Raw genomic sequence first — 57,671 nt, 5'->3', positions numbered from 1 at the left:
ATCCGCTTGAGCAGCCTCATGATCTGGGCCTGGACCGTGACGTCGAGGGCCGTGGTCGGCTCGTCCGCGATCAGGATCTCCGGGTCGAGCGCGAGCGCCATCGCGATCATGACGCGCTGGCGCATGCCGCCGGAGAACTGGTGCGGGTAGTGGCCGACGCGGTTCTTCGCGTCCGGGATGCCCACGAGGTCGAGCATCTCGATCGCGCGCTTCTTGGCGTCGGCGCGGCTCAGGCCGCGGTGGACGCGGTAGAGCTCGCCGATCTGGAAGCCGACCGACCACAGCGGGTTGAGCGCGGACAGCGCGTCCTGGAAGACGATGGCGATGTGGTTGCCGCGCACCGTCCTCCGCGTGTCCTCGTCCTGCTTCAGGAGGTCGACGCCGTGGAGCATGACGCGGCCGCCGGTGATGTGCGCAGGCGGCGTGTCGAGGATGCCCATGATCGCCTGGGAGGTCACGGACTTGCCCGAGCCGGACTCGCCGACGACGGCGAGCGTGCGGCCCTGCTCGAGGGTGAAGCTCGCGCCGCGCACGGCGGGGATCCGCTTGCCGCGCACTTGGAACTCGACGCGCAGGTCGTCCACTTCGAGCAGGGGGGCGTTCAGGTCGGCGCCGCTCAGGGTGTCGCCGATGACGCGCATGACGGTCTCTGCCATCGGTCTCACCTCAGCTTCGGGTCGAGGGCGTCGCGCAGGGCGTCGCCGAAGGTCGCGAACGCGAACACGGTCAGGATGAGCAGGGCGAGGGGCCAGGCGAAGAGGTAGACGTAGCCGCCTCCGGCCCATTCGGTGCCCTTGGAGAGGAGCACGCCCCAGCTCGTGGCGGGCGGCTGCACGCCGATGCCGAGGACGGCGAGGGCCGCCTCGGTGACGATGATGCCGCCGATGGTGGTGGGCACGATGGCCGTGACGGGCACGATCGCGTTCGGCAGGATGTGCTTGAACATGATGCGCCGGTCGCTCGCGCCGAGGCATCGGGCCGCGACGACGTAGTCCAGGTTCTTGGACTCCAATGTGGCCGCTCTGGTGTATCGGCAGAACTCCATCCACCCGAACAACGTCAGCGCCAGGGCGGGAGCGGCGATGGTCTCGAAGAGGTTGTCCGACGAGACGCGGCCGCGGAAGAGGCTGAGGATGAGCATGGCGCCCATGAGCATCGGGATGACGATGAAGACGTCGAGCCCGCGGGAGATGATCCCGTCGATCCAGCCGCCGTAGTACCCGGCGTAGATGCCCAGCACGAGTCCGATGAGCGCCGAGGCGATGATCACGCTGAGCGCCAGGGTGATCGTGGGCCGGGTGCCGTGGACGAGGGTGGCGGCGAAGTCGCAGCCGAACGCGTCGGTCCCCAGTGGATGTTCGCCGGTGAACCAGGTGTCGGGCCGCTGCTTGGCGTCGCGGCCGATGCAGGTGGTCGGGTTCTTGTCCGTGAACAGGCCCGGGAAGGCCGCCATGGCGAACACGAACAGGAGCACCACCGTGGCGATGATGACGTCCGGGCGCTTCCGCATGGCGTGGAAGGCATCCGACCACAGGGTCGCCTGGCGTTCGGCGGTCGGGGTGGGGGCGGTCAGCTCACTCATAGCGAATCCTCGGGTCGAACGCGGCGTAGAGGAGGTCGACGATCACGCTCACGAAGACCACCACGACGGCCGAGACGGAGAGGCCGACGATCACCAGGTTGGCCTCCTGGCGCTGGACGGCCTCGAAGATCATGCGGCCCATTCCTGGGATGCCCATGACGCCTTCGGTGAGGACGGCCCCGGAGAGCATGAAGGCGAAGAGGAAGCCGACGCCGGTGATGATCGGGATCATCGAGTTGCGGATCACGTGCACGACCGTGATGCGGAGCGGCTTGAGGCCCTTGGCCTTGGCGGTGCGCACGAAGTCCGAGCCGAGGTTCTCGAGCTGGGCGGCGCGGATGAGCCGGGTCATCGTGGCGAGGCCGACGGTCCCGACGATGATGCCGGGGATGATGATCGTCGTCCACGGGTAGTCGGGGTTGTAGTTGGGTCTGAACACCTGGCCCATGAAGGACTCGGTGCCCCAGATGCCCCGGGCCCAGCGGGTGAGCGGGACCGCGACGATGTACACGTAGGACAGCAGGATGAGGAACACCGGCACGGAGTCGGCCAGGATGGTCGTGCCCCGCACGGTGTGGTCGATGAAGCTGCCGCGGTGGCGGGCGGCCCAGGTGCCGAGCACCATCGAGACCGCGACGAGCGTGATGGTCGCGAAGATGAAGAGCCGCAGCGTGTTCGGGATGTAGATCCCGAGGAGCTGGGCGACGTCCCGGTTGCCGTTGAGGGTGGTGCCGAGGTCGCCGGTGACGTACTGCTGGAGCCGGTCGACGAACGGCGTGAGGCAGGGGTCGCCGACCCGTTCGTAGCACTTGTTGTCGAGGCCGTAGAGGCGTTCGACCTGCGCGAGCATCGCCGCGTCGGGGGTGCGTTCGCCGCCGAAGAACAGCGTCGCGGGGTTGCCGCGGATCTGGACCGAGAGCGCCATCAGGTAGTGCAGCAGGAAGAGCACGATCCCGAGGGTGAGCAGCGCTTGGAGGAGACGGCGGATGACATAGCGTCCCATGGGTTATCCGTTCTGAGGACGCGGGCGGGCCGTCTCCGGCCCGCCCGCATTCGCTTGTCGCTGTTTACTTGACCGTGACTTCGCGCAGCTCGCAGTCGCCGCCCGGGCCCGAGTAGATCGGGTGGACGTAGACGTTCTCGAGGCGGTCGGTGTAGAAGTAGTTGAACTTCTCACCGAAGACCGGGGCGCTCGGCATGTCCGCGGCGAGGATCGCCTCGGCCTCCTGGTAGAGCGCGACGGCCTCGTCGAGGGTCGACGCGGCGCCGGCCGCGGCGATCTTGGCGTCGTATTCGGCGTTCTCGTAACCCATGTCGTTCGTGGCGGCGCCGCCGCCGTAGATCGGCTCGAGGTAGTTCTCGTTCAGGTTGTAGTCGGGGCTCCAGCCGTTGCGGAACGGGCCGTCGAGCTGGTGGTTCTCGCGGGCGGGCAGGTAGTCCGTCCACTCCATGGGGACGAGCTCGTACTCGATGCCGAGCGACTGCGCGATCGAGTCGCCGATGGCGCGGAAGATGTCGACGTTGTCGTTGGCGTCGTTCACCCAGATCCGCAGCTTCTCGCCCTCAGGCCAGCCGCCGGCCTGCGCCAGCAGGTCCTTCGCACCCTCAGGGTCGTACGTGCAGTACTCGCCGCAGGTGCCCTGGCCGCCGCCGAGGATCGACCCGGGGACGAAGGTGTCGAGCGGGTAGAAGCGCTCGGGGCCGACCACGTTGAGCACGCCCTCGCGGTCGATCGCCATCGAGATGGCGCGGCGCAGGTTGACGTCCTGGTACTTCGGGTCGTACAGCGGGAACGAGAGCATCAGGATGCTCGGGTCCTCCTGCTGGATGAGGCGGGTGGTGAGGTCCTCGTCGTTCATCGCGCTCTCGTAGTCGGCCGCCGTCGGGCGGCAGACGTCGATGTCGCCGGTGAGGAAGTCGGCCCAGCAGTCGTCGCCGGCCAGGTAGACCTTCCAGTTGACGCCGTCGATCTGCGCCGGCATGCTGCCCTTGTAGTCCTCCCAGCGGACCACGCTGCCGCCGGACTCGATGTCGTACTCCTCTTCGAACATGAAGGGGCCGTTACCGATCGGCTTCTTCTCGCAGGCGTCGAGGTCGTCCAGGCAGGCCTGGGCGATCGGGTAGAAGGCCTCGTAGCCGAGCATCGTCGGGAAGCCGAGGAACGGCGCGGAGAGCTTGACCTCGATGGTGAGGTCGTCGACGGCGGTGAGGCCCGAGAGGTGGGTGGTCTCGACCGGGTCGTACTCGGGGACCTCCGGGTCGGCCCAGGTGTCCTCGGGCTTCGGCTCGGGGTTCATCGCGTCGTAGCCCTCGATGGTCGCGAAGAAGTAGTTGAGCGGCAGCACGTTCGGGGCGTAGGCGCTGCGGTCCCAGGAGCGGATGAACGCGTCGGCGTTCACCGGCTCGCCGTTCTGGAACGTCAGCCCCTCTTTGATCTTGATGGTCCAGGTCTGGTTGTCCGCCGAGGAGATCTCCTCGGCCGCGAGGTTCTCCGGTTCGCCGGTCTCGCGGTTGTAGTAGACCAGGCCGTCGTAGACGTTCTTGATGATCCGGAAGCCCTCGGACTCGCCCGAACCGCCCGGCACGAGACTGCGCACGTCGCCGATCTGCATGTTGACGATGGCGTCGCCGCCGCCTTCGCCGCCGACATCGCTTTCGTCACCGGCGCAGGCGGCGGTCGCCACCGTCATACTGGCGGCGGCGAGCGCGGCCACCGTCATTCGCATTCGTTTCACGAGGGTCTCCAGAGCGTGAGTGGGTCGTGGGATAACTCACACCATGGCGCACTGCACCCGCAAAAGATAGGGTGCGTTGTGAAATCGTTACCGCGCAGACGGTTGTCAGAGACCTTGCGCTGCAATCATTTCGTCCGTATTGCCTTTGTAATCCCAATTGATGAGACGCAGGTTAACGACCGGTGCCTTTGAGACGCTTGGGATTCGGCGGTTCCGCTACTCGGGCAACAGATACGCGGAGGCCTCGGCCGCGGCGGCCGGGCCGTAGGACTGCTCGAGCCGGTGCACGAACTCGACCGGATTGACCGCATATCCTTGCGGCCCCACGGATTCGAGGGCCAGCGCGGTCATCTGCGAGCCGACCTCGGCGGAGCGGCGCAGGCCCATCCCCCAGCCGAGTCCGGCCAGGAGGCCGGCGGCGAAGGCGTCGCCCGCGCCGGCGGGGTCGATGATCTCGCGGGTGCGCGGGAAGGGCACGCGGATGCGTTCCATGTCGTGGCCGGCGATCTCGACGCCGTCCTGGTCCAGAGTGGTCACGCGGACGCGGACGCGCTCGAGGATCTCGTCGTCGCTCAGGCCCGTGGTGGCCTGGAGGAACTGATAGCGCTCCTCGCTGGTCACAAGGAATTTCGCGCCGGTCAGGAACTCGACGGCCTCGTCGCCTTCGAGATCGCCCGGGTCGGCGCTGAACTCGAGGCCGAGGTCGCGGCACTGGTCGGCGTAGGCGTGCATGGCCTTGGCGTCGCCGGGTCCGATGTGGACGAGGCGGAGCGTGCCGCCGCGCTCCATGACCTCGATGAGGTCGAGTTCCTCGCCGTCGACGACGACCGGGGCCTGGCCGAGCCGGCTCATGCCGTGGCCGACGGTCTCCGCGGTCGAGCCGGTGACGGCGGTCTTCATGCCTTGCACTACAAGTGCCACTGCGAATGTCCTCGTTCAGTCGGGGACGTGAATGGAAGCGCGCGAAGCGCTCGGTGATCGGGCGGTGGGCCCGTGGTGGGAGCAGACAGCCTAACGCATGGCTCAGCCCGGTCGATCCGGAGATCGACCGGGCTGCTGCGCCTCTCAGAGGCAAAGAATCCCGATTGATCCCTCTTAGTGGAAGGAGTCGCCGCAGGCGCAGGAGCCCTGGGCGTTCGGGTTGTCGATGGTGAAGCCCTGGGCGTCGATGCGGTCGGCGAAGTCGATGCTCGCGCCGATGAGGTAGGGGACGCTCATCTTGTCGACCACGACGCCGAAGCCCTCGTAGTCCTGGACGGTGTCGCCGTCGCGTACGTCGGTGTCGAAGTAGAGGCCGTAGCGCAGGCCCGAGCAGCCGCCGGGGCTGACCTCGACGCGCAGTCGCAGGCCTTCCTCGCCCTCCTGCTCGATCAGGGCTTTGACCTTGGTAGCGGCCGCTTCGGTGAGCACGACGCCGACCTTGGCGGCGTTGTCCTTGACGTCTTCGGCCTGCTGAGCGGTGCTCACTGGCAACTCCCTCGTGTGTGTGCGAGATCCAAGTCGATCGGGTCTCTTCGACAGGTCAACAGTACCCAACGGTGCTGGCACTGTCGTTATTCCGGAGGTCACACACCCGTGAGTGTGACGTGTTTGGATGTGCAGTCCTCGACCGTACCTACTCCTGCCATGCCGTCGCCACCTTCTCGGCCAGTGACGTGAGGCCTTGGACGGGTTCGCGCATGGCGGCCTCGGGGCTGCCGAGGAGTTCGGTGACGGAGTGGACGCCGGCGAGGTCGGGGTGGGACTCGAGGTCGGAGCGGCCGGCCAGGACGAGGCAGGGCGTGCCGTGGGCGCTCGCGCCGGAGGCGACCTCGGCGGCGAGCTTGCCGCGCAGGCTCTGCGCGTCGAAGGAGCCTTCACCGGTGATGACGAGGTCGGCTTCGGCGATCTTGGCGTCGAGTCCGACGGCGTCGCAGGTGAGGCGGGCGCCGGATTCGCGGTGGCCGCCGAGGAGGAAGAAGGCGAAGCCGAGGCCGCCGGCGGCGCCGGCGCCGGGCAGTTCGGAGGCGCCGACGGGGCCGAGTTTCCGTTCGGCGAGTTCGGCGAAGGCGGAGAGGGACATCTCGAGGAAGGGCAGCGCACTGCCGTGGGCGCCCTTCTGCGGGCCGAACATGTAGGTCGCGCCGTGCGGGCCGAGGAGCGGGGAGTCGACGTCGGTGGCGGCGATGAACTCGACGCCGCGGGTGCGGGCGTGGCCTTCGATGTCCGTGGCGGCGGAGAGGACGCCGCCGCCGTACGGCAGGGCCGCGCCGGTGGAGTCGAGGAGGGTGAGGCCGAGGGCGGTGAGCATCCCGGCGCCTGCGTCGTTGGTGGCGGAGCCGCCGAGGCCGACGACGATGCGGCGGGCGCCGGTCTCGACGGCGTCCGCGACGATGAGGCCGAGGCCGTAGCTGGTGGTGCGGCGCGGGTCGCGTTCGCCCGGGGCGAGGAGGTGGAGGCCGCAGGCGGCGGCGGACTCGATGTAGGCGGTCTCGCCGTCGCGCAGGTAGTCGGCTTCGACGGGGCGGCCGAGGGGGTCGCAGGTCGCGACGGTGCGGCGGGCCGCGCCGGGGAGGGCGTGGGCGAGGACGTCGACGAAGCCGGGGCCGCCGTCGGCGAGCGGCAGCGTGACCGCGGTGTCGTCGGGCCTGGCGCGGTGCCAGCCCGCGGCGACGGCGTCGGCGGCTTCGGCGGCGCTCATGGTGCCGGCGAACTTGTCGGGAGCTATGAGGATGCGCACACCACGAGCGTAGTGGATGCCCGGAAGCTGGGTGTAACCGCTTTCCGATCGGGTGGACGGCCCAGCCTGTGGACCGCGTGTCCGCATGGCGGATTCAGGGAGTCCGAGCAGTGCTCGAAAAGGTCTAACATTGCCGCCATGACGGGCTTCAACGAACCTGCTTCCACTCAGACCGCGCTCCTGCTCCTCGGACGCGGCACCGACTCCGGCTCCGAGCGCGGCGTCGACTGCCCCGGTGAACTGCCCGCGCCCTCCGACCCCGACCTGGTCGAACGCGCCCGCGCCGCCAAAGAGACCCTGGGCGGCAACGTCTTCATCCTCGGCCACCACTACCAGCGCGACGAGGTGATCCAGTTCGCCGACGTCACCGGCGACTCGTTCAAGCTCGCCCAGCAGGCCGCCGCGCGGCCCGACGCCGAGTACATCCTGTTCTGCGGCGTGCACTTCATGGCCGAGAGCGCGGACATCCTCACCGGCGACCACCAGCAGGTGATCCTGCCGGACCTGGCCGCCGGGTGTTCCATGGCGGACATGGCCACGGCCTCGCAGGTCGAGCAGTGCTGGGAGGACCTCAAGCGCGTCGGCATCGCGGACGTCACCGTGCCGGTGACGTACATGAACTCCACGGCCGCGATCAAGGGCTTCGTGGGCCGCGAGGGCGGGCTCGTGTGCACGTCCTCGAACGCCGAGCGGGCGCTCCGGTGGGCCTACGAGCAGGGCGAGAAGGTCCTGTTCCTGCCCGACCAGCACCTCGGGCGCAACACGATGGTGCGCGAGATGGGCTACTCGCTCGACGACTGCGTGCTCTACAACCCGCACAAGCCCAACGGCGGCTTGACGGACGAGGAGCTGCGGAACGCCAAGATCATCCTGTGGAAGGGCCACTGCTCGGTCCACGGGCGCTTCACCCTCGAGTGCGTCGAGGAGATGCGCCGCCTCGACCCCGAGGTCAACATCCTCGTGCACCCCGAGTGCAAGCACGAGGTCGTCGAGGCCGCGGACTACGTGGGCTCGACCGAGTACATCATCAAGCAGCTCGAAGCGGCCGAGCCCGGCTCGAGCTGGGCCATCGGCACCGAGCTGAACCTGGTGCGGCGCTTGGCGAACCAATTCCCGGACAAGAAGATCTCCTTCCTGGACAAGACGGTCTGCTACTGCTCGACCATGAACCGGATCGACCTCCCCCACCTCGTGTGGGCGCTGGAGGAGCTGGTGGCCGGGCGCGTGCCGAACACCATCACCGTGGACGCCGAGACCGCCGGGTACGCGCGCGAAGCGCTCGACCGGATGCTCACGCTGCCGTAGGTCACTGCAACCCCCGACGCGGGCCGCGGCGTGTCCCTCTCAGGGACGCGAAGCGGCCCGCGCGGGCGTTCCACACGCTTTGCCCGGTTCGGTCGTTGCGCGGTTTCAGGTGCGCATGATCACCGTGGGTTATGTCGCTACCTGGGCGTTTTTCCCGTGGCCGTTCCGTTATCGTTGGTCCGCCGAGCGAATACAAGGTGTACGGCGCTCTACGATTCGCTCCATCACGTTCCCGGCCTCAGTCCCAGAACTCCACCCACCGAGGAGACCTCTTGAGCAGCACCGACGCCACCCCTTCTGAAGACATGTTGATCATCCACGGCGGCACCCCCCTCGAAGGGGAGGTCCAGGTCCGCGGTGCGAAGAACCTCGTCTCCAAGGCCATGGTCGCCGCCCTCCTCGGGACCTCCCCCTCGGTCCTGCGCTCGGTGCCCGCGATCCGCGACGTCGAGGTCGTGACGGGCCTCCTCCGCGTCCACGGCGTCGACGTCGAACTCGACGGCGACACGCTCTACATGGACCCCACCTCGGTCGAGTCCGCCGGCGTCGAGGAGATCAACGTCCACGCCGGGACCAGCCGCATCCCGATCCTCCTGTGCGGGCCCCTCCTGCACCGCCTCGGCCGCGCCTTCATCCCCGACCTCGGCGGGTGCAACATCGGCGGCCGCCCCATCGACTTCCACCTCGACGCGCTCCGCAAGTTCGGCGCCGTCGTCGAGAAGAGCGCCGACGGCACGCACCTGTCGGCCCCCAACGGCCTCCACGGCATCCGCTACGAGCTTGAGTTCCCGTCCGTCGGCGCCACCGAGCAGGTCCTGCTCACCGCCGTGATGGCCAAGGGCACCACCGAGCTGCGCAACGCCGCGATCGAGCCCGAGATCATCGACCTCATCTGCATCCTGCAGAAGATGGGGGCGATCATCAAGGTCCACACCAACCGCGTGATCGAGATCGTGGGCGTGGACGAGCTCAAGGGCTACTCGCACCGGGCCCTGCCCGACCGCATCGAGGCCGCCTCGTGGGCCTCGGCGGCGCTCGCCACCCAGGGCAGCGTGTACGTGCGCGGCGCCCAGCAGGCCGACATGATGACCTTCCTCAACGTGTTCCGCTCCATCGGCGGCGCGTACGAGGTGAACGACGACCCGATCGAGGGCGGCATCCGCTTCTGGCACCCGGGCACCCCGCTCAAGCCGGTCGCGCTCGAGACCGACGTGCACCCCGGGCTCATGACCGACTGGCAGCAGCCGATCGTCGTGGCGCTCACCCAGGCCGACGGCCTGTCGATCATGCACGAGACCGTGTACGAGAACCGCTTCGGCTACACCTCCGAGCTGCGCCGCATGGGCGCCAACATCGAGCTGTACTCCGACTGCCTGGGCGGCACGCCGTGCCGCTGGGGCCGCCGCAACTTCCTGCACTCGGCCGTCATCGCCGGGCCCTCGAAGCTGCACGCCGCGGACCTCCAGATCCCCGACCTGCGCGCCGGCTTCAGCCACCTCATCGCCGCCATGGCCGCCGAGGGCACCTCGCGCGTCTACGGCGTCGACCGCTACATCACCCGCGGCTACGAGAACTTCGAGTCGAAGCTCCTCGGGCTCGGCGCGAAGATCGAGCGGCCCGCCGCGAAGGCGGGCGTCTGACACCCTCCGCGGCTGAGCCGGAGCTGCCCGAAGACGCGTAGGTATGCTTGGAGGGCAGCATCCCGCAGCGAGTCGAGGAAGGCCTTACGTCCGTGGCGAAGAAGTCCGTGCAGGCGGAGACACCTGCTCCCGAGGAGACCCAGACGGCTTCCGCCACCGACAAGAAGGGGAAGGCCACTCCCAAGCGGCCCAACCAGTCCAAGGCGCGCCCTCCCGTCAACCCCCCGATGACCGCGAAGGAGAAGCGGGCGGCCCAGAAGAAGGCCGGCCCGCTCACCAAAGAGCAGAAGAAGCAGGCGCGCGAAGACCTCCGCAACGAGCGCGCCCGCATCGCCGAGGGCCAGTGGAAGGGCGACCCGCTCTTCGACAAGTACCACCTCCCGCGCGACCGGGGCGCCGAGAAGCTCCTGGTCCGCGACATCGTGGACGCCCGCTGGTCCATCGGCCAGTACTACATGTTCGGCGCGTTCGCCATCCTGATCCTCTCCACCTCCGGCTCCGTGCAGCTCCAGAGCTACCTGTTCATCGCGCTCATCGCGCTGACGGCCGTGATCGTCCTCGAATCGGTCCTGCTCACGCGCCGCGTGAAGCGCATCGTGCTCAAGCGCTTCCCGAAGACCGACCAGCGCATGGGCGGCCTGTACTGGTACGCGATCCAGCGGAGCATCATGCCCCGCTCGATGCGCAACCCGCGCCCCCGCATGAGCTACAAGGCCAAGGAAGACGACCTCGGCAAGGTCGTCAAGTAGGCCCGGGCGGACCGGCTCCACACATCGACGACACGCAGGCGTCGTCGAAGGACTTGTCCGCTTCGCACCGGTTCCGCCCGGGATCGTTCTGCTGTCGTCCCCGGGTCCCCCATGGCTTACCCTCGAAATGTCGTAGCCCTCTCTGACCCCGGAAAGTAGTCAACGTGGTGGATGTCGCGGTGGACTTGCGGGCGGGGCTGTTCCGCGCCCTCGGCCCCCTCGATCGCGCGACCATGCGGCACGCCATCGCCGACACCGTCGCCCTCCAGCAGATCCGCGAAGAGGCCACCATGCGGCTCGCCCGCGCCGCAGCCGAGGCCGACCAGTCCCGGCTGCTCGGCGTGCGGGCCGTGATCCTCCGCGTCCTCGGCGACTTCGACGGCGCCGAAGTGGACGCCGTCGCCGCCGTCAAATACGCCGAAGCCGTCGGCGCCGACCTGCTCCTGGCCCCCGCCCGCGCCCGCCTCGCGCAGGTCCTGCGCGTGCGCGGCCGCTACGAAGAGGCCGACCAGCTCTTCGCGCTCGCCGAGGCCGGCGAGCTGCCGCGAACGCTCACCGGCGCCGTGCGGGCCTACGCCGGGCTCTCGTGCATCGCGCAGGGCCGCATCACCGAATCCCTCATCCACGTGCAGCGCGCCTCCGAGCAGAACCCGCACGGGTTCGTCATGCAGATCGTCGAGACCGCGCTCTCACTCATCGAGGAGCACGCCGCGAAGGCCGGGTTCGGGCCGCCGCCGCGCGGCTGGCCCGAACGCGCCGGGCACCCCGCGCCCGACCGGTTCCAGGACCCGCAGACCGGCCGCTTCGGGTACCTCGGCGTGGACGGGCGGCCCGTCGTGCAGGCCGCGTTCAGCCAGGCCGGGGACTTCCGCGGCGGCGTCGCGGCCGTGTGCCAGGCCGACTGGGGCGCGATCGACCGCACCGGGACCGTCGTCGTGCCGATGCTCTACAGCTCCATGGAGACCCCGACCGCCGACGGGCGCACCGTCACCGGTTTCGTGAACGGCGTCGCCGTCGCCGCCCAGCGCGGGCGCGTGCTCGTGGTCCACAGATCCGGGCGCGTCGTGGTGCCCCCGCGGTACCAGCGCGTCGAGGTGCACCCGTCCGGATTCCTCGCCTCCGACGGGTACTCGTGGGGCGCACTCGGCTTGGACGGCAACGAGATCGTGCCGCTCCGGGTCGACCGGGCCGAGGCCCTCCGGACGTTGGACGCGGCCGTCTCGATCGACGACGGGCCGCTCTAATGGCCCGCAACTCGCCGACCGCGCCGGTCGCTGTTACCACGTGAGGCATGTCGGACCCTTGGGTTAGCGTGATGGGCATGAGCATGACGAGACGGGCGGAGTTTCGGGTATACCCGTCCGCGCCTCAGCGTGCGATGTTGGCGAAGACATTCGGGTGCGCTCGCCTGGTGTGGAATGACGCGCTCGGTGTGTTCTTGGACGCTTACCGGTCCGGGGTGCCTGCTTCGAGGTTCGGTGACGTGGTCAAGCAGGTGACGACGCTGGCGAAGCGGACCCCGGAGCGGGCGTTCCTGTGCGAGGTGTCGAACGCGGCCTTGCAGCAGTCCCTCAATGACCTGCGGACCGCCCGCAACAACTTCTTCGCTTCTCTCTCGGGCAAACGCAAAGGCCGCAGGGTCGGTGCGCCGCGATTCAAATCAAAGCATGGCCGACAGTCGGCCAGGTTCGCGCGCAACGGCTTCAAGCTGCGGCGGAACGGCCGCTTGTATCTGGCGAAGATCGGCGATCTCCGAGTGCGCTGGTCATTGAAGGACCCCGCTGGAAGGTCGATCCGGCTCCCGGCGGAACCGAGCTCGGTGACGATCATCCGCAAGGCGTCGGGAAAGTTCTTCGTGTCCTTCTGCTACACCACCGAGGACGACGACACCCTCCCGCCGACCCCGAGGGACACAGGGATCGACTTGGGGTTGAAGGACTTCGCGGTCCTGCGCGATGGGAACGCGGTACCGAACCCGAGGTTCTATGGCAAGGGCGAGGTGAAGCTGGCCCGGTTGCAGCGCAAGTTCGCGCGGGCGAAGAAGGGTTCAAGGCGCCGGGAGGCGCAGCGGGTCAAGGTCGCGCGATGGCATGAGCGGATTGCGAATCAGCGGGACGATTTCCTGGAGCAGCTGAGTACTCGCGTCGTCCGCGATAACCAAGCGGTCGTCGTCGAAGACCTCGCTGTACTGGGACTCTCTCGTGGGCGCGCCGCGAAATCGGTGCAAGACGCATCGTGGGGGTCATTCCTGCGGCTGCTGGAGTCCAAGTGCGACCGGTACGGTCGCGACTACGTGAGCATCGATCGGTGGTTTCCGTCCACGCAGCTGTGTTCGAGTTGCGGGGCGGTCACCGGCCCGAAAGGGCAGCGGGGGTTGCGGATCCGGTCGTGGTCGTGTCCGTGCGGGGTCACGCACGAACGGGACCGGAACGCGGAGATCAATATCCGCAGAGAGGGTCGTCGGATCCTGGCCGAACGGCAAGAGACCATGAGCAAGAAGCTCGCCGAGGGACGAAGTAGCGCTGATCGTGGCGTGAAACCGGAGAGTGCCGATAAACGCTCGTTGAGGGATGGAACTGGAGGCTAACCTCTCCGGGAGACCGGGCCTGGCGTCTGTCAGGTGCGGCAATGCCCACAAAACCCTGCCGCATGGCCGGGAAGGATGCGAGAACCCACCCGTAGACCCACCGGGGCCCGCAGGGAGCCACGGTAGGCGAGCCGGGAGTCCATGTCGTTCACGACACGGAGGACGTCAAGCTAGCCGCACGGCAGGTAATCTCTTGAGCATGGAGTTTCGTCATCTCGGCCGCTCAGGCCTCGTCATTTCCGAACTGGTCTACGGCAACTGGATCACCCACGGCGGGCAGGTGGAAGAGGACGCCGCCGTCGCGTGCGTGAACGCCGCCCTCGATGCCGGCATCACCACCTTCGACACCGCCGACGTCTACGCGCAGGGCGCCGCTGAAGAGGTCCTGGGCCGCGCGCTCAAGGACCAGCGCCGCGATGGGCTGGAGATCTTCACCAAGGTGTACTGGCCGATGGGCCCGGGCAAGAACGACCGGGGCCTCTCCGCCAAGCACATCAAGGAGTCCATCGACAACTCGCTCCAGCGTCTGCAGACCGACCGCGTCGAGCTGTACCAGGCCCACCGCTGGGACGTCGAGACGCCGCTCGAGGAGACCATGCAGGCGTTCGCAGACGTCGTGCACGCCGGCAAGGCCCACTACATCGGCGTCTCCGAGTGGACCGCCGACCAGATCCGCGCCGGCGCCGAGCTCGCCAAGGAGCTGAAGATCCAGCTCGTGTCGAGCCAGCCGCAGTACTCCGCCCTGTGGCGGGTCATCGAGGCCGAGGTCGTCCCGGCCTCCGAGGAGCTGGGCATCGGCCAGATCGTCTGGTCCCCGCTGGCCGGCGGCATCCTCTCCGGCAAGTACAAGCCGGGCCAGGCCGCTCCGGCGGGCTCGCGCGGCGCCGACCCGAAGTTCGGGCGGTTCGTCGAGGGCTGGATGAACGACGACGTGCTCGAGCGCGTCCAGCAGCTCGGCCCGATCGCCGAGGAGCTCGGCCTCACCATCGCCCAGCTCAGCCTCGCGTGGGTGCTGCAGAACTCGAACGTCTCCGCCGCGATCATCGGCGCGACCCGCCCCGAGCAGGTCGCCGAGAACGTCAAGGCCGTCGGCGTCGAGCTCGACGACGAGGTCATGGAGAAGATCAACAAGCTCCTCGAGCCGGTCTCCGTGACCGACCCGAAGGAGACCACGGCGCCGAACCCGCGCGCTTAAGCGCTCATCGTTCGCGCCTCGATCTTCGCGAGGACGAGCGGGAACAGCTCCGGATCGGCCGCATCGAACCACTCGATGCGGCCGTCCCTTTTGAACCAGGAGCGCTGGCGGCGCACGAACCGGCGCGTGCCCTGCGCGGTGAGGCGGAAGGCCTCGGCCTCGTCGTACTCCCCCGCGAAATGGGCGAGCACCTGCTGGTAGCCGAGGGCGCGGGACGCGGTGCGGCCCTCGCGCAGGCCCTTCGCTTCGAGGTCGCGGACCTCGTCGAGGAGTCCGGCGTCCCACATGTGCTGGACGCGTTGCGCGATCCGCTCGTCGAGGGCCGGGGTGTCGAGGTCGACGCCGATGCGGACCGCGTCGAGGTGGGCCTTCGGTTCGGGCAGGCTCGCGGTGAAGGAGCCGGTGAGCTCCACGACTTCGAGGGCGCGCACGACGCGGCGGCCGTTCGAGGGCAGGATCGCCTTCGCGGCGGCCGCGTCGAGGGTCTTCAGGCGCTCCCAGAGCGCGGCCGAGCCCTCGCGTTCGAGGTCGGCTTCGAGCCGGGCGCGGATCTCGGGGTCGGTGCCGGGGAAGTCCATCTCGTCGAGCGCGGCCTGCACGTACAGGCCCGAGCCGCCCACGAGGACCGGGCGCATGCCGCGGGCGCGGATGTCGGCGATCGCCTCGCGGGCGAGGCGCTGGTAACTGGCCACATCGGCGGGTTCGGTGACCTCCAGGACGTCGAAGACATGGTGCGGGATACCGCGCTTCTCGGCCTCGGTGATCTTCGCGGTGCCGATGTCCATGCCCCGGTAGAGCTGCATCGAGTCGGCGTTCACGACCTCGCCGCCGAGCGTTTCGGCGAGCGCGACCGACAGCGCGGTCTTCCCGGCTGCGGTGGGCCCTACGACGGCGATCACCGGCGGCTGTAGGGTGGGGAGGCCGCCAGCGCGCGATGCAGAGCCCAACTGAACTTCCCCTTTGGTTTCGTGTCGGCACCGCCCGGGTGGCGGCTACCCGTCAACCACCGTAAGGTACGGGAAGTACGTCCCTAAGTTCGTGTGAAGGATTTGAGATTACCGCGATGAGTGACCTCGGAGACTGGACCAGCTTCGGCCGCGTTGACGCCGACGGCACGGTCTATGTGAAAACCTCCTCCGGCGAGCGCGCGGTCGGCTCGTGGCAGGCCGGCTCCACCGAGGAGGGCCTCGCGCACTTCGCGCGCAAGTACGCCGACCTCGTGGTCGAAGTCGATCTCATCGCCGCCCGGCTGAACTCGGAGTCCGCCGACGTCGAGCAGGCCGCCTCGCAGCTGCGCAAGCTCCGCGAAGGGCTCGACACCGCGGCCGTGGTCGGGGACGTCGACGGCCTCGCCGCGCGTCTCGACGGCCTCTCGAAGCACGCCGACGACAAGCTCGGCGAGTTCAAGGCCGCGAAGGACGCCGAGCGCGCCGAAGCGGTCGCCGCCAAGGAGGCCCTGGTGGCCGAGGCGGAGGAGCTCGCGGCGAAGGACAGCCACTGGAAGGCCTCGGGCGCCCGCTTCTCGGAGATGATCGAGGAGTGGAAGGCGATCCACGGGGTCGACCGGAAGACCGACCAGAAGCTGTGGCGCCGGTTCTCGTCCGCGCGCGACACGTTCACGCGCCACCGCGGCGCGTACTTCTCGCAGCTCGACGCCGAGCGCAAGGTCATCGCGTCGAAGAAGGAAGAGCTGATCGCCCGCGCCGAGGCGCTGTCGACCTCGACCGACTGGGGACCGACCGCCGACGCGCTCAAGGGCCTCATGGCCGAGTGGAAGGACGCCGGGCGACTGGCTCCCGACGCCGAGCAGAAGGCCTGGAAGCGGTTCCGGGCCGCGCAGGACGTGTTCTTCAACGCCCGCTCCGAGGTCTTCTCGGCCCGCGACGCGGAGCTCGACGCCAACCAGGCCGCGAAGGAAGAGCTGCTGAAGCAGGCTGAGGCGCTGGACATCGAGGCCGACCCGAAGGCCGCGCAGAACGCGTTCCGCGAGCTGCAGGCCGGCTGGCACGACATCGGTGCGGTCCCGCGCAAGAACCAGGCCAAGCTGCAGCGGCGCCTGCGCAACGTCGAGGACAAGCTCCGCGACGCGCTGGACACCGCCTGGCGCAAGGTCCCGGTCGAGAAGAACCCGCTGCTGCTCCAGATGCGCCAGCAGGTCGCCGAGGCCGAGGAGAAGCTCGAGCGCGCCAAGGCCGACGGGAACGCGGGCCGCATCAAGAAGGCGGAAGCGGACCTGGCCAGCAAGAAGCAGTTCCTAGCTTTGGCCGAGGGCACCAAGTAGGCGATACCCGCCGTTGTCCCGGGGTTTGCGGAAACGCGTGAGCGCGTTCGCGGACGGATCGGGATAATGGGACAGGGCTACAACGGCGTGGACCGATCCGGTTCACGCCGTTCGCTTTGCCCGCAGCCGTTCCCCGCCGCGCACCCCGACGAAAGGAAGGCAGACGCCGATGGTCTTCGAGAACGACCCGCTGGAGACGCTTCCCCCGCAGTTCATCCCGACCGTGAACGTGTTCAACCTCCGTGACGTGGGCGGCTGGAACGCCCTCGACGGCAAGAAGGTCAAGACCGGCCAGGTCTACCGCTCCGACAACTTCGGCAACGCGACCGAGGCCGACATCGACCACGTCGTGAACCACCTCGGGATCAAGCACGTCATCGACCTGCGCCGGGCCGAGGAGTGGGACGAGTCCGCGAAGTTCCCCGACGTCGACGGCGTCGAGTTCCACCACTTCGAGATGCTGCACATCAAGTGGGAGAGCATCGGCGTCCGCACGAGCGGCATCACCGACGAGGCCGAGCTCGTCAAGTTCCTGCGGCACCGGTACACCGGGATGATGGAGTCCGGGTACCACTCGGTGCGCGACACGCTCGAGGTGATCGCGAGCGGCGAGCCGGTGGTCTTCCACTGCATGGCCGGGAAGGACCGCACCGGGATCATCGCGGCCGTCCTGCTCTCGATCCTCGGGGTCGACGAGGAGGACATCGCGGCCGACTACGCGCTCACCAGCTTCGGTTCGGCGCGCTGGCGCGCGTGGCGCGACGAGCACTACGGCAAGCCCGAGGTCGAGGGCGGCCTGGGCACCCCGGCCGAGGCGATGCGCCAGACCATCGCGGAGATCAACGCCCGCTTCGGTTCCATGGAGCGGTACGCCGATGCGATTGGTTTCAAGGGCTCGGACACCTTGCGCGACATGCTGCTTCAGTAGTCGTCGGACACCGCCGGCCGACCGCTAGCCGGTCGGCCGGTGAAATTCGATTGCTCCGTGTCGGACCCTGCTCGTACGGTGGTTCGGTGGGCTCAGAGCGGTTGAAAACTCCAGAAGTGTCCGAACCAGACGATCCGAAGCCACGGCGTTCGGCAGAGCCTTCGGCTCTCACGAACCTGTGGCGCATCAAGAAGTACCTGTACCCCTACCGGTACCGGCTAGGGCTGCTGTGGACGATGGTCCTGCTGAACATCGCCTCCGGCCTGGCCATCCCCCCGCTCGTCGGGAGGGCCATCGACGGCCCGATCCACGACGGCGACATGCGGGGCCTGTGGGTCATCGTCGGCGTCATCGCCGTCCTCGGCGCGGCCGACGCGATCCTCCAGCTCTCCCGGCGCTACATGCAGACCACGACCGCGATGGCGATCGAGGCGGACATGCGGGCCGGACTCTACGAGCACCTCCAGCGGCTGCACACCGGCTTCCACGACCGCTGGCAGACCGGGCAGCTCCTGGCCCGCGTCACCTCCGACCTCGGCATGATCCGGCGGTTCTTCGCCGGAGGCCTGGTCTTCGCCATCACCTCGGTCGGCATGATCGTGATCATCCTGGGCCAGCTGCTGTTCATCGAATGGCGCCTGGCCCTCATCGTCGCGGCCTCGGCCGTGCCGCTGTTCCTCATCGGCCGCAAGTTCTTCAAGGGCTACCTGCCCGCGGCCAGGTCCGAGCAGGACCAGTCCGGCGAGGTCTCGAGCGCGGCGGAGGAGTCCGCGCTCGGCATCCGCGCGATCAAGGCGCTCGGGCGCGGGCCGCTCATGGCCGCTCGCTTCGAGAAGGAGGCCGCCGAGCTGCGCGACCGGGGCATCCGCAAGAGCCTCATCGCGTCCCGCTCCTGGTCGGGCTATGACGCGATCGCGACGGCCGCGATCGGCGCGGTCCTCGTGTGCGGCTCGATCATGGTCGCCGAAGGGAGCCTGACCGTGGGCGACCTGACCGCGTTCGTCATGCTGCAGCTCGCGCTGCTGTGGCCGATCGAGGCCTCGGGCTGGGTCATGGCCCACGGCAACGAGGCCATGACGGCCGCCGACCGCGTCTACGAGGTCTTCGACACCGAACCGGAGATCAAGGACCGGCCCGGCGCGAAGGCGATCGACCGCGGCGAGGTGCGCGGCGAACTCGTCTTCGAGGACGTGCGGTTCGGGTACGAGGACGACTCGCGCGACATCCTGCGCGGCGTCGACCTGCGGATCAAGCCCGGCGAGACCGTCGCGATCGCCGGCAAGACCGGCTCGGGCAAGTCGACCCTCGTGTCGCTGCCCTCGCGCCTCAACGACCCGACCGGCGGCCGGATCCTCTTGGACGGCACGGACATCCGGGACCTGCGGCTCGCGAACCTGCGGTCGGTCGTGACCACCGCGTTCGAGGAGGCCACGCTGTTCTCGATGAGCGTGCGCGAGAACCTGGCGCTCGGCCGGCCCGACGCGAGCGAAGCGGACCTCGAAGAGGCCCTTCGGGTCGCGCAGGCCGAGTTCGTGTACGACCTGCCGTACGGGCTCGACACCCGCATCGGCGAGCAGGGCCTCTCGCTCTCCGGCGGCCAGCGCCAGCGCCTCGCGCTCGCCCGCGCTGTGGTCGTGCGCCCGGCCGTGCTGGTCCTCGACGACCCGCTGTCCGCGCTCGACGTGCACACCGAGGAACTGGTGGAGCGGGCGCTGGCGCAGGTGCTGCGCGAGACGACCGCGCTGGTCGTGGTGCACCGGCCGTCGACGGTGGCGCTCGCGGACCGCGTTGCGCTGCTGCATGAAGGGCGGATCGCGGCGTTCGGCAGGCATTCCGAGCTGATGGCCGCGAGCCCCGAGTACGTGGACGTGCTCTCTGCGGAGTCTGAGGAGGTGGCGGCGTGACGATGACCGACAAGCCCGCTGACAAGCACGTGTCCTGGCGCGGGCAGGCGGAGTCGGCCGAGGCCGACCGGACGAGCGCCGAAGTGGACGACGCGGAGGCGATCAAGGAGCTGCGGAGTCAGTCGCGCAAACTCCTGGGGTCGATGATCCGGCCGCATAAGAAGGCGATCGGGTTCCTGTGCGCGATCCTGGTGGTGCAGAACTTCACGAGCATGGCCACGCCGCTGCTGGTGATGTTCGGGATCGACAACGCGATCCCGGCGATCAGCGAGCGCGGGGACTACTCGGTGCTGATCGGGATCGCGATCGCGTTCGCGGTCGTCTCGATCACCAAGTACATCACGGTGCGGCTGTACATCGCGCAGTCGGCGAAGGTCGGCAACGCGATGCTGTTCGCGCTGCGCAACAGGGTGTTCCGCAAGTTCCAGGACCTCTCGGTGTCGTTCCACGAGCGCTTCACCTCCGGGCGGGTGACGGCCCGGCAGAGCTCGGACATGGAGTCGATCCGGGAGATGACCGAGAACGGCGTGGACGACCTGGTGCTCGCCGGGCTCAACGTCGTCACGATCACCGTGGTCATGCTGGTGATCGACCCGCGCCTGGCGGCGGTCACGCTGCTGACGTTCCCGCTGATGATCCTGTTGGGCCGCTGGTTCAACCGGGTGTCGACGCTGGCGTACCGGCGGGCGCGCGAGACCGTGGCGCTCCTCATCGTCTACTTCGTGGAGTCGATGGGCGGCGTGCGCGCGGTGCAGGCGTACCGGCGCGAGGAGCGCGACCGGGAGCTGTTCGCGGGCTTGAACACGGACAACCGGTTCGCGCAGGCGAAGGGCCACCAGCAGAACGCGTTCATGTCCGGCGGGATGCGCGGCATCGGGCACCTCGCCACGGTCGTGGTGCTCGTGTTCGGCGGCTGGCAGGTCATGCAGGGCAACACCGAGGTCGGTGTGCTGGCGGCGTTCCTGCTGTACATGAAGCGGTTCTTCGACCCGCTGAACGAGCTGGTGCAGTTCTACAACGTGCTGCAGTCGGCGACTTCGGCGCTCGAGAAGATCTCCGGCGTCCTCGATGAGGACGTGGAGGTGGCCGAGCCGAAGGAGCCGCGCGCGATCGAGTCGCCGCGCGGGGAACTGCGCTTCGACGACGTGCGGTTCCAGTACCGGGACGACCAGGTGGTACTGCCGGGGCTCGACCTGCGCATCCCGGGCGGCCAGACGGTGGCGCTCGTGGGGTCCACGGGGGCGGGGAAGACGACGATCGCGAAGCTCGTGAGCCGGTTCTACGACCCGAAGGCGGGCACGGTCGCGCTCGACGGCGTGGACCTGCGGGACCTGACCGAGCGGGATCTGCGCGCGAACATCGTGATGATCACGCAGGAGAACTTCCTGTTCAACGGCACGATCGCGGAGAACATCGAACTCGGCAAGCCGGGGGCGAGCCGGGAGCGGATCGTCGAGGCGGCCAAGGTCGTGGGCGCGCACGAGTTCATCGACGCGCTGCCTGACGGGTACGACACGCACGTGCGCAAGCGCGGCGGGCGACTCTCGGCCGGGCAGCGGCAGCTCGTGGTGTTCGCGCGGGCGTTCCTCGCGGACCCGCGCGTGCTGATCCTGGACGAGGCGACCTCGTCGCTCGACATCCCGTCGGAGCGGCTGGTGCAGCGGGCGCTGCGCACGATCCTGGCCGACCGGACGGCGATCATCATCGCGCACCGGCTGTCCACGGTGGAGATCGCGGACCGGGTGCTCGTGCTGGAGCACGGCCGCATCATCGAGGACGGCCACCCCGACGAGCTGATCGACCACGGCGGCGAGTACGCGACGCTGCACCGGCAGTGGGAGGACAGTCTCGTCTAGCGGGCTGAGGGCGGGCGGCGCGAGCCGCCCGCCCGGCTATTCCCCCGGGCCGAAAGAGCGTCGATGGTCACGGGCGGGGGCGAACCGGAATGACCGGTGCGGCTCGAAGGGTTGGATCTGCGGTAACGGTCCAACCCCGCGGCCTTGGAATACCTTGGCCCGCAGACAGAAAGCCAGGTTCGCCATGTTCGCCCTCACCTTCGCCGAGTACGGTCCGTCCTCAGTGCTCGCCGTGGCCGAAGTACCCGAGCCGCACGCCGGGCCCGGCCAGATCCGCATCAAGGTCCGCACCGCGGCCGTCAACCCGATCGACTGGAAGATCCGCGCCGGGTACCTGCAGGAGCTGTTCCCGGTCGAGTTCCCCGGCATTCCCGGCTTCGACTCGGCGGGCATTGTGGACGAGGTCGGCGAGGGTGTCACGGGCGTGAAGGTCGGTGACGAGGTCATCGGGTACGGCCCGACCGCGCAGGCCGAATACACCGTGGTGGACCACTTCACCTTGAAGCCCGCGTCGATGAGCTGGGAACTCGCTGCGGCACTGCCGACTGCGGCGGAGACCGCCGTGCGCGCACTGGAACTGCTCGGGCTCGCCGAGGGGCAGACCGTGGTGATCGACGGCGCCGCCGGGTCCGTGGGCAGCGCCGCGGTGCAGTTCGCGGTGGCGAAGGGCCTCAACGTCATCGGTACCGCGAGCGAGGGCAACCACGACTATCTGCGTTCGATCGGCGCGCAGCCGACGGTGTACGGCGAGGGCCTGGCCGAACGCGTCGCCGCGCTCGCTCCTGAAGGAGTGCACGGCGCGATCGACGCGGCGGGCGCGGGCTCGCTGCCCGAGCTGGCGGCGGTCACCGGCGAGCCGAAGCAGGTCGTCACGATCGCCGACTTCTCCGGCTCGGTCCCGGAAGCCCGAGTGACGACCCACTCCAGTGCCTTCCACGCGCTCGCCGAAGCGACCGCGCTGTTCGAGTCCGGCAAGTTCGACCTGCGCATCGATTCGGTCCACGAGCTCGCCGACGCGGCGAAAGCCCAGGACGCGAGCCAGACCGGCCACGCGGCCGGCAAGCTCGTCCTGAACGTCGCGAACTGAGAAGTCAGAAGGGCCGGGGCGGCAACGCCCCGGCCCTTCGCGTCACCGGCGGGCGGTGACGATGAAGTAGTCGACCCAGCCGCTCTCGAAGCAGCGCAACCAGTTCCGACCCCAAGAATCGCGGTGTTCGGTCTGGCCGACCCACTGGTCGAACTGCCGCCACACGTGCGTCCCGATCGAGGTCACGGTGATCTCGCCGAACCCGGCGGCGGTGAGATCGGCTGCGAACTCCCCCACCGGCCTGATGACGTCGACGCCGGAAGCGACGGTTTCGATCAGGTCGGCGACCTGGGACGTGTCCGCGCCGTCAGGCGAGAAGAACGTCGCGACGGCGAAGTTCCCGCCGGGTTTGAGAACCCGGTGCGCCTCGCGGGCGACGGCGGCGAGGTCGTCGACGTGCTGCAGCATTTCGACGGAGTAGAGACCATCGAAGGTGCCTTCATCCCAAGGGATCTCGGTGACGGACCCTTCGTGGTAAGAGAGCGGGAGTTCCTTGAGCGCCTTCGCATTGACCTCGGCAGCCCGGGCGAGTTGCGCGGGCGAGCGGTCGAGGCCCGACACGCTCGTGCCGAACTGGCGGGCGACGAGCGCGGCGCCCACGCCGATACCCGAGCCGAGTTCCAGGAGTCGCTGGCCCGCTTGCGGTTCGAGCCGCGAGACGACCTGCCGGTACAGCTCGGCCTGGCTGGCGGTGCGCTCCTCAACGGAGATCTCATGGCCGGGGTCGAGCTGGTCCCAGTATCCGTAGTTGATGAACGATCCCGAGAAGATCGTGAGCGAACCGAGATCCAACTCCCCGTACATGAAATCGCGCTGCGCCTGAACATCGGATTCCGTTTCCATGCCAACCGATTCTGGCATATTCCGCCGCGCGACACTCCTTCGCAGAAGGAGTGCTCGGTCTTCGCGCTCGACTAGGTTGAGGAGATCAAATCGATGTCGCGGATCGCTATCGATCTCGATGATGAACTCTGCGCCCAAGCTGCCGAGATCCTCGGCACCTTTACGAAGAGCAGCACCGTCAACGCCGCTCTCAAGGAGATCGTCGGCCGCCGGCGACGCCAGGATCTCCTGGATCGGCTCGCCGAAGGCGGGCTTGAGACCGAGGATCACGACGAGCTCCGGATGCGGGCATGGCAGCGCGAAGTGGACTTAACGCTCCCCGCTCTCAGCCACCGGCACGCCGCCGGTGGGCTTTCGTCATGCTGTCCGCGAGAGCTGCGGAAGTTCGGGCCACTGTCCGGTCTTCGTCTTCTGTGAGGCCGTGCAGCAGGTCGAGTGCGATGGTGTTCGGTAGTTCGACGAGGGCTTGGACCAGTCGCATCCGCACCGCGTGACTCGCTGCGGGCGCGGCGAGTTCGTTGACCAGGGCTAGCTTGATCGAGTCCGCGAGCCCCTGGCCGCTTGCCAAGGCGCCCAGGACTTCCGCCGCGTCCACGTCGTTCACGCCTGCGACGATCATCGCGACCAGGACCGGCACCGCTTCGGCGCTGCCTCGCGCGCCCAGCGCGAGTGCCGCGTGCCCGCGCACCTGCGGGTCCGGGTCGGCGAGCGCGCTGGTCAGCGCGGCGACCGGCTCCTCCCCCGGGAGGTCTGCGAGGACCCGGACCGCGCGCCGCCGCACCTCGGCGTCCTCGGATTCGAGGCCGGGAACGAGACTCGCCACCACGTCCTCGTCCACACGGGCGAGCGCCCAGCGCAGGGCGCCTGCGACGTGCGGATCGGCTTCGGCGAGCGCCGCTTCGGCGAGAACCGGGGCGGGCACGTCCGCCTCAGGGGCGAGGACGGTCTGCTGTCGTCTTGCGGCGCTGGGGGAACCGAGGCCGCGCAGGAGCTCGACGATCCGCAGTACGGACTCCCACTCGTCGGGTTCGGAGGCGTCGACCGCGCGGAGGCGTTTGAGGAGTTCCTGTTCGCGGGCCAGGCGGCGCTCGGTCTCGCGGATGAGCTCGCCGATGAGCGCGGCCGGGGCGAACCCCGGGTCGTCCAGGACCTGTCCGATCTGGCGCAGGGAGAGACCCAGGGTCCGCAGGGACTCCACATGGAAGATCCGCTGGATGTCCGCTTCGGCGTACTCGCGGTATCCGCCGACGGTGCGGCCGGTCGGCGCCACGAGCCCCAGGGACTCGTAGTGCCGGAGCATCCGGGCGCTCACGCCCGAGCGCCGAGCGACCTCACCGATCAGCATGGGCTCAGCCTTCCGTGCCGAGGGCGAAGACGCGCTTCGCCTCCTTGACGTCGAGTTCGAACGCGGCGTCCGGGTCCTCGAGCAGCCGCTGCGTGGCGGCCGCGTGGGCCGCTACGCCCGGGACGTCGCTCTCCTTCGCCCGCTTCAGGACCGGCTCGACGAGTGCTCCGAGGGCGATCAGGGCCCGGCTGAGGCTGAGCTGCACTTCGCGTCCGCCGCGCCCGAGCTGGGAGGCCAGTTCCTCGGCGAGACCGCGTTCCTCGCCGTCCGGCACCACCGCTACGGCGGCGCGCCACGCGGCGCGGGCGACCTCGTCATCCAGGTCGCGCAGCAACGTCGATGTCATCGCGGGCCAGGCCCGGACGTCCCCGATCTTCGAGAGCGTGTGCAGCGCTTGGCTCCGGGCCTGCGAGACCGCCGAGTCGAGCTCGGCGAGCAGGCGCGGCACCGTCAATTCCACGGGGAGCCGGGTCAGGGCCCAGGTGAGCATGTCCCGCACGTAGAAGTCGGGTTCGACCGCGCAGCGCGCCATGAGGGCGTCGAGCAGCGCGGGGTCGGGGTCGGTGCCGATCGCGAGCGCGGCCTTGAGCCTCACCGACGGAGTTCCCGCGGCGAGGGCCGCGGTGAGCCGGGTGTTCGTGTGTTCCGTGTTGATGGGGACCACCTCCTGCACCCCAGTGAACGCCTTGACACCGTGTCAATGTCAAGTTTCGGTTCGCGTCCCGCTAGATGAGGGTGAAGCCGCGGAGTTCGGCCACTGCGGCCTGCTCCTTGTCGCGGGAGGCGAAGGCGTAGGGCTCTCCTGCGGCGAGGTCGGGGAGGAGGAGGGTGGCGGTGGCGATGTGCCAGGCGTCCATGGCGCGGATGCCGTGGGTGGCGACGATCTCGAAGGCCTCTCGTTCGACCTCGTCCTGCGGTGCGGAGATGATCGTGATCGGGCCTTCGGGGGCGGTGTCGGCCTGCCAGATGTCGAGGAGCTGGTCCTTGTCGCGGCGCTTGGCGCGGGCGGTGCGGACGAGGGCACCGGCGACTTCGATGCGGGTCCAGGAGCCGGTGACGACGAGGACCTCGGGGTCGCGCAGCAGCTTGAGGGCCTCGGCGTGGCCGCGCTCGTCGGGCAGGTACGAGCGGGCCAGCACGGACGAGTCGGCGTAGACGATCACAGCAGGCGGTCCCGGTCCTCGTCGAACATCTCGTCGACGACGGGCCCGATGCCGCGCATCGAGTCGAGCACCCGGGAGCGCAAGGCCTCGACGTCCTTCACGGGCGGCGCTTCCTTCGCGACCTTCAGCGGGGACGCGAGCATGCCGAGGGCCGCGGCCCGGGCCTTGACCTTCTCGGTCGCGCTGCGGCCGTCGCTCTCGCCGATGACGGACAGGATCTCGTTCGCGATCGCGTTGACCGACCGGTGCTCACGCTTCGCCCGCTCGGTGAGGCGCGCGTGGAGATCGTCGTCGACGCGGAGGAGCAGCTGTTTCATGCTTCGATGATAGCACTTGAACGAGGTGATATCACTTGCTCAGCAGGCGCAGGCGGGGCCTTCCTGCTTCGGGAGCGGCTTCTTGCCGATGCCCGGCATGCCGAGGCTGACGCCGGGGAGCTTGGTGGCCTTGCCCGCGGCCCAGGCGTCGCCGGCCTTGGTGGCGCGGTGGGAGAGGATCTCGCCGTCGGCGACGAGGTGGTGCGGGGCGCCGTAGGTGACCACGGTCGTGACGACGTCGCCGGGGCGCACGCCCTCGGCGTTCCCGGTCGGACCGGTCTCGCTCGGGGTCACGTTGAAGTGGACGAGGCGGCCGTCGCGGGCGCGGCCCGAGAGGCGGCCGGTGGCGGCGTCCTTGCGGCCGTCCCCGACGGTCACCAGGACCTCGACCTCGGTGCCCTCGAGCTTGCGGTTCTCCTCCCAGGAGACGCGCTCTTGCAGGGCCACAAGGCGTTCGTAGCGTTCCTGGACGACGGCCTTGGGGATCTGGTCCTCCATCGTCGCCGCCGGGGTGCCCGGGCGGATCGAGTACTGGAAGGTGAAGGCGCTGGAGAAGCGGGCCTTCTCGACCACGTCGAGGGTCGCCTGGAAGTCCTCTTCGGTCTCGCCGGGGAAGCCCACGATGATGTCGGTGGTGATCGCCGCGTCCGGCATGGCCTCGCGGACCTTGTCCAGGATCTCCAGGTACTTCGCGGAGCGGTAGGAGCGGCGCATCTCCTTGAGCACGCGGTCCGAGCCGGACTGGAGCGGCATGTGGAGCGAGTGGCAGACGTTCGGGGTCTCGGCCATCGCCGCGATCACGTCGTCCGTGAAGTTCTTGGGGTGCGGGCTGGTGAAGCGCACGCGCTCCAGGCCGTCGATCTCGCCGCACGCGCGCAGGAGCTTGCCGAAGGCGAGCTTGTCGCCGAACTCGACGCCGTAGGTGTTCACGTTCTGGCCCAGGAGGGTGACCTCCGAGACGCCTTCGTCGACGAGGGCCTGGACCTCGGCCAGGATCTCGCCGGGGCGGCGGTCCTTCTCCTTGCCGCGCAGGCTCGGCACGATGCAGAACGTGCAGGTGTTGTTGCAGCCCACCGAGATCGAGACCCAACCGGAGTAGGTCGAGTCGCGCTTCGTGGGGAGGGCCGAGGGGAACGTCTCGAGGGACTCGAGGATCTCGACCTCGGCCTCGTGGTTGTGGCGGGCTCGCTCCAGGAGCACCGGCAGCGAGCCGATGTTGTGCGTCCCGAACACGGCGTCGACCCAGGGGGCGCGCTTGACGATCTCGCCGCGGTCCTTCTGCGCGAGGCAGCCGCCCACGGCGATCTGCATGTCAGGGTTCTCGCGCTTCGCGGGCGCGAGGTGGCTGAGGTTGCCGTAGAGCTTGTTGTCCGCGTTCTCGCGCACCGCGCAGGTGTTGAACACGACGAGGTCGGGTGCGGCGTCGCCGTCGGCGGGCACGTACCCGGCCTCTTCGAGCAGGCCCCCGATGCGCTCGGAGTCGTGCACGTTCATCTGACAGCCGTACGTCTTCACCTGGTACGTCTTCACCGCTTGGTCAACCACCCCCCAAGGATAGACGCGAGTCACGTCACAGCCTCAGGCCCGGGAACCCGGTCCTCAGCCGAACGCCTCCATGTTCTTCGTGACCACGTCGATCGTCTGCTGCAGCTCCTTGGTGGGGCTGAACTCCACGACCTCGGTGCCCTCGTAGAGGACGGGCGTGTGCCCGGGGCCGACGTGGTAGGCGTCCCCGGCCTCGAAGGTCTCGTCGCCGTCCGCGGTCTTGAACATCACCTTCCCGGAGAAGACGTAGCCCCAGTGCGGGCACTGGCAGCGGTCGTCGGGCAGGCCCTTGAAGTAGTCGGCGAGGTCGGCGTCGGACGAGTAGCTCTCGAACGCGACGGTGTAGCCCGTGTCGAGCTCGGTGAAGTGGCCCTCGTAGCCCTCGAGCGTCATGTGCTCGGTGGCGCTCGCCTTGGATGTCTTCGGCATGGTGTGCCTCCTCGTGGCGTAGGGATGCACGCCGGGACGGCCGCGCGGTCGGTCGAAGGCCTGCCGCGCGGGATCCCGACGGCGCCGATATGGGGGTCCGCCTCCATCATCGCGCCGCCGGGACGCCCGCGGCCCCGATCGCCCGGATCACTCGGCGACGGGGATGAGCGGCGGGTTGAGGCGGGCGAAGCCCTCCTGGCTCTCGTACGGGTAGTAGGGGTAGGGCGCGGTGCGGCCGCTGGCCTTGTCCAGGCGCGCGACCTGGTCGGCCGTGAGCTCCCAGCCGATCGCGCCGAGGTTGTCCTGGAGCTGGCGCTCGTTGCGGGCGCCGATGATGACGGAGGCGACGGTGGGGCGGCGCAGGAGCCAGTTGAGGGCGATCTGCGGGACGGTCTTCCCGGTCTCCTCGCTGAGTTCGTCGAGGACGTCGACCACGTCGTAGAGGAGCTCGTCGGCGACCGGCGGGCCCCACTGGGCGGTCTCGTGGAGGCGGCTGCCTTCCGGGAGCGGCTGCCCGCGGCGGATCTTGCCGGTGAGGCGGCCCCAGCCGAGCGGGCTCCAGACGACCGCGCCCACGCCCTGGTCGTGGCCGAGCGGCATGAGCTCCCACTCGTAGTCGCGGCCCACAAGGGAGTAGTAGACCTGGTGCGCCGCATAGCGGGTCCAGCCGTGCGCGTCGGCGGCCGCGAGGGACTTCATGAGCTGCCAGCCGGCGAAGTTCGAGACGCCGATGTAGCGGAGCTTGCCGGCCTTCACGAGGTCGTCGAGGGCGCTCACGGTCTCTTCGACCGGGGTGCCCGCGTCGAAGGCGTGGAGCTGGAAGAGGTCGATGTAGTCGGTGCCGAGGCGGGTGAGCGCGGCTTCGACGGACCTGATGAGGCGGGCGCGGCCGGTGCCCGCGTCGGCGGGGCCGTCGCCCATGGGGAGGGCGGCCTTGGTGGAGATGAGGGCTTTCTCCCTGCGGCCCTTGAGGGCCTGGCCGAGGACGCGCTCGGACTCGCCGTCGGAGTAGACGTCGGCCGAGTCGAACATATTCACCCCGGCGTCCAGCGCCATGTCGACCATGCGGCGGGCCTGGTCGGTGTCGGTGTCGCCCCAGGCGCTGAACAGCGGGCCGCGCCCGCCGAAGGTGCCCGCGCCGAAACTGAGGGCGGGGACGTGGAGGCCTGAGGCGCCGAGCCTGCGGTATTCCATGACGGATCCCTTCTAAAGGTTCTACAGTTCCGTTAAGAACTTCGACTAAGCTAGCCCACGAAGCGCCTTTAATGCAACTGGAGTCCCGTTATGAGTGACGAGCGTCCCGAACCCGGCACCGTCAGGCCCGGCGGCCGCACCGCGAAGACCCGCGAGGCCGTGCTCCGCGCCGCCGGCGACGCCCTCGCCGAGGACGGCTTCGACCGCCTCGACCTCGCCGAGATCGCCCGCCGCGCCGGCGTCGGCAAGACCACCGTCTACCGCCGCTGGGGCACCGTCCCCGGCCTCGTCGCCGACCTCCTCAACGAGATGGCCGCGGATTCGTTGCCCCGCACCGAGACCGGCTCGCTCCTCGGCGACCTCACCGCGCAAGCCCGCCTCGTCCAGTCCACATTGAGCGATCCACGCCAAGGCCCGCTCTTCAAGGCCCTCATCACCGCCGCCTCGTGCGACCCCCAGACCGCCGACGCCCTCCACCGCTTCTACGACACCCGCACCGAGGAATGGGCCCCCTGCGTCACCGCCGCGATCGAACGCGGCGAGATCCCCGCCGGCACCTCCCCCACCGAACTCATCCGCGCCGTCTCCGCCCCGCTCTACTACCGCCTCCTCATCACCGGCGACCCCATCGACGGAGCGGCCGCCGACCGAGCCGCCCAAGCAGCCGTGACGGCCGCGAAGGCAGGGGCATTCGCCTGAACGCAAAAGGCCGGGAACCGCATTGCGGTTCCCGGCCCTTTTCAGACCTGTCGAGACTTAAGCGGTCTCGGTGCTGATCACATGGATCACTACTCGGCTACGCCGTTTCCGTGATCTTGCGCTGCACCCAGCGGCAGAACGAAACCCGCGCATTCATGCGTCGCCTTCCAGCGGCGGCCTCAAGACCGCGATGTCGGTCTGAACGAAGTCTTCACCCACGCAAAGGATCGGCCAATCGAGCTCAGCGGCGACTCCGTAAACGATGCAGTCGCCGAAGTTCAATTTGGCGGGATGCCGCCCCTTCCCGAATCTGCGCCATGATTCGAGCGCCCGCTCAGCGGCCATTGCAGTGACATCGACGATTTCGATCTCGGCGTCGCGGAGAAACCGAGCGGCCGCGCCCGTACCGGAAGGTCCAAGGCGGGATTCGAGGACGATGCCGAGTTCGAGGTAGGTCGCCGCGGGCATGACAGCAGCGGTCGTCTGCGCCAGCGTCTCCGCCAGCCAGTCGGCACCAGGCTCGTCGCTCACGACCGCAACGACGGCCGAAGTGTCCACAACGATGTCGTCCGTTTCGGTCACGCGGGCAGGCCGTTCTCGTCATAGCCGATGATCTCGTCAGCGGAGCGGGCATCCAAGACCGGCAAGGACCGGAACTCGGCGCGGAGTGCGTCCAGGCGGTGGCGGATGCGCCGCGCGCGGGAGCTCCGGGCCTGGCGGTCCAACCGTTCTCGGATCGCCGTCTCCACGGCCTCGGTCAGGGATTCGCCGGTGGCGGCGATCAGTTCGCGTGCAAGCTGGTCGGCCGTCGGGCTCTTGATACTCAGTGCCATGTCTGCAATTCTAGCTCAGATTCCGGAAATCTAGAATCGCCGCGCCGCGCGCCCTGGCTTCTGGACGCCGAAAAAGGCCGGGAACCATTGCGCGGTTCCCGGCCTTTCATTTTGTACCGAATTAGGCAGTTTCGGTAATTTTGCGCTGCACCCAAGGCATGAGGGCGCGCATCTTGGCGCCCGTCTCCTCGATCGGGTGGTCGTTCTGCTCCTGCTGGAGCTTCTTGTAGTTCTCGCGCTTCTCGGACTCGGCGACCCATTCCTTGGCGAAGGTGCCGTCCTGGATCTCGGTGAGGATGCGCTTCATCTCGGCCTTGGTGTCGGCGTTGACGACGCGCGGGCCGCGGGTGAGCCCGCCGTACTCGGCGGTGTCGGAGACGGAGTACCACATGTTGGCGATGCCGCCCTCGTAGATCATGTCCACGATCAGCTTGAGCTCGTGCAGGCACTCGAAGTACGCTGCCTCGGGGGCGTAGCCCGCCTCAACCAGGGTCTCGAAGCCGGCCTTGATGAGCTCGGCGGCGCCGCCGCACAGCACGGCCTGCTCGCCGAACAGGTCGGTCTCGGTCTCCTCCTTGAAGGTGGTCTTCAGGACGCCCGCGCGGGTGCCGCCGATCGCCTTCGCGTAGGAGAGCGCCACCGCCTGGGTGTCGCCCGACGGGTCCTGCTCCACCGCGATGAGCGCGGGGACGCCCTTGCCGTCCACGAACTGGCGGCGGACCATGTGGCCCGGGCCCTTCGGGGCGACCATGGCGACGTTCACGTCCGCCGGGGCCTGGATCAGGTCGTAGCGGATGTTGAACCCGTGGCCGAAGAAGAGGCTCTTCCCGGCGGACAGGTTCGGGGCGATCTCGTCGGCGTACAGCTTGGCCTGCGCCGTGTCCGGAACGAGGATCATGATGACGTCGGCCCACGCGGCGGCCTCGGCCGGAGTGAGCACCTTCAGGCCCGCCTCCTCGGCCTTCGGGCGCGACTTCGAGCCCTCCTGCAGGCCGATGACGACCTCGACCCCGGAGTCGCGGAGGCTCAGCGAGTGGGCGTGGCCCTGCGAGCCGTAGCCGAGGACGGCGACCTTCTTGCCCTGGATGAGGGCCAGATCGGCGTCGTCGTCGTAGAACACTTCAGCGGACATGTACTGCTTCCTTCGTTTACTAGCTGTTCGGAGAGACGTAGCGGGACAGCGACGCCATCGACTTGGCGCCGCGCCCGAGCGCGACCGTCCCCGACTGGACGAGCTCCTTGATCCCGAACGGCTCGAGGACTTCCAGGAACGCCTCGATCTTGTCGGAGTTCCCGGTGACCTCGAAGGTGACCGTGTCGGGTGTGACGTCGACCGAGCGGGCTTTGAACAGCTCGGCGGCGGCGATCACCTGGCCGCGGGTGGCGGCGTCGGCGCGGACCTTCACCAGCAGCAGTTCGCGCTGCACGGAGGAGCCCGCTTCCAGTTCCACGATCTTCAGGACGTGGATGAGCTTGTTGAGCTGCTTGGTGACCTGCTCCAGCGAGCCCGCCTCGACGTCCACCACGATGGTGATGCGGCTGACGCCGGGGTGCTCGGTCTCGCCGACGGCGAGGGAGTCGATGTTGAAGCCGCGCCTGGAGAACAGCGCGGCCACCCGGGCGAGGACGCCCGGCTTGTTCTCGACCAGGACAGAAAGGGTGTGGGTGCTCATCAGATCTGCCCCTCGTCGTCGAAGTTCGGGCGCACGTCGCGTGCGTAGAGGATCTCGTCGTTGGAGACGCCGGCCGGGACCATCGGCCACACCATGGCGTCCGGCCCGACGGTGAAGTCCACCACCACGGGGCGGTCGTCGATCGCGTTGGCCTGCTTGATCACATCGTCCACTTCGGCGACGGTGTCGGCGCGCAGGCCGACGCAGCCCAGGGCCTCGGCGAGCTTCACGAAGTCCGGCACGCGCGGCGAGCCCTCGGAGTGGTGCGTGGACAGGTTGGTGTTGGAGTAGCGCTGCTCGTAGAACAGGGTCTGCCACTGGCGCACCATGCCCAGGTTGCCGTTGTTGATGACCGCGACCTTGATCGGGATGCCCTCGACCGCGCAGGTCGCCAGCTCCTGGTTGGTCATCTGGAAGCAGCCGTCGCCGTCGATGGCCCACACGGTGCGGTCCATCTGCCCGAGCTTGGCGCCCATGGCCGCCGGGACGGCGAAGCCCATGGTGCCCAGGCCGCCCGAGTTGAGGAACGTGCCGGGCTTCTCGTACTTGACGAACTGGCTGGCCCACATCTGGTGCTGGCCGACGCCGGTGGTCCAGATCGTGTCGTCGGGAGCGAGCTGGCCCAGGCGCTCGATCACGTACTGCGGCGCGGGCAGGCCGTCGTCGATGTCGGTGTAGCCCAGCGGGTACCGGCCGCGCAGGTCGTCGAGGGTCTCCCACCAGGTCTTCAGGCGCTCCTTGCCGCCGTCCTCATAGGCCTCGATCATGGCGGCGATGGCGGCCTTGCAGTCGCCCACGATCGGCACGTCCGCTTCGCGGTTCTTGCCGATCTCGGCCGGGTCGATGTCCACGTGCACGACCTTCGCTTCAGGGGCGAAGGTGGCGAGCTTGCCGGTCACGCGGTCGTCGAAGCGGGCGCCCAGGGCCACCAGCAGGTCGGACTTCTGCAGCGCGTGCACGGCGGGCACGGTGCCGTGCATGCCGGGCATGCCCAGGTGCTGCGGGTGCGAGTCGGGGAAGGCGCCGCGCGCCATCAGGGTCGTCACGACGGGTGCGCCGGTCAGCTCGGCGAGCGCCAGCAGCTCGGCGTGCGCGCCGGACTTGACGACGCCGCCGCCCACGTACAGCACCGGGCGCTTGGCCTCGGCGATGAGCGCGGCGGCCTCGCGGATCTGCTTGCCGTGCGGCTGCGTCGTGGGACGGTAGCCCGGCAGGTCCATCTTGGGCGGCCACACGAACGGCGCGGTGCCGGCGAGGATGTCCTTGGGGATGTCGACCAGGACCGGGCCCGGGCGGCCGCTGGCCGCCACATGGAAGGCCTCGGCGAGCACGCGCGGGATGTCCTCACCGTCGCGCACCAGGTACGAGTGCTTGGTGATCGGCATGGTGATGCCGACGATGTCGGCCTCTTGGAACGCGTCCGTGCCGATGGCGGAGGACGCGACCTGGCCGGTGATGGCCACGATCGGGACGGAGTCCATGTGCGCGTCGGCCAGCGGGGTCACCAGGTTGGTCGCGCCGGGGCCGGAGGTGGCCATGCACACGCCGACCTTGCCGGTGGCGAGGGCGTAGCCCTGGGCGGCGTGACCGGCGCCCTGCTCGTGGCGGACGAGGACGTGGCGCACCTGCTGGGAGTCCAGGAGGGGGTCGTAGGCCGGGAGGATCGCGCCGCCCGGGATGCCGAAGACGGCCTCGACCTCGAGCTCCTCGAGCGCGCGGACGAGGGCCTGCGCGCCGGTGAGGACGGGGGCGGCGGAAGCGCCGATCGGAGGAGCCGGCTTGGGGGCCTTCGGCCTCGCCGGCTGAGCTTTGGCAGCCTGCGGCCCTGGCTTCGGTGCCTTCACTGGTGTGCTCATGTCCTTCGTCCAATAGGGAGATGTGGCTGGTTCGACATGTGGCGTCGTTCCCCGGGCAGAAAAAATCGCCCGCGTGCTAGACGCACGGGGCGAGCGCACCGTCGGAGAACGACGGTGCGCTAGATAAGTACTACGACGAGCGGCCGCGCGGCGGGCGCGGTCGCGATGCTCTGGTCGTAGTTCTGCTTCGGCACGCTCCCCAGGATGCCTGATTCCGGCCCGTGAGTCAACTTTTCTCAGACTTCGGGACGTCGTTCGGCGTGTCGCCGGACGCGGCGCCACCGTCCGGGGCGGCCTCGGGTTCGACCACCGCGGCGGGCGCGCTCTGGGCGGGCAGCGCGGGCCGCTGGGCCTTCGGGTCGTCCGCGAGCCAGCGCGTCAGGTCGTCCGGTTCCATCGGCTTGGCGAGCAGGTAGCCCTGCACGAGCGGCGCTTCGGCGGCGATCATGGCGTTGAGCTGGGTGTCGGTCTCGACGCCTTCGGCGATGACCTCCATGCCGAGGATGCGGCCGAGCGCGACCGTGACGGCCGCGAGGGGGCCCACGCCGCCGTCGTCCTTGGCGATGAGGTCGCGGTCGATCTTGATGATGTCGACCGGGAGCCGCTCGAGCTGGCCGAGCGAGGAGTAGCCGGATCCGAAGTCGTCCAAGGCGATCCGCACGCCCGCGCCGCGCAGGGCGCTGAGCTGGGCGACGAGGGTGTTCATCTGGTGGGAGAAGTCGTGCTCGGTCACCTCGAGCACGAGGCGGCGGGCCGGGACGCCGGCGGCGATGAGCGCGGTGTTCACCTCGGTGGCGAACAGGTGGGTGTGGAGCTCCTTGACGGAGACGTTGACCGAGATCCAGGCCTTGATGCCGGCGGCGGCCCAGGTGGCGAGCTGCTCGGCGGCGCGGTTGACGGTCCACACCGCGAGGTCCTGGGTGAGGCCCGACTCGGTGGCGGCGGGAATGAACTCGCCGGGGCTCACGTGGCCGAGGCGGGGGTGGTGCCAGCGCATGAGGGCTTCGGCGCCGACGATGGAGCGGTCGGCGGTGGAGAACACGGGCTGGAAGACCAGGCGCAGCTCGTCGCGGCGGATGGCGCCGCGCAGCTCTTGGGTGAGCTCGTTCTTGCGGCGCACCTTGCGGTCGAAGTCGGCGTCGTAGGTGGCGTGGCGGTTCTTGCCGGCCTGCTTCGCGGCGCGGAGGGCGAGGTCGGCGTTGCGCAGCAGGATCTCGGGGTCGCCGAAGCCCTCGGCGGCGGTGGCGATGCCGACCGAGCCGGTGGTGAAGACCGTCGACTCGTCGTGGAAGTCGTACGGCTCGCCGAGGCGGGCGACGAGGGCCTTGGCGGTGGCGACGGCCTCGGACCAGCTGGCGCGCAGGAGGATCGCGAACTCGTCGCCGCCGAGGCGGGCGCCCACGTCGGTGGGGCGCAGGAGTTCCTTGATGCGCCGGGAGACCTCGACGAGGAGTTCGTCGCCGAAGTCGTGGCCGCGCGTGTCGTTGACGTTCTTGAAGCCGTCGAGGTCGAGCAGGAGGAGCGCGGTCTCGTGCTCGGCGGCGCTCACGCCGTCCTCGAGGCTCTGGAGGAGCGCGCGGCGGTTCGCGAGGCCCGTGAGCGGGTCCGTGTAGGCCATGCGGGCGAGCTCGGTCTCGAGGCTGCGGCGGGCGCCCACGTCCTCCATGCGGGCCACCAGGCCCCGTACTTGGGGTTTGCCGCGCAGGTCCGTCACGACGGTCTCGGTGTGGCGCCAGCGGCGGGCGGAGTCGCGCACGCGGATGTTGAGGGAGACCTGGCGGGTGTGGCTGATGCCGTCAAGGAGGGTGCGGAGGTCCTCTTCGGCGGCGCGGCGGTCGTCCATGTGGACGAGTTCGAGGAAGCGCGCGCCGACGCAGCTCCCGGAGTCGGTGGCGGGCCGCCACGCGGAGTCCTCGGGGTGCCAGGTGACGGTGAGGTCGGGGTCGAGGACGAGGACGGTGTCCGAGGCGACCCCGACGATCGCGGAGAGCTTGCGCTGGCGGGCGGCGGCCTCGCCGGTGACGCGGCGGACGTCGAAGTAGGTGAGGACGAGTCGCGCAGCGAGGGTCCCGGCGGCGGCGAGGGCGAGGAGCGCGGCGTCGAGCGGGAGGGGGCCGGTGTTGGCGCCGTTGTAGAGGACCGCGGCGGCGGCGAGGCCGGCCGCGCCGCCCATGACGGTGTAGTGGACGCCGGGGTAGTTCGGCTTGTCGACGGGGGCGGGCTTCTGGGTGCGGGCCAGGTAGGTGACGCCGAGGATGGCGGCGCAGGTGGCGACCCAGGCGAAGGACCACCAGAGGATGCGCACGTCCGGGCGGTCCCACTGCCAGGCGGCGAAGGTGGCCATGCCGGTGAGGTGCACGGCGAAGACGGCCATGTACGCGAGGGCGTGGCGGCGGCGCCAGCGCTGGATGCGGAAGGTGGTGGTGAAGCCGACGCCGAGCATCACGATGCCCATCATCGCGGGGATGACGATGGCGAGGTCGCCGTCCGCGAGGTGCCCGCGGAACTGCTGGAAGAGCGGCCGGGCGAGGAGGAGCCAGGCGGCGAAGAGGAAGCAGAGGCCGACGAACGCGCCGTCGACGAGGCGGCGCTGGACCGCCTGCGGGTCCCAGCCGTTGTCGGGGAGGCGCAGCAGCGCGAGGGACCAGATGACGGTGGCGGCGCTGAGGCCGATCCCGGCGACGACGGTGGCCGAGCCGCCCGGGAGCCAGCACGCGGCCGCGAGGGTGGCGGCGATGGTCTGGATGCCGGCGGCGAGGAGCTGGTAGGTGACGCGGCGGCCCGGTGCGATGCGTCCGGCGGCGCGCCACATGAGGAGTCCGGCGCCGGCCGCGCCGATGCTGCCGAGGGCGACGGCGGAGGCGGGCTCGATGACGCGGAAGGCCGAGTGCACGCCGACGACGACGGCGGCGGTGAGGACAGAGCACCACACGGCGGCGGTCGCGAACCACGACAGCAGCTGCCGCACGCGGCGGGGGGTTGGCGCCATCCACTGACCCAATCGTAGGAAACCTCGTGCTTAACAGGATGCCGCATCCTCGCACCGATCCGTATCGGGCCCTCCGCAAGTGCGGGTGCGGGTGCCGTGCAGGGGGGTACGCGGCGTCCGGCTTGACCGGGAACGGGGCTTACGCGGCGCCGCCGGAGGCGCCTGGCGCGTCGAGGGCGCCCGAATCCGGTTCGGCGGGAAGGGATTCGCGGAGGTCTGCGAGGGCGCGGCGGGTGGCGATGCCGCGTTCGGTCTCGGCGCGTTCTCGGCTCTCGGCGTCCTTGCGGGCGGTCAGGAGCGCGGCGCGGATCTCGGCGAGCTGGTCGTCCCGGCGCTCGTCGCCCTTCCTGGCCTTGGCGGCGTCCGTGCGGTACCTCCAGAGCGGGATGACGACGCCGAGGGCGAACAGGACGGCGGCGAACCACTGGGCGATGACCAGCATGGACACGCTGAGGAGGCCGAGCACGGACGCGAACGCGATCGTGAGGGGCTTGGAGGGTGCGGCGGCGGCGAAGGCCTGGTCGACGCGGCGTTCGACGGCGGCGAACTGCTCGGGGTCGTGGCCGTCCTTGGTGACGTGGATGAGTTCGCCGCGGCGGCGCACGGTGACGGTGACGGTCTCGGTAGTGCCGATGGAGGCTTCGAGATGGTCGAGGCGCGCGCGGAGGATCGGGGCGGCGAGGCCGAGTGCGAGGCGGCGCAACGGGATCGGGGCGGCGGGGTCGAATAGGTCGCGGCGGAGGAGGTCGGCGACCGTGCCGACCGGCGCGGTCCAGGACCGGTCGTCGTCACGCCCGCCGGAAGCCGGGTCGAGTTCGGCCATCTGCCGCACGAGCGGGAGTTCGGCCGGGCTCGGTTCCTCGATGAGTTCCTGGAGGTAGCGGCGCCAGGCGGTGTCGTCTCGGGCGGGGTCGGAGGGGCTTGGCTCAGGACCGGTGTCCGGGGTTTCACCCGCCGGAGTGACGGCGGGAGCGAGCATCGGTGCGCCGGTCGCGGCGGCAGGGCCGGGTTCCTCGGCGAAGTGGGCTTGCAAGGCCGCCAGGGCTTCCGTGCGGGTCGGCTGGTGCGAGTCGTTCGCGCCGAACCGCTCGACGGCGTCGTCCCAGGCCGCGAGGGCTTCCTCGTCGAGCGCTCCGGGGTCGAAGCGTTCGCGCAGCAGCGCGGCGATCTGCTCTTTCGGGCCGGGCCCGAAGGCCCCGAGCGCCGCCTGCTCCCACAGCGTGCGCCAGCCCCGGGCGACCTGTCCCGGTTCCGCGACGCCGAGGTCGGCGGGTTCGGCGAGGAGGCGCAGCGCGGCCGCGTCGATGAACGCGGGCTGGCCGAAGCAGCGGCCGACCGCGAGGCTGAACAGCTCGGTGCGCACCGCGTCGCGCTCGCGCGCGGTCTCGAGGCCGGTCTTGAGGTCGGCGAACGGACGGCCGGTCCGCTGCGTCGGTACGCGATCGCGCACGACCAGCGGCAGGACCGCGGCCGCGGCGGAGGGCAGCCAGTACCCGGGCACGTCCTCGAAGCCGCGCAGGAGGGGCACACGGCCCTCGGCGAGGGCCCGCACGGTATTGCGGATCTCCTTGCGCGCCTGGTACTCGTCGAACTCGATGAGCTGGAAGCGCAGCTCGGTCCAGGCGAGCAACGCCTCGATCCGCCCGGACACCGAGTCGAGCTTCGAGTCGACCTGCTCGAGGTCCTGCTCGAAGCGGTTCCGGGCGTCCTCCATCTGGCGGCGGCGCGCCGCCCGCTCGGCCGCCAGCTCGTCGTCGAGGTCGTTGATCGCCTGGGTCTGCGACCATTCCTGCGTGAAGTCCGACCAGTTCCACTGGCTCACACGCGCCATCGGGCACACTCCGGGGTTCGAGGGGGTTCGGGCGCTGTTCATTGTGCCCGGGACGCGCCAACGGCGGGGCCCTCGAGAGGACCCCGCCGTCGCTTCGTCGCGCTAGTTGACCTTGCGGACCGCGCCGTCGCTGGCCGGAGTGGCCATCGCGGCGTACGCCTGCAGGGCGCGGGAGACGTACCGGTCGCGGTTCACCGGCGTGTAAGGCTGCTCGCGCTTCTCCTGGGCCACACGGCGTTCGGCGAGCACGGCGTCGTCGACCCGCAGCTCCAGCCTGCGGGCCGGGATGTCGATCTCGATGATGTCGCCGTCCTCGACCAGGGCGATCAGGCCCTCGCCGGCCGCCTCGGGGCTCACGTGCCCGATCGAGAGGCCGGAGGTGCCGCCCGAGAAGCGGCCGTCGGTGATGAGCGCGCACTTGCGCCCCAGGCCGCGGCCCTTCAGGAACGAGGTCGGGTAGAGCATCTCCTGCATGCCGGGGCCGCCCTTGGGGCCCTCGTAGCGGATGACGACGACCTCGCCCTCCTTCACGGACTTGTCGAGGATGCCCTGCACCGCGTCGTCCTGCGACTCGAAGACGTGCGCCGGACCGGTGAAGGTCCAGTTCTCCTCGGGCACGCCCGCGGTCTTGACGACGCAGCCGTCCACGGCGAGGTTGCCGAACAGCACGGCCAGGCCGCCGTCCTTGGTGTAGGCGTGCTCGACGGAGCGGATGCAGCCTTCTTCAGCGTCCGTGTCGAGGGTCTTCCAGCGGTTCGCGGTCGAGAACGCCTGCGTGGTGCGCACGTTGCCGGGCGCGGCGTGGAAGAGCTCGATCGCCTCCCGGGCCGGGGCCTCGGAGCGGATGTCCCACTTGGCCAGCCATTCGGCCAGCGACGCGGAGTGCACGGAGCCGACGTCCTCGTGGAGGAGCCCGCCGCGGCGCAGCTCGCCCATGATCGCGGGGATGCCGCCGGCGCGGTGGAAGTCCTCCATGTGGAACTTCGGCGAGTTCGGGGCGACCTTCGCCAGGCACGCGACGCGGCGCGAGATCGCGTCGATGTCGGAGACCTGGAAGTCCAGCTCGGCCTCGCGGGCGGCGGCAAGCAGGTGCAGGATCGTGTTCGTGGAGCCGCCCATGGCGACGTCCATCGCCATCGCGTTCTCGAACGCGCCGCGGGTGGCGATGCTGCGCGGCAGGACCGACTCGTCGTCCTGCTCGTAGTAGCGGCGGGCCAGGTCCATGACCGTGCGCCCGGCCTCCTCGAACAGGGCCCGGCGGGACGTGTGCGTGGCGAGGGTCGAGCCGTTGCCCGGCAGGGACAGGCCCATGGCCTCGGTGAGGCAGTTCATGGAGTTCGCGGTGAACATGCCCGAACAGGAACCGCAGGTCGGGCACGCGTCGAGCTCCATCTGGCGCAGCTGCGCGTCGGAGACGTCGTCGTTCGCGGCCGCGACCATCGGGTCGACGAGGTCGAGCTTCTGGACGACGATGCCGTCCTTGTCGACGGTCTTGCCGGCCTCCATCGGGCCGCCGGAGACGAACACGACCGGGATGTTCAGGCGCAGCGCGGCCATGAGCATGCCGGGGGTGATCTTGTCGCAGTTGGAGATGCAGACGAGCGCGTCCGCGCAGTGCGCGTTGACCATGTACTCGACGGAGTCGGCGATGATCTCGCGGCTGGGCAGCGAGTAGAGCATGCCGCCGTGGCCCATGGCGATGCCGTCGTCGACGGCGATCGTGTGGAACTCCTTGGACACGCCCCCGGCCTCGGCGATGGCCTCGGCGACGATGTCGCCCATGTTCTTGAGGTGCACGTGTCCCGGGACGAACTGCGTGTACGAGTTGGCGATGGCCACGATCGGCTTGCCGAAATCGGAGTCGGTCATGCCCGTTGCGCGCCAGAGCGCGCGAGCGCCCGCCATCTGGCGGCCGTGTGTGGAAGTTCGTGAACGTAGCGCTGGCATGCAACAAGTCTGCCACGTCCCGAATGCCGGGAAGAATCGCCCGGAACTTAGGACTCCCTAAGGCAGCCGCAGGTGGGCGCGGGTCAGAACGAGCGGATGACTGAACCGACGATCAGGTTCCCAGGGCACGGCCCGTGCCGGCGCGAGTCCTCCCCCGCCGGGTTGTCCGAGAGGAGGAAGTAGTGGCCGGGCGGGACGGGCTCGCCGGAGCCGGGCATAGGCTCGCCCGGTCCGGCTGCGACGCGTTTCACCCACCAGGGCGACGGCGCCGATTCACGGCCCGCAAGCCTCGCCGAGGGCGCGCGCTTGGCCTCGGCCCAGCCGAGCTGCGGATCGGGCGCGGCCGCGACCACGATATCCCCGGTCTTGATCCGGCGCGTGCGCTTGGCGAGCACTTCCTCGCCGTCGCGCAGCGCCGGGACCATCGAGACGCCCTCGACCTTGACGAGCAGCCAGCGGCGGCGGAGCTGCCGCACCGACTCGGCCATCAGCACCGCCACCGCGATGAGCGCCAGCGCCGAGAGCAGGTCAGAAGAGGTCATCGATGCCGCCCTCTTCGACCTCCTCCGGCCGCTTCTTGCGGAAGCGCTCGAACACGGAGAAGGAGGTGAGGCCGAGCGCGGCCATCACCAGGAGCACGGCGTAGGCCAGCGCGGCGACGACCACGATGACCGCGACGACGTTGATGGTCACGAACGCCGGGTAGACGCCGTCGAGGTTGTGCTGGTTGGTCGGGTCCATGCCCAGACCCTACGGCAGGTCGTTGATGATGTCGGTGATGCTGCGGCGCTTGCCGGTGTAGAACGGGATCTCTTCGCGCACATACAGTCTCGCGCGGGAGGCGCGCAGTTCGCGCATGAGGTCGACGATGCGGTGGAGCTCGTCGGCCTCGAAGGCGAGGATCCACTCGTAGTCGCCGAGGGAGAAGGCGGGGACGGTGTTGGCGCGGACGTCCGGGTAGTCGCGGGCCATCTGGCCGTGCTCGCGCAGCAGGTCGCGGCGCTCCTCGTCGGGGAGGAGGTACCAGTCGTAGGACCGCACGAACGGGTAGACGGAGACGTAGCCCTTCGGGTCCTCGGTGAGGAACGCGGGGAGGTGGCTGCGGTTGAACTCGGCGGGGCGGTGCAGGGCCATGTTGGACCAGACCGGGGCGAGGTGGCGGCCGAGGGCGGAGCGGCGGAAGTCCGAGTAGGCCTTCTGGAGCTGGTCCGAGGATTCGGCGTGCCACCAGACCATGAGGTCGGCGTCGGCGCGCATGCCGGTGAGGTCGTAGGTGCCGCGCACGGTGACGCCCGCGTCGCTGCAGTGCTTCGCGAAGAACGCCTCCATGTCGCTGGCGAGGTCCTGGCGGATCGAGGGCATGGGCTCCTGGACGCGGAACACCGACCACAGCGTGTAGCGGATGGTGTCGTTGAGCTCCTTGATGCGCTGCGCGTTCGGGTTGTTCCCCTGGTGTTCAGCCACGTTGCGGCCCTTCTGGTTCGAGTCCGATTACTGTTCCCGGCGCGCGGGCTCCACCGAGGCCGCGATCGTATCGGCCGCCTGCTGGCCGGAGGCGATGCACGCCGCGATGCCGACGCCGTCGACCGCAGCGCCGGCGATGGCGATGTTGGGGTGCGCGGCGAGGGCCTCGCGGGCGGCGGCGATGCGGGCGCCGTGGCCGGGCGAGTACTGCGGGAGGGCGCCGCCCCAGCGGTCGATGCGCTGCTCGACGGGTTCGGGCAGGCGCTGCCCGAGGTGTTCGCCGAGTTCGCGGAGGGCGGTCTTGGCGAGGGTGGTGTCGTCGTACTGGAGCAGGGCCTCTTCGCCGAGGCGGCCCATGGAGACGCGCACGATCTGGAAGCGGCGGCCGAGGTGCGGCCATTTCTTGCTGGCGAAGGTGGCGGCCTTGACGGTCTTGCCTTCGGAGGCGGGGGTGAGGAAGCCGGAGCGCTCGGGCAGGTCGATCTGGTCGAACGCGAAGGCGGCCAAGGCGACCGAGGCGTAGGCGACGCCCGAGAGGGCGGCGGCGGCCTGGGGTTCGACGCCGCGCAGGAGCTCGGCGGCGGGCTTGGCGGGGACGGCGAGGATGACGGCGTCCGCGGTGATCTTGATGGGGTCGGGCACGGGCCCGGCGATGACCTCCCAGCCGTAGGGGGTCTGGCGGAGTTCGCGCACGGTCATGCCGAGGCGGATCTCGGCGCGGGCCGAGGCGGAGGTGGCGGTGACGAGGCGTTCGAGGCCGCCGTCCACGGTCGCGAACACGGGCTTGCGGGGCCCGTCGCTCGGCGGGCGCTTGATCTCGTTGACCGCGTCCGTCAGGCGCGCATGGCGTTCGAGAGCGGAGGCGAGCTGCGGCATGACGGCGCGCACGGAGAGGCGGTCGACGTCGCCGGCGTAGACGCCGCCGAGCATCGGGGCGACGAGCCGGTCGAGGACCTCGTCGCCGAGGCGCGAGCGGACGAGCGCGCCGACGGACATGTCCGCGCCGGGCTCGAGGATCGGGAGGCCGTTGTCGGGGCGCTCCTTGGCGTTCGCGATGGCCGCGACGTCGGCGGGGTCGCCGGGGATGCCCATCATGTGCCCGGCGGGGAAGTCGAGGAGTTCGCCGCCGAGGCTCAGGGCGGGCTTGGCCGCGGAGGGATACACGATGGCGTCGCCGAGGCCCACGGCCTCGGCGAGGTCGATCGCCTCGGGCCGGGCGGCCAGGAGCGATTCGGCGCCGGTCTCGACGGGGCGGCCGGCGAAGTCGACGGTGTGGATCTTGCCGCCGAGGCGCATGGCCTGCTCGGCGACGATGATCTCGGCGTCGGGGCCGAGGTGTTCGCGCAGGCGGTGCGCGGCGGCGAGGCCGGTGATGCCGCCGCCGACGATGAGGACCCGCGTGCGGCCGGGGGTGCCGGTGACGCGGGCGGGGGTCATCGGGCTCATCGGGCGGTGGCCTCGCGGCTGGTCCGCTCATGAACATGGTCGACGACGAGCTTGAGCTTGGCCGGGTCGGACTCGGGCAGGACGCCGTGGCCGAGGTTGAAGACGTGGCCCTTGGCGGCCTCGGCGGCTTCGAGCACCGCGTCGGTCTCGGCGATGAGCGCGTCGTCGTCGGCGAGGATCAGGGCCGGGTCGAGGTTGCCCTGGAGGACCTTGTCCGGCAGGCGCTTCGCGGCCTGGTCCAAGGGGATGCGGAAGTCGACGCCGCTGACTTCGGCGCCGGTCTCGGTCATCGCCTCGAGCAGGTGCCCGGTGCCGACGCCGAAGTGGATGCGCGGCACGGAGTTCGCGACGCCCGCGAGCGCGGCGGTGGAGTGCGGCAGGGCGAACCTGCGGTAGTCGGCCTCGGAGAGCGCGCCGGCCCAGGAGTCGAAGAGCTGCACGGCCTGCGCGCCGGCCTCGACCTGGACGCGGAGGAACTCGCCGCAGATCGCGGCGAGGCGGGAGGCGATGCCGTGCCAGACCTCGGGCTGGGACTTCATGAGCGCCTTGGTCTTGGCGTGGTCCCGGCTGGGGCCGCCCTCGACGAGGTAGGACGCGAGGGTGAAGGGGGCGCCGGCGAAGCCGATGAGCGGCGTGTCGCCGAGCTCCTTGACGAGCAGCCCGATGGCCTCGGTGATGTAGGGGACGTCGCACGGGTCGAGGTTCCGCAGGCGCTTGACGTCGGCCTCGGTGCGGAAGGGCTCGGCGACGACGGGGCCGACGCCGGGGACGATCTTGACGTCGACGCCGATGGCGGCGAGCGGTACGACGATGTCCGAGAAGAAGATCGCGGCGTCCACGCCGTAGCGGCGCACCGGCTGCATCGTGATCTCGGCGACCAGCTCGGGGGTGCTGCAGGCCTCGAGCATCGTGGTGCCCTTGCGGGCCTCCTTGTACTCGGGCAGCGAGCGCCCGGCCTGGCGCATGAACCAGACGGGGGTCCGGCTCGGGGTCTCACCGCGGCAGGCCGCGAGGAACGGGGACGCTGTGGAAACCGCTGCTTCGTTGGACACGGTCCAATCCTTTCACGCCGATCGCACGACCGCCCGCAGCGGCGAGTGCGGTGTGGCCCGCGTCCGTGCGGTCGCACCGCGCGCCCCCGCGGCTGCGATGTGCCCCGCACTCCCGCTGCGACTGTGGCGGACGACCCCTCACCTGGCCGTCCATCATGGAGGTCAAATAGGGTGATTGAGCCACTATCGGGTGGAAATCGGTCTCCAGCGCGGCGGGGCAGTAGCGCGCGCAGGTTACCTGGCCGTACGGTGAACAGGTGACCGATCCCCAGCCCGAGCCCGAAGCCGAACTCCTCACCGAGCCGCGCGAAGGCATGCCGCCGCTCATCCAGACCTCCGCCGAACTGGCCGAGGCCGCCGCACGTCTCGAGGCGGGGTCCGGTCCCATCGCCATCGACACCGAGCGCGCCTCCGGTTTCCGCTACTCGGGTCGCGCCTACCTCATCCAGCTCCGCCGCGCCGGCGCCGGCTCCGTCCTCGTCGACCCCATCCCGATCGAGGACCTCTCGCCGCTGCGCCGCGCCCTCACCGGCCCCGAGTGGATCCTGCACGCCGCCAGCCAGGACCTCCCGTGCCTGGAAGAGCTCGAGCTGCGGCCCACGCGCCTGTTCGACACCGAGCTCGCGGCGCGGCTGTGCAACTTCGAGAAGGTCGGGCTGGCCTCGATCACCGAGCAGCTGCTCGGCTTCCGCCTCGAGAAGCAGCATTCGGCGGCCGACTGGTCCTCGCGCCCGCTCCCCCACGACTGGCTCGTGTACGCCGCGCTCGACGTGGAACTCCTCACCGAGCTGCGCGGGAAGCTCGCTGCCGAGCTCGCCAAGCAGGGCAAGACCGAATGGGCCGAGGCCGAGTTCGAGCACGTGCGCCTCGCCGGCCCGCCGAAGCCCCGCAAGGAGCCGTGGCGGCGCACCAGCGGCATCCACAAGGTGCGCGGCGCGCGGGCCCTCGGCCGCGTGCGCGCGGTGTGGGAGGCCCGGGACAACCTGGCGCGCAAGCTCGACCGCGCGCCCGGGAAGGTCCTGCCGGACGCGGCGATCGTGGAGGCGGCGACCGCCGACCCGACCGACTTCGCGGAGCTGATGAGCCTGCCGGGGTTCCGGCGGCGCGGCGGCCGCACCAACGCGCGGCTGTGGCTGGCGGCCCTCGCAGACGCGCGGACCGTGCCGAACGACGAGCTGCCGTCGACCACCCCGCCCCAGGACGGCCCGCCCGCGACGCACCGCTGGGCCGACCGCGACCCGGTCGCCGCCGAACGCCTCGCCGCCGCCCGCGAGGTCGTCACCGAGACCGCCGAGCGGCACAACCTCCCGCCCGAGAACCTCATCGCGCCCGCGCTGGTGCGCGGCCTCGCCTGGGAGCCTCCGAAGAAGGTCGGCGAGCAGCACGTCCGCACGGTCCTCGCCGAGGCCGGCGCCCGCGAATGGCAGATCGGCCTCCTGGCCGACGGCCTCGCGAAGGCCCTCGAAGCCTGATCCTTCGGCAGTCGCAGCGGCGGGACTCCGACGGGTTCGGCCGCCAGGCGCACCCTCGTTATGACGTGCCGGGACGCGCGTTCGTGAAAGCATCGGGAGGCTCGCCCGGGGCGGGCCGTGACTTCGAACTTACTTGCGGGTAACATTCGTTGTGACGTTGCACTCTCAACGACGCTGCATACCCAAAGGAGGGGCTGGCGTGAACGACACCATCCGCGATGTCGTCTTCGTCGACGGGGTACGGACCCCGTTCGGCAAGGCGGGGAAACTCTTCGAAGAGACCCGCGCCGACGACATGATCATCCGCTGCATCAGGTCGCTGCTGCGCCGCAACCCGGGGCTGCCGCCTGAGCGGGTCGACGAAGTGGCCCTCGCGGCCACCACGCAGATCGGCGACCAGGGCCTCACGCTCGGCCGCACGGCCGCTCTCCTGGCCGGGCTGCCGAAGTCCGTCCCCGGCTACTCGATCGACCGCATGTGCGCGGGCGCGATGACGGCGGTGACCAGCGTGTCGTCCGCGATCGCCGCCCGCCAGTACGACATCGCCATCGCCGGCGGCGTCGAGTCGATGTCGAACCACCCGATGGGCGAGGGCGTGGACCCCAACCCGCGCATCATCGCCGAGAAGCTGGTCGACCCCGAGGCGCTCAACATGGGCAACACGGCCGAGAACCTGCACGACCTCTACCCGCACATCACCAAGGCGCGGGCCGACGCCTACGCCGTGGGCACGCAGCAGCGCTACGCCGCCGCCGTCGAGCGGCTGAGCGCGGACGTCACCACGATGGCCGCGCGCTCGACCGACGACGGCTGGACCGTCGCCACGGCCGACGAGCTGCCGCGCCCCGGGACCACCCTGGAAGGCCTCGCGAACCTGCGGACGCCGTTCCGCCCGCACGGCCGCGTCACCGCCGGCACCGCCGCGCCGCTCACCGACGGCGCCACCGCGTGCCTCCTGGCCGACGCCGAGACCGCCGCCGAGCTGGGGCTGCCCGTCGCCATGAAGATGGTGGGCTACGCCTTCGCCGGCGTGGACCCCGAGACCATGGGCTCGGGCCCGATCCCCGCCACCGAGAAGGCCCTCGCCCGCGCCGGACTGTCCATCGAGGACATCGGCCTGTTCGAGATCAACGAGGCCTTCGCCGTCCAGGTGCTCGCGTTCCTGGACCACTTCAAGATCGCCGACGACGACCCGCGCGTCAACCCGTGGGGCGGCGCGATCGCCGTGGGCCACCCGCTGGCCTCCTCCGGCGTGCGCCTCATGACGCAGCTCGCCCGCGAGTTCGCCGTGCACCCCGAGGTGCGCTACGGCATCACCACCATGTGCGTCGGCCTCGGCCAGGGCGGCACGGTCATCTGGGAGAACCCGAACTTCAAGGGGGCCAAGTAATGTCCGCGACTCCGTATGCGACACCGCTCGACCTTCCCGATTTCGAGGAAGAGGTCGTCACCGAGGCCCACGTGCGGTACCTGGAACCGCGCGGGCTCGGCGGCAAGGCCGCGCTCATCACCCTCGACAACGGCTACGACCACACCAAGCCCAGCTCCTTCGGGCCCGGCGGGCTCAAGAACCTCTGGCGCGCACTGGACGAGGTCGAGTCCCAAGAGGACCTCAAGCTGATCGCCGTGACCGGGAAGCCGTTCATCTTCCTGGCCGGGGCGGACATCAAGCTCATGCCGAGCCTCGAATCCCGCGAGCAGGGCCTCGCCCTCGCGCAGGCCGGGCACGCGCTCTACAAGCGACTCAAGGACTCCACGGTCCCCACGTTCGCGTTCGTCAACGGCGTGGCCCTCGGCGGCGGCTTCGAACTCGCGCTGCACTGCCACTACCGCACCGTGAGCACCAGCGCGAACGGCCTGGGCCTGCCCGAGGTCTCGATCGGGCTCATCCCCGGCTGGGGCGGCTCGCAGATCCTGCCGAACCTCATCGGGGTCGAGAAGGCCGCGCAGGTCATCGTCGGGAACCCGTTGAACCAGAACAAGATGCTGCGCGGCACGGACCTCGTGCCGATGGGCATCGCCGACGCCGAGTTCGAGGGCGCGGACTTCCTGGAGGAATCGCTCGAGTGGGCCGTCAAGGTCGCCACCGGCGAGACCGCCGTGGAGCGCCCCGAGGTCGACCGGTCCGTGTGGCCCGCGGTCATCGCCGGGGCGCGGCAGCTCGTGGACGAGAAGGTCCACAACGCCTCCGCCGCGGCCGTGCGGGCGCTCGACCTGCTCGAGCTCGCGCAGACCGCCACGTTCGAGGAGGGCTCGCTCGCCGAGGACGAGGCGCTGGCGGACCTGGAGGCCGGGCCGCAGTTCCAGTCCAGCATCTACGCGTTCAACCTGGTCCGGGCCCTGGGCAAGCGCCCCGAGGGCGCGCCGAGCCCGGGGCTGGCCAAGGAGATCGGCAAGGTCGGCGTGGTCGGGGCCGGGCTCATGGCCGGGCAGATCGCGCTCATGTTCGCGCGCCGCCTGGAGGTGCCCGTCGTGATGACGGACCTGGACGAGGAGCGGGCCCAGAAAGGCCTGGCGTACGTGCGGGCCGAGATCGACAAGCTCGAGGCCAAGGGCCGCACGTCGCGGCTCAAGGCCGCGAAGCTCCGCGCGCTCGTGTCGGCCAGCGCGGACAAGTCCGTGTACGCCGACTGCGACCTGGTGATCGAGGCGGTCTTCGAGGAGCTGGGCGTCAAGCAGGCGGTGTTCGCCGAGATCGAGCCGATCGTCTCGGAGGAGTGCCTGCTGGTCACGAACACCTCGGGGCTCTCGGTGACGGCGATGGGCGCGAAGCTCGCGCACCCCGAGCGCCTGGTCGGGATGCACTTCTTCAACCCGGTGGCGGTGATGCCGCTGGTGGAGGTCATCGCGACCGACAAGACCGACGACGCGACGCTGGCGACGGCGTACGCGGTGGCGAAGAAGCTGAAGAAGACCGCGGTGGGCTCGGCCGACCGGCCGGCGTTCATCGTGAACCGGCTGCTCGGGCGGATGCTCGCGGAGGTCACGGGCGCGGTGGACGCGGGCACCCCGATCGAGGTCGCCGATGTGGCGCTCGACGAGCTGGGGCTGCCGATGCGGCCGTTCGCGCTGCTGGAGCTCGTGGGCCTGCAGGTGGCCTGGCACCTGTGCCAGCACCTGAACGAGGACCTGGGGCCGCGGTTCCCGGCGTCGCAGAACCTGCGGCGCATGGCCGAGGCGGGCTTCCCGGTGTTCGACGCTGCGGCGAAGGGCAAGGGGCGGCTGACCGAGGAGGCGAAGGGCCTGATCGAGCTGGGCGGCGAGGCGTCGTCGGCCGAGGAGGTCAAGGAGCGGGTGCTCAAGGGCCTGGCCGAGGAGGTCAGGTTCATGCTCGACGAGGGCGTGGTGCCGTCGGCGAAGCAGATCGACCTGGCGATGATCATGGGGGCGGGCTTCCCGTTCTGGCTGGGCGGGCTCACGCCGTACCTGGACAGGGAGGGGATCTCGACCGCCGTGTCCGGATCCCCGTTCCTGGCAAACGCTTAGGTGTGCCCGGTCACATTATCTTTGCGACGAGCCCCGACTCAGCCGTTCGGCCGAGTCGGGGCTCGTACCGTGTCCGGAGGGGGTGCCGGGGCACCCCGGATGTGCTCGTACACATACCACGATAGGGCAGGTACCGGGCATTTGCCTTGACCGCAACTTACTCGCCAGTTACCCCGCGGCGCCTTTGGAAAACGCTGATCCAACCGGCTTTGACCTGGCTTTTGTCGCCCCTACGGTTGCCGAGTGCAAATTCGCAAGATCATCGAAGGCGTGACCGGCTCGGTCCGGAGCGCCGCCGCCGAGATCTCTCAGCGGTCGAGCAAATTCTTCTCCAACAGCGAGGGCGAGCACCACCGCGTCCGCCGTCTCGCCGTCGTCGGCATCGCAGCCGCCGTCTTCACCGGCACCGGCGCCACCGCCGCGTGGGCCATCAGCAACACCGAGGAGCCCGTCACCGAGGTCGCCGCCGAGGCGCCCGCAGAGACGACCGAGGCTCCCGCCACCACCGAGGCTCCGGCGACCACCGCCGCCCCGGCGCCGGCCCCGGCACCGGCACCGGCCCCCACCACCGAGGCTCCCGCCCCGGCTCCCGCTCCCGCAGCCGCTCCGACTCCCGAGAAGGAGCCGACCGGGCCCGTCGACATCGACGTGGACGACCTGGACGACGAGCAGGAGGCCAACGCGGTCACCATCATCGAGACCGGCAAGGAGCTGGGCTTCGACGAGCAGGGCTGGGCCGTCGCCCTCGCCACCGCGATGCAGGAGGCGCAGATGTACAACGCCGCCTCCGACGCCGTCCCGGAGAGCTACGACTACACCGACTCGGACGTCACCTACACCGACCACGACTCGGTCGGCATCTTCCAGCAGCGCCCGTCCATGGGCTGGGGCTCCGTCGAAGAGCTGATGGACGTCGGGACCTCCGCGAGCAAGTTCTACGGCACCCTCAAGGACGTCGACGGCTGGGAGGGCATGTCGATCGCCGAGGCCGCCCAGACCGTGCAGGTCTCCGCCTTCCCGGACGCCTACGCCCAGTGGGAAGACCTGGCCTGGAACATCATCGACGCCTACGAGGCGGCGAGCTAAGGACGAGCAGGACTTTTCCCTCCTCCCGATGGAACGGGGCCCCGCTGCTGCGAGCGGGGTCCCGTTCCTCTTTTCCCTCCCAGGAATCGTTTAGAGGAATCCACGAAATATCGGGGCCGTGACCGGAAGGCGACCGCGCGTTCTTGTGCAGGCCCCACAAATCGTGTCCGATTCGTCCCATTCACGGTTTGACAGGGCTTCGACACTGTCCGTATGAACGCAACCGACACCCCTCGGCCCGAAGCCGACCGCCCGCTGCCCTACCCCGGTCCTCCCCCTGTTCAGCCCCCGCCCGCCGCCCGCGCGGAACGGCGCGCCGAGCTCACCGCCAAGACCGTCCAGATCGTCCTGCTGTGCCTCGGCGGGCTGCTCCTGACGGCCGGGATCATCGTCTTCACCGCCGTCGCCTGGCGCCAGCTCGGCGACGGCGGCCGCCTCACCATCCTCGCCGGGGCCACCGGCCTGCTGCTCGCCGTGCCGCCGGCGCTCACCCGGTTCCGCCTGTGGGCGACGGCCGAGACCCTCGCCGCCACGGCGACGCTCGCGCTGTGGTGCTCGGCCCTCGCCGGGTACTACCTGTACCTGCCGAGCGGCACCGGGCTCACCGCCGTCGCGGTCGCCCGCTGGACCGCGGCCGTGCTGGTCGCCGCCGCGCTCTACCGCATCGCCGCCCGGGTCAGCGCCCCCGCCTGGGCGCTGCTGCCGCTGGCCGCGACCGGCGCGGCCTTCGCCGCGTTCGGCGACGCCGTCGAAGCCGCCCTGCACATGGGCCTCATCGGCGCGGTGCTCGCCGGTGCGGCCTGGACCGTGAAGGCCGCCCCGACCCGCCACGCCGCCTCCGACCAGTGGTCGGCCCGCGTGCTCCTCGCCGCCGGCGTCACCACCGTGTTCCTCGCCGGGCTCCGCGCGGCCTTCGGACTCGACGCGGCGCTGCTGCCCGCCGTGGCCGCCGTCGCGACCCTCCTCGCCGCCGCCGTACTGCTCGCCCACGCGCACGCCCACGGCACCGGCGCGGCCCGCCCGGCCGTCCTCGTGCTCGGCCTGAGCGCCGCCGCGCTCACCGTCACCGCCTGGATCCTGGCGCTCCGGGCCGGCGAACCGCTCCTCGCCGTGCCCGCGTTCGCCCTCGCGATCGCCGCGATCATCGTGTTCGCCTCGTGGACCGACCAGAACGAGGACGTCGCCTGGATCGCCCCCACGGCGACCGCCGCCACCCTCGTCACCGCCGTCGCCACGCTCGGCGCCGTCACCACCGACGCCTCCGGGCTCACCGCCTACGCCGGGGCGACCGCGCTCGCCCTCGCGGCCGCACTGATCTTCCCCGCGCCGCTGTCCACGGCGCTGCGGCGCTCGGCCGCCGCCGTCGGCACGGTCGTCCTCGCCTGGTGCACGGCCTTGAGCCTCACGGCGTTCCCGGTCGCGTTCGGCGCCGACCCGATCGACGCGCTCGATTGGGAGATCCCCGCGGTCGCGGCCGCGTGCGCCCTCGGGGTGACGCTGGTCCGCAAGGGCTGGCGGCGCGACTACCTCGCCGTCCTCACCGCGGTCGCCGCGCTCGGCGCGGGCGGACTCCTCGACCGGCCCTGGGCGCCCGCCGCGTCCTTCGCGGTCGCCGCCGTCGCGGTCCTGTTCATCGCCTTCACCTCGCCCGGACCGATCCGCCGCGTCGCCGCCTGGCCCGCCGCGCACCTGTGGATCGCGGCCGCCACGCTCGCCGCGACCTACGAGCGGTCCTCGAACAGCGTCGACGCCGAGGCCGCGTTCATGGTCGCCGCGGTCGGCGCCGCCGCGCTCCTCGCCGCCGTCCACGTCAAGCCCCCGGCCGCCGCGAACGCGCGCCTCGCCGCGCGGGTCAGCGCGCACGCCGCCATCGGGATCCACCTGGCGTGGCTCACCACCCCGAGCCTCTTCGAGGGCGTGAACCTGTACGCGCCCTTGGCGTTCCTCGCCTACGCGGCCGCGCTCTCCGTCGCCGCCCTCGCGAACCGGGCGTACCGCGTCGGGCACGTCCTCGGCTCCTGCGGGGCCGCCGTCGCCGCGCAGCTCCTGCTCACCGCCTACAGCGGCGCGGACACGGTCGAGTACTACACCGGCCCGCCCGCCGCGCTGCTCTTCGGCGTCGGCCTCTGGCTGCTGCGCCGCAACCCCGAGACCGGCTCGTGGGCCGCGCTCGCCCCGGCCCTCGCGCTCGGCTTCGGGCCCTCGCTGGCGCTCGCACTCGGCCCGGACGGCGAACCGTGGCGGCGCCTCGCCGTCGGCGCGGCCGCCCTCGCGGTGCTGCTGCTCGCGGCCAACCGGCGCTGGCAGGCTCCGCTCGTCATCGCCGCGATCGTGCTCACCGCCTTGGCGGTCAACGAGATCGCGCTCGTGTGGAGCCTGGTGCCGAAGTGGGCGCCGCTGGCGGTCGGCGGCGCGGTCCTCATCGCCGCCGGGGCGACGCTCGAGCAGCGCCGCCGCGACCTCGCCAGGATCGGCCGCTCGCTCAAGGCGATGCGGTAAAGGGAAAAACGGGCCCCGCGTCGAGTGACGCGGGGCCCGCCGTCGTGCTGCTAGCGGGCGATCTTGAAGTTGAAGCGGTTGTGGCCCACCGCGAGCCGCACCCGCAGCCAGAACGCGAGGGCGGTCTCCACGCCCCGCGCGGACTCGATGCCGCCGAGGTCGAGCACGTCCGTGTGACCCATCTGCTCCAGCAGCTCGGTCGCGACCCGCTTGGCCTCGGCGTCCTCGCCGGAGACGAACACCGTGTGGTCGGCCCCGGCGACGAGCGCCGGATCGGCCATCACGTCGCAGTTCATCGTGTTGAGGGTCTTGACGACGCGCGTTTCGGGGAACGCGCGCTGGATCCGCTCGCCGAGCGAGTCGGTCTCGTTCGCGCCCACCAGCGGCAGGCCGTCCGCCGGGGTCATCTCGTTGGCGACATCGAGGAGGACCTTCCCCGCGAGGTTCGCCGCGCCCGCGGCATCGAGCGCGGCGAGCGAGTGCGTGCCGGAGGTGGCGTTCACGACCAGGTCCGCGTCCGCGGCCGCGTCGGCGAACGACGCGATGGCGATCTGGGGCCGTTCGGCCGCCCAAGCGGCGTAGTCGCCGCCGCGGGCGAGCGTCGCGGCCGGGTCGCGCGTGCCGACCGCGACCTCATGGCCGAGTTCGGCGAAGCGGCCGGCCAGCGCGCGGCCGACGGCGCCGGTCCCGAGTACTGCGATCTTCATGTTGCCGCCCTTCGAGAGTCGTTGAGGAGTGGGGCATCGAGGATTCAACCAGACGGCAGGGCGAACCGTTTAGAGGAATCCTGAAAGAATGCGGAGGGAAGCGGGGCCCTCAAGCAATGCCCGTTGTGGGAGGTCTACAAAACGCGTCCGTTTTGCCCGAATCACAGGTTGACAGGATCAGCACACTGTGCACATGAACACGTACAACTGCCCCCGCTGCGGCAGCCCTTCCACGGCCGAGCGGTGTCCGGCGTGCGGTCGCGGTCCCGAACCGCTGCTCGCACGGCTCGGCGAGGTCGACGCCGTGCTGGCCGCGATGCCCACCACGCTGCAGAGCCGCGCGGCCGTCGAGGCCGAGCGGATCGAGGTGCTCAATGGACTCACGCAGGTGGCCGCCCGCTACCTCGCCGAGGCCGAAGGCCACGCCCGCGCCGCCCAGCAGGCCTCGCCCGCGCCGCTGACCCCGGCCGAAGGGGTCCCCGCGCCGACCGCGCCCGCCACCCCGCCCGGCGGGACGATGCCGGCGCCCGCCATGCCGTCGCCCGGCATGGCGCCCAACGTGCAGCCGCCCGGCGTGCCGCCCTACCCGTACCAGCAGCAGCCGCACACGCCGCCCGGCGGCGCTTTCGGGCTGCCGCGCGAGCGCGGCGAGGTCGGCACCAAGACCGTCCAGACCGTGCTCCTCAGCCTCGGCGGCGCGCTCGTCGCCGCCGCACTCATCATCTTCACCGCCGTCGCCTGGCGCAACATGGGCAACGGCGGCCGGGCCGCCGTCCTCGGCGGCGTCACGCTCCTGCTGCTCGCGATCCCGTTCACGCTCAAGCGGTTCCGCCTCTGGGCCACCGCCGAGACCTTCGCGGCGCTCGCCGCGCTCGCCCTCTGGTGCACCACGCTCGCCGGGTACTACCTGTACCGGCCGCCGGGCGCCGAGTTCGGGCCCGGGGCCGTGGGCGCCTGGACCGCCGGGGTCCTCATCGTGCTCGCCGTGTACCGGGCGTTCGCGCGGCTCAGCGCGACCGGCTGGGTCATGCTGCCGCTCGCGCTCATCGGCGCCGCGTACGCCGCCGCCGCGAGCATCGGCACCGCCGTGGTGCTCATGCTCGCCATCGCCGCCGCCCTCGGCGCGGCCGCCTGGGTCACCGCCAGACTGCCCGGCCACTTCGCGACCTCCGACCTGTGGGCCGGACGCTTCCTCACCTGCGCCGCCGTCGTGGCCGCCTGCTCGGCGGGGCTGCGCGCGGCCTTCGGCGTCGCCGACCCGGTGGTCCCGTCGATCGCCGCGGCCGTGGCGGTTCTCGCCGCCGCCAACCTCGTCGGCGTCCGCTTCGCCCAGCGCCTCGGCGTCACGCTGAACACCATGCTCATCGCCGGTTCCGCCGCAGGATCGCTCGTGCTGTGCGCGTGGGTCCTCGCGGTCCGATCCGGTTCGCCCGAGCTCGTCGTGCCCTCGCTGACGCTGCTCGCCGCCACGTTCGTTCCCTTCGTGGCAGGCCGGAGCCGCAGGGACGCATGGGGTTTCAGCTCGGCCGTCATCGCCGGGCTGTGCGGGGTGGCCGTGTTCGCCGCCGTCGCGTTCGACGCCCCCGACCTCACCGCGTACTTCGTCGCGTTCCTCGCCGCGCGCCTGCTCGCCCCGGTCCTCACCGACCCGCTCGGCAGCGCGTTCCGCACCGCGTCCTACTTCGTCGGCGCCGGCACGGCCGTCATGACCTCGCTCGTCGCCCTCGGCGGCGTCGGGTACCTGTTCGGCTTCGGCTGGGACCTCTTCAGCGTCGAAGTGCCGATCGTGCTGGTGGCGTTCGCGATCGCCTCCGTGCTGCTGCCGCGCGCGTTCCGGCTCGACGGGGCGGCGCTCGCCGTCACGTTCGCGGTCGAGTCCTCGGCGGTACTCCTGTGGGACCAGGATCCGATGCGGTACGACGCGTTGCCCACGATCGCGCTCATGGTCTGCGGCGCGATCGGCCTCGCGGCGGCGCTGTTCTCGGGGACGCTCACCGGCCGCTGCTCGGGCTGGGTCGCGCTCGCCGTGTGGGCGCCGCTCGCCGGAGCGGCCGCCTACGAGAGCGAGACGCTCTACCCGGGCCAGGGCTGGATTCCGCTGTGGCTCACCGTGACCGCCGCGACGATGCTCGTCGTCGCCGTGGGCGCCCCGCGCCGCAGCCGCCCCGACCGGGTGCTCGCCGCGATCCTCGCGCACGTCCTCGCGGGCGCCACGACGGTGATCAGCGCACTCGTCGAGTTCTTCGACTGGACGTACGACGACGGCAACGCGCTCATGCCGGCCGCGCAGTTCGGGATCTACGCGCTCGCGCTCGCCGGGGCGGCGATCATGGCTCCGGTCCGCAAGTGGGGCTATGTGATCGCGTCGCTGTGCGTCGGCTCGCTCGCCTGGTGGTCGATGCTCGCGGCGCTCGAGGTCGGCACTCTGGAGTTCTACACCGCGCCGCCCGCGGCCGTGGTGTTCCTCATCGGACTGTGGCGGATCGAGCGGCAGCCGGAGGCCGGGTCGTGGGCGACGCTCGCGCTGCCGATCCTCATCGGCATCGCCCCGAGCCTGCTGCTGGCGGTCGAGGACGACAACGAGCTGCGCCGTGTGGGCGTGGGCGCCGCCGCGATCGCGGTGATCATCACCGGCCTCGCGCGGCGCTGGCAGGCGCCGCTGGTGCTCGGCTCGATCGCCTTGGCGATCTTGACGATCAACGAACTGGCGCTCCTCTGGGACCACATCCCCGTCTGGATCCCGCCGGCCATCGGCGGCGCGATCCTCATCAGCGCCGGGGCCACGTTCGAGAAGCGCCGCCGCGACCTCCGCCGCATCCGCGCGAGCCTGAAGACGATGCGGTAGTCCAGCCGGTGCCGACCATGCGGTGAGCTCCGAGACAGACGATGCCGCCCGCACCGCACCGCGCCAACGCAATCGAGGCGGTGCGGTGCGGTGCGGCTTTTTACCGTCCACTAGCCCCCACCCACCACTAGAGGGGAAGAGACTGTGGCGCCATCGTCCCGCCCAGGTCCGACAAGAACCGGCCCCGGCGGCCGAAGTGTCGCCCGAAAGAGTGAGCGCGAGTGAAACGGCGCGGCCGGTCCTGAACGTGATCGCGCATGAAGCGGCGCGGCCGGTCCCGGAATGAGTACACAAGCAGCGGCGGGGGGGGGGGCGGGCGGGGCGGCGGGCGGCGCGGCGGGGGGGGGGGGGGGGGGGGGGGTGGGTGGGGCGGGGGGGGGGT

49 protein-coding genes (1 of these 49 cut by a window edge) are annotated in these 57,671 nt (G+C 70.3%); 19 read left to right on the top strand and 30 right to left on the bottom strand.

All coding sequences use genetic code 11. The annotated features are described in order from the left end of the window. The 7 genes from O2L01_RS08530 to O2L01_RS08500 all read right to left on the bottom strand — a co-directional run. Positions 1 to 656: the 5' portion of an ABC transporter ATP-binding protein gene (locus O2L01_RS08530; RefSeq protein ID WP_270121483.1), read on the bottom strand. Its footprint begins 385 nt before the window's first position; the window shows 656 of its 1,041 coding nt (coding positions 1–656); it begins with the start codon at positions 654 to 656; the stop codon falls past the left edge of the window. 5 nt (positions 657 to 661) lie between these two features. Next, positions 662 to 1,582 (bottom strand): ABC transporter permease, encoded by a 921-nt coding sequence (locus O2L01_RS08525; RefSeq protein WP_270121482.1) that lies wholly within the window; start codon positions 1,580 to 1,582, stop codon positions 662 to 664. Continuing rightward, positions 1,575 to 2,585, bottom strand: coding sequence for an ABC transporter permease (locus tag O2L01_RS08520; RefSeq protein ID WP_270121481.1), 1,011 nt, complete (start codon positions 2,583 to 2,585; stop codon positions 1,575 to 1,577). Before O2L01_RS08520 ends, O2L01_RS08525 begins: the two co-directional genes overlap by 8 nt. 64 nt (positions 2,586 to 2,649) lie before the next feature. Beyond that, complete coding sequence (locus O2L01_RS08515; RefSeq protein WP_270121547.1) at positions 2,650 to 4,308, bottom strand: peptide ABC transporter substrate-binding protein; 1,659 nt, start codon at positions 4,306 to 4,308, stop codon at positions 2,650 to 2,652. A 225-nt stretch (positions 4,309 to 4,533) separates the two neighbouring features. After that, positions 4,534 to 5,238 carry a PfkB family carbohydrate kinase gene (locus O2L01_RS08510; RefSeq protein ID WP_270121480.1) on the bottom strand — a complete coding sequence of 235 codons (705 nt, stop codon included), beginning with the start codon at positions 5,236 to 5,238 and terminating at the stop codon, positions 4,534 to 4,536. 174 nt (positions 5,239 to 5,412) lie between these two features. Further along, positions 5,413 to 5,784: an iron-sulfur cluster insertion protein ErpA gene (gene erpA / locus O2L01_RS08505; RefSeq protein WP_270121479.1), complete on the bottom strand. Its 372-nt coding sequence runs from the start codon at positions 5,782 to 5,784 to the stop codon at positions 5,413 to 5,415. A gap of 148 nt (positions 5,785 to 5,932) precedes the next feature. Continuing rightward, on the bottom strand, positions 5,933 to 7,036 hold the full coding sequence (locus tag O2L01_RS08500) for a glycerate kinase family protein (RefSeq protein WP_270121478.1): 1,104 nt from the start codon (positions 7,034 to 7,036) through the stop codon (positions 5,933 to 5,935). 138 nt (positions 7,037 to 7,174) lie between these two features. On the opposite strand from O2L01_RS08500, the gene nadA reads away from it, so the two are divergent. The 6 genes from nadA (at position 7,175) to O2L01_RS08470 (ending at position 14,512) form a co-directional block, all read left to right on the top strand. Beyond that, a complete protein-coding gene (gene nadA, locus O2L01_RS08495; RefSeq protein WP_270121477.1) occupies positions 7,175 to 8,341 on the top strand; it encodes a quinolinate synthase NadA in 1,167 nt (388 codons plus the stop codon). A 305-nt stretch (positions 8,342 to 8,646) separates the two neighbouring features. Continuing rightward, a complete protein-coding gene (murA, locus tag O2L01_RS08490) occupies positions 8,647 to 9,981 on the top strand; it encodes a UDP-N-acetylglucosamine 1-carboxyvinyltransferase (protein WP_344469137.1) in 1,335 nt (444 codons plus the stop codon). A 92-nt stretch (positions 9,982 to 10,073) separates the two neighbouring features. Further along, a complete protein-coding gene (locus tag O2L01_RS08485; RefSeq protein ID WP_270121475.1) occupies positions 10,074 to 10,730 on the top strand; it encodes a DUF3043 domain-containing protein in 657 nt (218 codons plus the stop codon). 164 nt (positions 10,731 to 10,894) lie between these two features. After that, positions 10,895 to 11,974 (top strand): WG repeat-containing protein, encoded by a 1,080-nt coding sequence (locus tag O2L01_RS08480; RefSeq protein ID WP_270121473.1) that lies wholly within the window; start codon positions 10,895 to 10,897, stop codon positions 11,972 to 11,974. Positions 11,975 to 12,021: 47 nt separating this feature from the next. After that, positions 12,022 to 13,317, top strand: a complete 1,296-nt coding sequence (locus O2L01_RS08475; RefSeq protein ID WP_333490288.1) for an RNA-guided endonuclease InsQ/TnpB family protein — start codon at positions 12,022 to 12,024, stop codon at positions 13,315 to 13,317. Between the two features lie 199 nt (positions 13,318 to 13,516). Next, positions 13,517 to 14,512 (top strand): aldo/keto reductase family protein, encoded by a 996-nt coding sequence (locus O2L01_RS08470; RefSeq protein ID WP_270121472.1) that lies wholly within the window; start codon positions 13,517 to 13,519, stop codon positions 14,510 to 14,512. Here the strand turns inward: O2L01_RS08470 and miaA are convergent. Beyond that, a complete protein-coding gene (miaA, locus tag O2L01_RS08465) occupies positions 14,509 to 15,459 on the bottom strand; it encodes a tRNA (adenosine(37)-N6)-dimethylallyltransferase MiaA (RefSeq protein WP_374727624.1) in 951 nt (316 codons plus the stop codon). The two genes, O2L01_RS08470 and miaA, sit on opposite strands and share 4 nt — an antisense overlap. A gap of 116 nt (positions 15,460 to 15,575) precedes the next feature. On the opposite strand from miaA, the gene O2L01_RS08460 reads away from it, so the two are divergent. The 5 genes from O2L01_RS08460 (at position 15,576) to O2L01_RS08440 (ending at position 22,568) form a co-directional block, all read left to right on the top strand. Continuing rightward, the gene (locus O2L01_RS08460; protein ID WP_270121469.1) at positions 15,576 to 16,793 is read left to right on the top strand and encodes a DUF349 domain-containing protein; all 1,218 of its coding nucleotides are present in this window, start codon (positions 15,576 to 15,578) and stop codon (positions 16,791 to 16,793) included. Positions 16,794 to 16,962: 169 nt separating this feature from the next. After that, positions 16,963 to 17,721 (top strand): tyrosine-protein phosphatase, encoded by a 759-nt coding sequence (locus tag O2L01_RS08455; RefSeq protein ID WP_270121468.1) that lies wholly within the window; start codon positions 16,963 to 16,965, stop codon positions 17,719 to 17,721. A gap of 116 nt (positions 17,722 to 17,837) precedes the next feature. Beyond that, on the top strand, positions 17,838 to 19,625 hold the full coding sequence (locus tag O2L01_RS08450) for an ABC transporter ATP-binding protein (RefSeq protein WP_270121467.1): 1,788 nt from the start codon (positions 17,838 to 17,840) through the stop codon (positions 19,623 to 19,625). A 2-nt stretch (positions 19,626 to 19,627) separates the two neighbouring features. After that, a complete protein-coding gene (locus tag O2L01_RS08445) occupies positions 19,628 to 21,481 on the top strand; it encodes an ABC transporter ATP-binding protein (RefSeq protein ID WP_270121545.1) in 1,854 nt (617 codons plus the stop codon). A 184-nt stretch (positions 21,482 to 21,665) separates the two neighbouring features. Next, positions 21,666 to 22,568 (top strand): NADP-dependent oxidoreductase, encoded by a 903-nt coding sequence (locus O2L01_RS08440; RefSeq protein ID WP_344469139.1) that lies wholly within the window; start codon positions 21,666 to 21,668, stop codon positions 22,566 to 22,568. Between the two features lie 42 nt (positions 22,569 to 22,610). Here the strand turns inward: O2L01_RS08440 and O2L01_RS08435 are convergent, their stop codons facing one another. Beyond that, positions 22,611 to 23,678: a class I SAM-dependent methyltransferase gene (locus O2L01_RS08435; RefSeq protein WP_270121544.1), complete on the bottom strand. Its 1,068-nt coding sequence runs from the start codon at positions 23,676 to 23,678 to the stop codon at positions 22,611 to 22,613. Here O2L01_RS08435 and O2L01_RS08430 point away from each other — a divergent pair. After that, the gene (locus O2L01_RS08430) at positions 23,559 to 23,828 is read left to right on the top strand and encodes a hypothetical protein (protein WP_270121543.1); all 270 of its coding nucleotides are present in this window, start codon (positions 23,559 to 23,561) and stop codon (positions 23,826 to 23,828) included. The genes O2L01_RS08435 and O2L01_RS08430 overlap by 120 nt on opposite strands. Here the strand turns inward: O2L01_RS08430 and O2L01_RS08425 are convergent. The 7 genes from O2L01_RS08425 to O2L01_RS08395 form a co-directional block, all read right to left on the bottom strand. Then, positions 23,737 to 24,756, bottom strand: a complete 1,020-nt coding sequence (locus O2L01_RS08425) for a HEAT repeat domain-containing protein (RefSeq protein ID WP_270121465.1) — start codon at positions 24,754 to 24,756, stop codon at positions 23,737 to 23,739. The genes O2L01_RS08430 and O2L01_RS08425 overlap by 92 nt on opposite strands. A 4-nt stretch (positions 24,757 to 24,760) precedes the next feature. Continuing rightward, on the bottom strand, positions 24,761 to 25,429 hold the full coding sequence (locus O2L01_RS08420; RefSeq protein ID WP_270121464.1) for a HEAT repeat domain-containing protein: 669 nt from the start codon (positions 25,427 to 25,429) through the stop codon (positions 24,761 to 24,763). A 52-nt stretch (positions 25,430 to 25,481) separates the two neighbouring features. Further along, positions 25,482 to 25,919, bottom strand: a complete 438-nt coding sequence (locus O2L01_RS08415) for a type II toxin-antitoxin system VapC family toxin (protein WP_270121463.1) — start codon at positions 25,917 to 25,919, stop codon at positions 25,482 to 25,484. Continuing rightward, entirely contained in the window at positions 25,916 to 26,266 is a 351-nt protein-coding gene (locus tag O2L01_RS08410; protein ID WP_270121542.1) for a toxin-antitoxin system HicB family antitoxin, read from the bottom strand. The genes O2L01_RS08415 and O2L01_RS08410 overlap by 4 nt, the downstream gene beginning before the upstream one ends. 9 nt (positions 26,267 to 26,275) lie before the next feature. After that, positions 26,276 to 27,781: a tRNA (N6-isopentenyl adenosine(37)-C2)-methylthiotransferase MiaB gene (gene miaB, locus O2L01_RS08405; protein WP_270121462.1), complete on the bottom strand. Its 1,506-nt coding sequence runs from the start codon at positions 27,779 to 27,781 to the stop codon at positions 26,276 to 26,278. 54 nt (positions 27,782 to 27,835) lie between these two features. Next, positions 27,836 to 28,210: a cupin domain-containing protein gene (locus O2L01_RS08400; protein ID WP_270121461.1), complete on the bottom strand. Its 375-nt coding sequence runs from the start codon at positions 28,208 to 28,210 to the stop codon at positions 27,836 to 27,838. A 147-nt stretch (positions 28,211 to 28,357) separates the two neighbouring features. Continuing rightward, positions 28,358 to 29,404 carry an aldo/keto reductase gene (locus O2L01_RS08395; protein WP_270121460.1) on the bottom strand — a complete coding sequence of 349 codons (1,047 nt, stop codon included), beginning with the start codon at positions 29,402 to 29,404 and terminating at the stop codon, positions 28,358 to 28,360. Positions 29,405 to 29,494: 90 nt separating this feature from the next. On the opposite strand from O2L01_RS08395, the gene O2L01_RS08390 reads away from it, so the two are divergent. Then, a complete protein-coding gene (locus O2L01_RS08390) occupies positions 29,495 to 30,103 on the top strand; it encodes a TetR/AcrR family transcriptional regulator (RefSeq protein ID WP_270121459.1) in 609 nt (202 codons plus the stop codon). A gap of 153 nt (positions 30,104 to 30,256) precedes the next feature. Here the strand turns inward: O2L01_RS08390 and O2L01_RS08385 are convergent, their stop codons facing one another. The 13 genes from O2L01_RS08385 to hemE all read right to left on the bottom strand — a co-directional run bounded on the left by O2L01_RS08385 (position 30,257) and on the right by hemE (position 45,194). Continuing rightward, complete coding sequence (locus O2L01_RS08385; protein ID WP_270121458.1) at positions 30,257 to 30,685, bottom strand: type II toxin-antitoxin system VapC family toxin; 429 nt, start codon at positions 30,683 to 30,685, stop codon at positions 30,257 to 30,259. After that, positions 30,682 to 30,936, bottom strand: coding sequence for a type II toxin-antitoxin system VapB family antitoxin (locus O2L01_RS08380; RefSeq protein WP_270121457.1), 255 nt, complete (start codon positions 30,934 to 30,936; stop codon positions 30,682 to 30,684). The genes O2L01_RS08385 and O2L01_RS08380 overlap by 4 nt, the downstream gene beginning before the upstream one ends. 121 nt (positions 30,937 to 31,057) lie before the next feature. Next, positions 31,058 to 32,068: a ketol-acid reductoisomerase gene (ilvC, locus tag O2L01_RS08375; protein WP_270121456.1), complete on the bottom strand. Its 1,011-nt coding sequence runs from the start codon at positions 32,066 to 32,068 to the stop codon at positions 31,058 to 31,060. A 19-nt stretch (positions 32,069 to 32,087) separates the two neighbouring features. Continuing rightward, positions 32,088 to 32,609, bottom strand: a complete 522-nt coding sequence (gene ilvN / locus O2L01_RS08370; RefSeq protein ID WP_205324813.1) for an acetolactate synthase small subunit — start codon at positions 32,607 to 32,609, stop codon at positions 32,088 to 32,090. Next, a complete protein-coding gene (locus O2L01_RS08365; protein ID WP_270121455.1) occupies positions 32,609 to 34,465 on the bottom strand; it encodes an acetolactate synthase large subunit in 1,857 nt (618 codons plus the stop codon). The genes ilvN and O2L01_RS08365 overlap by 1 nt, the downstream gene beginning before the upstream one ends. Positions 34,466 to 34,691: 226 nt before the next feature. After that, positions 34,692 to 37,454, bottom strand: a complete 2,763-nt coding sequence (locus tag O2L01_RS08360) for a putative bifunctional diguanylate cyclase/phosphodiesterase (protein ID WP_270121454.1) — start codon at positions 37,452 to 37,454, stop codon at positions 34,692 to 34,694. Positions 37,455 to 37,593: 139 nt separating this feature from the next. Further along, positions 37,594 to 39,285, bottom strand: coding sequence for a hypothetical protein (locus tag O2L01_RS08355; protein ID WP_270121453.1), 1,692 nt, complete (start codon positions 39,283 to 39,285; stop codon positions 37,594 to 37,596). Positions 39,286 to 39,387: 102 nt separating this feature from the next. Further along, positions 39,388 to 41,232: a dihydroxy-acid dehydratase gene (gene ilvD / locus O2L01_RS08350; RefSeq protein ID WP_270121452.1), complete on the bottom strand. Its 1,845-nt coding sequence runs from the start codon at positions 41,230 to 41,232 to the stop codon at positions 39,388 to 39,390. Positions 41,233 to 41,315: 83 nt separating this feature from the next. Next, positions 41,316 to 41,774, bottom strand: a complete 459-nt coding sequence (locus tag O2L01_RS08345; RefSeq protein ID WP_270121451.1) for a S24/S26 family peptidase — start codon at positions 41,772 to 41,774, stop codon at positions 41,316 to 41,318. Beyond that, the gene (locus tag O2L01_RS08340; protein WP_270121450.1) at positions 41,761 to 41,973 is read right to left on the bottom strand and encodes a hypothetical protein; all 213 of its coding nucleotides are present in this window, start codon (positions 41,971 to 41,973) and stop codon (positions 41,761 to 41,763) included. The genes O2L01_RS08345 and O2L01_RS08340 overlap by 14 nt, the downstream gene beginning before the upstream one ends. Before the next feature lie 9 nt (positions 41,974 to 41,982). After that, positions 41,983 to 42,696: a hydrogen peroxide-dependent heme synthase gene (hemQ, locus tag O2L01_RS08335; protein ID WP_270121449.1), complete on the bottom strand. Its 714-nt coding sequence runs from the start codon at positions 42,694 to 42,696 to the stop codon at positions 41,983 to 41,985. Between the two features lie 27 nt (positions 42,697 to 42,723). After that, positions 42,724 to 44,142, bottom strand: coding sequence for a protoporphyrinogen oxidase (hemG, locus tag O2L01_RS08330; protein ID WP_270121448.1), 1,419 nt, complete (start codon positions 44,140 to 44,142; stop codon positions 42,724 to 42,726). Next, positions 44,139 to 45,194 (bottom strand): uroporphyrinogen decarboxylase, encoded by a 1,056-nt coding sequence (gene hemE, locus O2L01_RS08325; protein WP_270121447.1) that lies wholly within the window; start codon positions 45,192 to 45,194, stop codon positions 44,139 to 44,141. Before hemE ends, hemG begins: the two co-directional genes overlap by 4 nt. A 314-nt stretch (positions 45,195 to 45,508) precedes the next feature. Here hemE and O2L01_RS08320 point away from each other — a divergent pair, with 314 nt between their 5' ends. The 5 genes from O2L01_RS08320 (at position 45,509) to O2L01_RS08300 (ending at position 53,737) form a co-directional block, all read left to right on the top strand. Next, positions 45,509 to 46,666 (top strand): ribonuclease D, encoded by a 1,158-nt coding sequence (locus tag O2L01_RS08320; protein ID WP_344469141.1) that lies wholly within the window; start codon positions 45,509 to 45,511, stop codon positions 46,664 to 46,666. A 199-nt stretch (positions 46,667 to 46,865) separates the two neighbouring features. Then, the gene (locus tag O2L01_RS08315) at positions 46,866 to 48,056 is read left to right on the top strand and encodes a thiolase family protein (RefSeq protein ID WP_270121445.1); all 1,191 of its coding nucleotides are present in this window, start codon (positions 46,866 to 46,868) and stop codon (positions 48,054 to 48,056) included. Beyond that, positions 48,056 to 50,152, top strand: coding sequence for a 3-hydroxyacyl-CoA dehydrogenase NAD-binding domain-containing protein (locus O2L01_RS08310; protein WP_270121444.1), 2,097 nt, complete (start codon positions 48,056 to 48,058; stop codon positions 50,150 to 50,152). Before O2L01_RS08315 ends, O2L01_RS08310 begins: the two co-directional genes overlap by 1 nt. 243 nt (positions 50,153 to 50,395) lie before the next feature. Further along, on the top strand, positions 50,396 to 51,238 hold the full coding sequence (locus tag O2L01_RS08305; protein ID WP_270121443.1) for a hypothetical protein: 843 nt from the start codon (positions 50,396 to 50,398) through the stop codon (positions 51,236 to 51,238). 213 nt (positions 51,239 to 51,451) lie between these two features. Next, positions 51,452 to 53,737: an SCO7613 C-terminal domain-containing membrane protein gene (locus tag O2L01_RS08300; protein ID WP_270121442.1), complete on the top strand. Its 2,286-nt coding sequence runs from the start codon at positions 51,452 to 51,454 to the stop codon at positions 53,735 to 53,737. A gap of 50 nt (positions 53,738 to 53,787) precedes the next feature. On the opposite strand, the gene O2L01_RS08295 is transcribed toward O2L01_RS08300, so the two are convergent. After that, a complete protein-coding gene (locus O2L01_RS08295; protein WP_270121441.1) occupies positions 53,788 to 54,444 on the bottom strand; it encodes an NADPH-dependent F420 reductase in 657 nt (218 codons plus the stop codon). Positions 54,445 to 54,637: 193 nt separating this feature from the next. Here O2L01_RS08295 and O2L01_RS08290 point away from each other — a divergent pair, with 193 nt between their 5' ends. Further along, the gene (locus O2L01_RS08290; protein WP_270121440.1) at positions 54,638 to 57,289 is read left to right on the top strand and encodes an SCO7613 C-terminal domain-containing membrane protein; all 2,652 of its coding nucleotides are present in this window, start codon (positions 54,638 to 54,640) and stop codon (positions 57,287 to 57,289) included. The last annotated feature ends 382 nt before the right edge of the window (positions 57,290 to 57,671 follow it).

Source organism: Glycomyces lechevalierae, from assembly GCF_027622945.1.
GTDB lineage: Bacteria > Actinomycetota > Actinomycetes > Mycobacteriales > Micromonosporaceae > Glycomyces > Glycomyces rutgersensis.
This window is presented reverse-complemented; position numbering and strand designations above follow the sequence as displayed.

Bases quoted from the DNA above. Each gene is read 5' to 3' on its own strand.
- O2L01_RS08460 (WP_270121469.1), top strand. From the start codon at position 15,576: ATGAGTGACCTCGGAGACTGGACCAGCTTCGGCCGCGTTGACGCCGAC.
- O2L01_RS08365 (WP_270121455.1), bottom strand. From the start codon at position 34,465: ATGAGCACACCAGTGAAGGCACCGAAGCCAGGGCCGCAGGCTGCCAAA.
- O2L01_RS08425 (WP_270121465.1), bottom strand. From the start codon at position 24,756: ATGCTGATCGGTGAGGTCGCTCGGCGCTCGGGCGTGAGCGCCCGGATG.
- O2L01_RS08295 (WP_270121441.1), bottom strand. From the start codon at position 54,444: ATGAAGATCGCAGTACTCGGGACCGGCGCCGTCGGCCGCGCGCTGGCC.
- ilvN (WP_205324813.1), bottom strand. From the start codon at position 32,609: ATGAGCACCCACACCCTTTCTGTCCTGGTCGAGAACAAGCCGGGCGTC.
- O2L01_RS08320 (WP_344469141.1), top strand. From the start codon at position 45,509: ATGCCGCCGCTCATCCAGACCTCCGCCGAACTGGCCGAGGCCGCCGCA.
- O2L01_RS08515 (WP_270121547.1), bottom strand. From the start codon at position 4,308: ATGCGAATGACGGTGGCCGCGCTCGCCGCCGCCAGTATGACGGTGGCG.
- O2L01_RS08290 (WP_270121440.1), top strand. From the start codon at position 54,638: ATGAACACGTACAACTGCCCCCGCTGCGGCAGCCCTTCCACGGCCGAG.
- O2L01_RS08520 (WP_270121481.1), bottom strand. From the start codon at position 2,585: ATGGGACGCTATGTCATCCGCCGTCTCCTCCAAGCGCTGCTCACCCTC.
- ilvC (WP_270121456.1), bottom strand. From the start codon at position 32,068: ATGTCCGCTGAAGTGTTCTACGACGACGACGCCGATCTGGCCCTCATC.
- hemG (WP_270121448.1), bottom strand. From the start codon at position 44,142: ATGAGCCCGATGACCCCCGCCCGCGTCACCGGCACCCCCGGCCGCACG.
- O2L01_RS08355 (WP_270121453.1), bottom strand. From the start codon at position 39,285: ATGGCGCGTGTGAGCCAGTGGAACTGGTCGGACTTCACGCAGGAATGG.
- O2L01_RS08440 (WP_344469139.1), top strand. From the start codon at position 21,666: ATGTTCGCCCTCACCTTCGCCGAGTACGGTCCGTCCTCAGTGCTCGCC.
- O2L01_RS08475 (WP_333490288.1), top strand. From the start codon at position 12,022: ATGTCGGACCCTTGGGTTAGCGTGATGGGCATGAGCATGACGAGACGG.
- O2L01_RS08360 (WP_270121454.1), bottom strand. From the start codon at position 37,454: ATGGCGCCAACCCCCCGCCGCGTGCGGCAGCTGCTGTCGTGGTTCGCG.
- nadA (WP_270121477.1), top strand. From the start codon at position 7,175: ATGACGGGCTTCAACGAACCTGCTTCCACTCAGACCGCGCTCCTGCTC.
- O2L01_RS08345 (WP_270121451.1), bottom strand. From the start codon at position 41,774: ATGACCTCTTCTGACCTGCTCTCGGCGCTGGCGCTCATCGCGGTGGCG.
- ilvD (WP_270121452.1), bottom strand. From the start codon at position 41,232: ATGCCAGCGCTACGTTCACGAACTTCCACACACGGCCGCCAGATGGCG.
- O2L01_RS08395 (WP_270121460.1), bottom strand. From the start codon at position 29,404: ATGGAATACCGCAGGCTCGGCGCCTCAGGCCTCCACGTCCCCGCCCTC.
- murA (WP_344469137.1), top strand. From the start codon at position 8,647: ATGTTGATCATCCACGGCGGCACCCCCCTCGAAGGGGAGGTCCAGGTC.
- O2L01_RS08470 (WP_270121472.1), top strand. From the start codon at position 13,517: ATGGAGTTTCGTCATCTCGGCCGCTCAGGCCTCGTCATTTCCGAACTG.
- O2L01_RS08380 (WP_270121457.1), bottom strand. From the start codon at position 30,936: ATGGCACTGAGTATCAAGAGCCCGACGGCCGACCAGCTTGCACGCGAA.
- O2L01_RS08310 (WP_270121444.1), top strand. From the start codon at position 48,056: ATGTCCGCGACTCCGTATGCGACACCGCTCGACCTTCCCGATTTCGAG.
- O2L01_RS08400 (WP_270121461.1), bottom strand. From the start codon at position 28,210: ATGCCGAAGACATCCAAGGCGAGCGCCACCGAGCACATGACGCTCGAG.
- O2L01_RS08525 (WP_270121482.1), bottom strand. From the start codon at position 1,582: ATGAGTGAGCTGACCGCCCCCACCCCGACCGCCGAACGCCAGGCGACC.
- O2L01_RS08445 (WP_270121545.1), top strand. From the start codon at position 19,628: ATGACCGACAAGCCCGCTGACAAGCACGTGTCCTGGCGCGGGCAGGCG.
- O2L01_RS08455 (WP_270121468.1), top strand. From the start codon at position 16,963: ATGGTCTTCGAGAACGACCCGCTGGAGACGCTTCCCCCGCAGTTCATC.
- O2L01_RS08340 (WP_270121450.1), bottom strand. From the start codon at position 41,973: ATGGACCCGACCAACCAGCACAACCTCGACGGCGTCTACCCGGCGTTC.
- O2L01_RS08390 (WP_270121459.1), top strand. From the start codon at position 29,495: ATGAGTGACGAGCGTCCCGAACCCGGCACCGTCAGGCCCGGCGGCCGC.
- O2L01_RS08300 (WP_270121442.1), top strand. From the start codon at position 51,452: ATGAACGCAACCGACACCCCTCGGCCCGAAGCCGACCGCCCGCTGCCC.